Raw genomic sequence first — 57,671 nt, 5'->3', positions numbered from 1 at the left:
GTGTAGATGGCGGTCCTCAGGTCCACACGCTGTGCGGCGTGTACCCGTTTGCCGATGCGGTCGCGGCTGTTGATCACTGTCCTGGTCATTCCCTCGGTGAGCGTCGCGTCCGTCCCGGCACGCGTCACCAGCAGGTTCGCCACGGCCACCGTCGGTACCGCGACATTGTTGCGGTCCCCGTGATAGGTGTCCGCCGGCATGAGGGCCGACCGGTAGTAGCTGGACCCCGCGCCCGGCTTGTGCAGTTTCGCGACCAGGTCGGCCGGGATCGGGACCAGCTTGATGTCGAACCGCTTGGAGAGCTCGCTCACGGCACCGGTCGGCAGTCCGCCGGACCAGAAGAACGCGTCGATCTTCTTCGTCTCCAGCATCTCCGGCATCTTCGAGATTCCGGCGTACACCGGCTTGACGTCCTTCGGCGCGAGGTCGGCCGCCGCCAGCACGTGCTCCGCGATCAGGAGCACCCCGGAGCCCGCCTGCCCCATCGCCACCCTCTTGCCCTTCAGGTCTGCGATGGAGTCCACCGGGGAGTCCTGGGGAACGACCACGTGCACGTAGTCGTCGTACAGCCGCGCGCAGCCGCGCAGCTGGTCCGCGCCGGGTTTGCCGCTGTTCTTGTACTTCTCGACCGCGTCGGCCGCCGCGATGGTGAAGTCGGCCTTTCCGGTCGCCACCCGTTCCACGTTCTCCTGGGAGCCCTCGCTCTGTTCCAGGTCGACCTCCAGGCGCGGCATGTCCTTGGCGAGCGCGTCCTGCAGCAGGTTTCCGTACAGCTGGTACACGCCGGTCCGTGTCCCCGTGCTGAAGACGACCTTTCCGCCCGGCGAGCTCTCGCCCAGCGGCAGCAGCCACCACAGGAGCAGCCCGAAGGCCACGAAGGCGGCGACCGAACCCTGTAGGGCCCGGCGTCGGCCGAGGGGGGAGAGCGCCTGGAACATGCCGCGATCCTGCCAGCTCACCGGCCCGGATGACCAGGGCGGTGCCTACGGAGCGCACGCGGGGCTCCCTGAGGTGGGGCGCACGCGGGACCCATGGGGCGGGGTGCACTCCGGGCACCACCTACCCTTGTCACATGAGCAGCAGTGACCGGAGCCGGGCAGTGGACCTGACCAGAACGTATGAAGTGCGCACTTACGGATGTCAGATGAACGTCCACGACTCCGAGCGGCTGTCCGGGCTGCTGGAGGGCGCCGGTTACGTACGCGCTCCTGAAGGCTCCGACGGTGACGCCGACGTCGTCGTCTTCAACACCTGCGCGGTGCGGGAGAACGCCGACAACCGTCTCTACGGGAACCTCGGCAGGCTCGCGCCGATGAAGACGAAGCGGCCCGGCATGCAGATCGCCGTCGGTGGCTGTCTCGCCCAGAAGGACCGCGACACCATCGTGAAGAGGGCGCCCTGGGTGGACGTCGTCTTCGGGACGCACAACATCGGCAAACTCCCCGTCCTCCTGGAGCGCGCCCGCGTCCAGGAAGAGGCGCAGGTGGAGATCGCCGAGTCGCTGGAGGCGTTCCCGTCGACGCTGCCGACCCGCCGCGAGAGCGCGTACGCGGCCTGGGTGTCCATCTCCGTCGGCTGCAACAACACGTGCACGTTCTGCATCGTCCCGGCGCTGCGCGGCAAGGAGAAGGACCGCAGGACCGGCGACATCCTCGCCGAGATCGAGGCCCTCGTCGGTGAAGGCGTCTCCGAGATCACCCTGCTCGGGCAGAACGTGAACGCCTACGGCTCCGACATCGGCGACCGGCAGGCCTTCAGCAAGCTCCTGCGGGCCTGCGGGAAGATCGACGGCCTGGAGCGGGTGCGTTTCACCTCGCCGCACCCGCGCGACTTCACGGACGACGTGATCGCCGCGATGGCCGAGACCCCGAACGTCATGCCGCAGCTCCACATGCCGATGCAGTCCGGTTCGGACACCGTCCTGAAGGCGATGCGCCGCTCGTACCGGCAGGACCGGTTCCTCGGGATCATCGACAAGGTCCGTGCCTCGATCCCGCACGCCGCGATCACCACCGACATCATCGTGGGCTTCCCCGGCGAGACCGAGGAGGACTTCGAGCAGACCCTCCACGCGGTCCGCGAGGCCCGCTTCGCGCAGGCGTTCACGTTCCAGTACTCCAAGCGCCCCGGAACCCCGGCGGCCACCATGGAGGGGCAGATCCCCAAGGAGGTCGTGCAGGAGCGCTACATGCGCCTGTCGGCCCTCCAGGAGGAGATCTCCTGGGACGAGAACAAGAAGCAGGTCGGCCGCACGCTGGAGCTGATGGTCGCCGAGGGCGAGGGCCGCAAGGACGGCGCCACGCACCGCCTCTCCGGCCGCGCCCCCGACAACCGCCTGGTGCACTTCACCAAGCCCGACACCGAGGTCCGCCCCGGGGACGTCGTCACCGTGGAGATCACGTACGCGGCCCCGCACCACCTCCTCGCCGAGGGAGCCACGCTGGACGTGCGCCGCACGCGCGCGGGGGACGCCTGGGAGAAGCGCAACACCGACGGGGCCGCGAAGCCGGTCGGCGTCATGCTGGGCCTGCCGCAGATCGGCGTCCCGGAGCCGCTGCCGGTGGCCACGGGCAGTGGTTGCGGCCTGGACTGACGGCCTGGCACATTACGGGTGGGAAGGAGCATCACGTGTTGCCCTACAGAGTTGCGTTCACCGAAGAGGCCGCCCAGGTACGTGACAGCCTGCCCGCCGACCGGCGCGACGTGCTGGAGCGCGGCCTGGCCATACTGGTGACCGAGCCGCGGCACAAGCTCTCCCATTCCGTCCGCGGCGACGAGGCGACGCGCGAGATCGCGCTGTCGCGCAACCTGTTCGTCGAGTACGTGATCAGCGACGGCAAACTGGTCGTCCTCGTGCTCACCCTCATCGACCTCACCGACGTGCTGATCGAGGACTGACACCCGGCCGCCGCGCGGGGTTACGCTGCCGATCATGCTTGTCGCCGCCGCCGTGTGCCCCTGTCCGCCCCTGCTCGTGCCCGACGTGGCCGCGGGGGCCGCGCCCGAACTCGACGCCGCACGTGCCGCCTGCACGGACGCCCTGGGGGTACTGGCCGCCGCCCGCCCGGACCGGCTGGTGGTCGTCGGACCCGCCGAGGAGAGCGGGCGCGGGCCGCATCCGGAGGGTTCGCACGGTTCGTTCCGCGGCTTCGGTGTCGACCTCGACGTGCGGCTCGGCGGGAACGGGAGCCTGAACGGAACCGGGGCGTCCGAGAGCCCGGCCGAGCCCTCCGCCGTGGCCGTCGGACGTGTGCTGCCGGGCTCCCTGGCGGTCGCCGCCTGGCTGCTCGGCCGTACGGACTGGTCCGGTGCTCCCGTCGAGGGCATCGGCGTGGGGGAACCACTGGCCGCCGAGCGGTGTATCCAGGTCGGGCAGCAGATCGCCGCCGGGCCCGGGAGAGTGGCACTGCTGGTGATGGGCGACTCCAGCGCGTGCCGCACGCTCAAGGCGCCCGGCTACCTGGACGAGCGGGCGGCCGGCTTCGACGCGGAGATCGCGCGTGCGCTGGGAACGGCCGACGTGGCCGCCCTGAAGTCCCTGGACGCGGAGCTGGCACACGAACTGAAGGCGTCGGGCCGGGCCCCCTGGCAGGTACTGGCGGGCGCGGCCCAGGACGCGGCCCTGAACGGCACCCTGCTGTACGAGGACGCCCCCTACGGTGTCGGCTACATGGTCGCGACCTGGTCGTAGCGTCACGGGGTGCGGGTGCGGGTGCGAAGTCAAAAGATTGCGCAGTTCCCCGCGCCCCTGGGGTCCGCCCGCCCATTGAATCTGCAGGCCGGTGGGGGTTGCTCGCGCAGTTCCCCGCGCCCCTGAAAGCGAAAGACTGCGCGAGGGATCAGAGGGCAGGGCTGGGCTGGGGACGGGGTTAGGGGCGATCGCGCCGAGCGCCTGCCAGCCCCGCCCCTGCCGGGCCCCTCGGGGGCGCGGGGAACCGCGCGCTCAGCCACAGTGCACCCGCAGTCGAAAAACGCCCTTCGCGGCCCGCACGGCCGGCACAACCCGAAGCGCCCCGCGTCCGTGCGAACACGGCGGACGCCCCGGAGCCACGATCGCTCCGAGGCCGTCCGCCGAAGTGTGGTCGCGCCGAACGCCGAGCGTGAGCCTCACGCGCGCGACGAAGGCGTCACGCTGTCACTGACGGGCGTTCTCGCCGACCTCGCTGTCGGCCGCCTTCTCGGCGGACTGCTGCTTGGGGATCTCGACGGCCTCCACCGCGGCCTCGCCGCTCTCGGCGGACTCCGCAGCCGCACCAGCCGCACCAGCCGCCACGGACGTGGTCGCGGTCGCGGACGCGCTCGAAGAAGCGGCCTCGACCTCGGCGCCCGGCTCGACGGGAGCGGCGTCGGCATCGGACTCGCCGGCCGCGGCCTCCGCGTCGGCCGAAACCGGTTCAGCCCCCGCTTCCGTCTGCTTCTCCGTCTCGGATCCGGCCTTCAGACCGTCCGTCTGCGCCTCGGCGGCCGACGCCTCCTCAGACCCTTGGGATTCAGACCTCTCTTTGCGAAGAAGCCATGCAAAAACACCCATTTCGTCTCCATACCCTGCTCGTGTGGGCGAAATTCCGCGTCGCCCGGTGCGTCCCATTGCGTCGCCCGGGGTCACCGGTCCTCGAAACCGGCGGCTGGAACCTCGCAACAGGCAACGACCCCGGCCCCGTGCCGTCACGTAGCTCGTTCGAGAAGTGGGCCCGAGGTTTGCGAGACTGTGACGGTGAGTAGAGCAGCTCCCGCTCCGCGGGTCATCGCCGTCGTAGGTCCCACCGCGGCCGGTAAGTCCGATCTTGGCGTCCATCTCGCCCAGCGCCTCGGCGGTGAGGTCGTCAACGCAGACTCGATGCAGCTCTACCGGGGGATGGACATCGGCACCGCCAAGCTGACGCCCGAGGAGCGCGGCGGTGTTCCCCACCACCTGTTGGACATCTGGGACGTGACGGTGACGGCGAGCGTCGCCGAGTACCAGCGGCTCGCGCGCATCCGCATCGACGCGCTGCTCGCGGAGGGCCGCTGGCCGATCCTCGTCGGCGGCTCCGGCCTGTACGTCCGGGGTGCCGTCGACAACCTCCAATTCCCCGGTACGGATCCCGAGGTACGGGCCCGTCTGGAGGAGGAGCTCACCCTCCGGGGCTCCGGCGCCCTGCACGCCCGGCTGGCCGTCGCCGACCCCGAGGCCGCCCACGCGATCCTGCCGAGCAACGGCCGCCGTATCGTCCGGGCCCTCGAAGTCATCGAGATCACCGGCAGGCCCTTCACCGCCAACCTTCCGGGCCACGACTCCGTCTACGACACCCTGCAGATCGGTGTCGACGTGGCGCGCCCCGAACTCGACGAGCGCATCGCCCGCCGCGTGGACCGCATGTGGGAGGGCGGCCTCGGTGAGGAAGTGCGCGCACTGGAGGCGCAAGGGTTGCGTGAGGGGCGTACGGCGTCGCGCGCGCTCGGCTACCAGCAGATGCTCACGGCGCTCTCCGGGGAGTGCACCGACGACGAGGCGCGGGCCGAGACCGTACGTGCCACCAAGCGCTTCGCGCGCCGTCAGGATTCCTGGTTCAGACGCGATCCGCGGGTGCATTGGCTCAGTGGGGCCGCAGCGGATCTCACAGAACTTCCGCAGCTTGCGCTGGCGTTGGTCGAACGACCGGTCACAGCCTGATCACGTCCTGGCATCGGGACGCTCCGGCCGTCATCCGGGCCTCTGCGACCGTGCCATCATCGAGCTTCGATCGACCAAGTGGAGTCCGAGTGGGGAGGGCGCGTGGCGATGGAGGCCGGCCCTCGTGACACCGCACCAGGCGCGGAGCAGGACACCGTCACAGGCGGGGTGCACGACACCGCACAGGACCAGCAGGACCCCGACGGGGACCGGCTGAGCCCGGACGGCCCCGACGAGATCATCGGCGGTGTGACCGCGGACGGTCCCGAGCCCGACGAGATGTACCCGGGGCCCGAGGTCGAGGTGGAGCTGCGCCCGCAGCGCCGCATGCGCATCTGGCAGCTCGCTCCCATCGTGAGCCTCGCCGCTCTCGGCTCCCTGATGTTCGCCTTCCCGCTGGCCTTCGACTTCGGCGACAGCGGAGCCATGATCGCCATGCTCGGCCTGCTGCTCTGCTCCTGCGCCGCGGGCTGGGGGATGATGGCCGCCCGCCGCGTGGGTTACACGTGGCCCGGCGTGCCGCAGCGCGGTTCCGGCCGCCGCCCCGACTGGCGCGTCGCGATCGCGTACGCCGTCCTCGTCGCCGCGGTCGTGGTGCTCGCGGTGTGGCGCGTGGCCCGCCTGCGCTGAGGCGCTCAGGGAATCCTCCTGGCCCGTCGTGGCAGGGCGTTGCGCCCGCGCTGTCGTCGGTCGGCCCGGTCGGCAGGGCTGCCGCGGCCGGCAGACATGCCGGGCTGTCGTACCGACCCCTTACGATCGAGGAATGAGCACGCGGATCGCCTTCCTCAAGGGGCACGGGACCGAGAACGACTTCGTGATCGTCCCGGATCCCGAGAACACCATCGACCTGCCCCCGGCCACCGCCGCGGCCCTGTGCGACCGCCGCGCGGGCATCGGCGGGGACGGCCTGCTGCACGTCGTACGGTCCGCCGCGCACCCCGAGGCGCGCTCGATGGCGGCGGAAGCGGAATGGTTCATGGACTACCGCAACGGCGACGGCTCGATCGCGGAGATGTGCGGCAACGGAGTGCGTGTGTTCGCGCGCTACCTCCAGCGCGCCGGACATGTGGCGGAAGGTGACATCGCGGTCGCCACGCGCGCGGGCGTGAAGACCGTGCACCTCGCCAAGGAGGGCGACATCACCGTCGGCATGGGCAAGGCGGTCCTCCCCGAGGGCGACGTCACCGTGACCGTCGGAGACCGCAGCTGGCCCGCCCGCAACGTGAACATGGGAAACCCCCACGCCGTCGCCTTCGTGGAGGACCTCGACCACGCCGGACATCTGTACGCCCCACCGCCGTTCAGCCCACTGTCCGCGTACCCGGACGGCGTGAACGTCGAGTTCGTCGTCGACCGTGGCCTTCATCACGTTGCTCTGCGTGTCCATGAGCGGGGCTCGGGAGAGACCCGCTCGTGCGGCACGGGCGCGTGCGCCGTGGCCGTCGCCGCCGCACGCAGGGACGGCGTCGACCCCGCGGTGACCGGCACCCCGGCCACATACGCCGTCGACGTGCCCGGCGGCCGGCTCGTGATCACCGAGCGACCCGACGGCGAGATCGAGATGACCGGGCCCGCGGTGATCGTCGCAGAGGGTGAGATCGACACCGAATGGCTCGAAAACACGACCCCCTGAACCTTCGCTCGAATGGGTGATCCGTTTCACGCTCGGCTAGAGGCGGTCAGTCGGGCGTGGTGGGCTCGGTAGCATCAAGGACCGGCCCGGACGGGGGAACGACGCCATCCCCAGAGCCGCGTACGCCATGGGGCGCCCCGTCCGCCGGTCAACGCAGCCGGAGGTGCCCATGAGTGCGGAGGCCACGAACCCCGCGACGCCCGGCCCCATCACGCCCGCGGTACAGCGCAGGCGGGGCCGCCCCCGGATCGATCTGCGGCGCCTGGGCCGGGCCGCCCTGCTGGGGCCCGCGGGCCGCGACCGGCTGCCCGACGCGATCGGCCATGTGGTCGAGGCCCACCGGGCCCACCACCCCGACGCCGACCTCGACCCGCTGCGCCGCGCTTATGTCCTCGCCGAGTCCTCGCACCGCGGCCAGATGCGCAAGAGCGGCGAGCCGTACATCACGCACCCGCTCGCCGTGACGCTGATCCTCGCCGAACTGGGCGCGGAGACCACGACGTTGACCGCCTCCCTGCTCCACGACACCGTCGAGGACACGGAAGTGACGCTCGATCAGGTGCGCGCCGAGTTCGGCGAGGAGGTCCGCTATCTCGTCGACGGCGTGACGAAGCTGGAAAAGGTCGACTACGGAGCGGCCGCCGAGCCCGAGACGTTCCGCAAGATGCTCGTCGCCACCGGCAGCGACGTCCGCGTGATGTCGATCAAACTCGCCGACCGGCTGCACAACATGCGCACCCTCGGAGTCATGCGGCCCGAGAAGCAGGAACGCATCGCCAAGGTCACCAGTGACGTCCTCATCCCGCTCGCCGAACGCCTGGGCGTCCAGGCGCTCAAGACCGAGCTTGAGGACCTGGTCTTCGCGATCCTGCGCCCCGAGGAGTACGCCCACACCCGCGAACTCATCGTCAAGAACTCCTCGCGCACCGACGACCCCCTCGCCGAGATCGCCGAAGAGGTGCGCGGAGTCCTGCGCGAGGCCGGCCTGCAGGCCGAAGTCCTCATCCGGCCACGGCACTTCGTGTCCGTGCACCGCGTCTCACGCAAACGCGGCGAGCTGCGCGGCGCCGACTTCGGCCGCCTGCTGGTCCTCGTGAACGAGGACGCCGACTGTTACGGGGTCCTCGGCGAACTGCACACCTGTCTCACCCCGGTGGTCTCGGAGTTCAAGGACTTCATCGCCGTTCCCAAGTTCAACCTGTACCAGTCGCTGCACACGGCCGTGGCCCGTCCCGACGGACAGGTCGCCGAAGTCCTCATCCGTACGCACCAGATGCACAAGGTCGCCGAGGCCGGCGTCATCGCGCTCGGCAATCCCTACGCCTCTCCTGCGGACTCCGTGGATTCCGCGGAGGAGCAGGCCTACGGGGACGGCTCCCGCGCCGCCGACGGCGAGCGTGCCGACCCCACCCGACCCGGCTGGCTGTCCCGTCTCCTCGACTGGCAGGAGGCCGCGCCGGACCCCGACACGTTCTGGTCCACGCTCCGCGAGGACCTTGCGCAGGACCGGGAGATCACGGTCTTCCGTCCCGACGGAGGCACACTCGGACTGCCCGCGGGCGCCAGCTGTGTGGACGCCGCCTACGCCCAGTACGGGGAGGACGCGCACGCCTGCATCGGCGTACGCGTCAACGGCCGCCTGGCGAGGCTGAGCACGGTTCTGAGCGACGGCGACACCGTTCAACTGCTCATGGGCCAGGACGCTGCCTCGGAGCCCTCCAGGGAGTGGCTGGAGCACGCGCACACGCCCGTCGCGCGCATCGCCATCACCCGCTGGCTGGCCGCGCACCCGGCGTCCGCCGCACCGTCCGAAGCCCCCGCCGAGACCCGCCGCCCGGCCGCTGACGGGCCCGCCGCGCGCCCGGCCGCCGCGGACGTCGTCGCCGACCGGCCCGGCGCGACCGTACGTCTCGCGGGCTGCTGTACGCCCGTACCGCCCGACGGGATCACCGGGTTCTCCGTGCGCGGGGGAGTGGTGACCGTGCACCGCGTGGAGTGCGCCGCGGTGGAGCGCATGAAGAGTGTGGGGCGCGCGGAGGTCGAGGTGCGCTGGGGTGACAGCAGTGAGTGCCGGGTCACGCTCTTCGCGGAATCCTTCGGGCGGCCCCATCTGCTCGCCGACCTCACCGAAGCGATCGCCCTGGAGGGCGTTGCCATCGTCTCGGCGACCGTCGAACCGCCCAGTCAGCAGCGCGTACGCCATACGTACACGCTGCAGCTTCCTGATGCCGCGCATCTTCCCGCCCTCATGCGGGCGATGCGGAACGTTCCTGGCGTCTTCGATGTCAGCCGGGCGCATCACCAGTCGGCGGCTTCGTAGCCGGCCGTCGCGGGCTTTTACGGCGCCTGCCCTGCGCGGGCGGTCGGGTCGCAGGGTGCGGGTGCGTCGTGGCTGGTCGCGCAGTTCCCCGTGCCCCTAAAAGCAAAAAGATTGCGCCGTTGCCCGCGGCCCTGAAGGCGAAAGGCCGCGCCGTTGCCCGCGGCCCTGAAGGTCAACGACTGCGCCTGCCCCCGCGCCCCTGAAGACGAGAGACCGCGCCGTCTTCCGGGTCCCTCCGCGCCTCTGCAGCCAAACCTGGAGGCAAAACGGCATGCCCCCGCTCGCCGGTGCCGGGCACCAGAGACTCCCCCAGGGGACGTGAGCGCGGCCGTTCGGGTGGCTTCGGTGCGAGTCGGCATTGCGGGCCACCGGCGCGCTGATAGCCGTGGTCCATGCTGCGCACCCGCACCACCACCCCCCACAGCGCCGGGACGCCGGCCCCCACGGCCCCCCGACAGCGACGGCAGCGCCGGTTCAGTACCGCGCTGCTCGCCTCCGCCGCCTCCGTCTGCCTCATCGCCGCGAGCGCCCCCGCACCGTCACCGCTCGGTATCGGCGACCGTCTCTTTCCCCACCTGGGCAACCCCGGGTACGACGTCACCGCGTACGACCTGGCGTTCACCTACTCCGGAAGCAACACCAAGCCGCTGCCGGCCGTCACTGTCATCGAGGCCCGAACGACGGAATGGCTGGAACAGTTCAATCTTGACTACTCGCACGGAACAGTGCGATCCGTCGAGGTCGACGGCGAGCCCGCGGAGTTCCGCAGCGTCGGCGAGGACCTGGTCGTCACGCCAGTTGAAACGCTGCCGCCCGGCATCCCGATGCGTGTCACCGTGCACCACGACAGCGACCCGGTCTCCACGAAGGACCAGCAGAGCGGCTGGGTGCAGACGAAGGACGGTCTGGCGATGGCCAACCAGGCCGACGCCGGACACCGCGTCTTCCCCGGCAACGACCATCCTTCGGACAAGGCGATGTTCAGCATCCGGGTCACCGTCCCCGACGGTTACACGGCCGTCGCCAACGGACTCCCCGTAGGGGCGACCCGCCGGGCCGCGGGCACCACCTGGACCTACCGCACCGAACACCCCATGGCCACCGAGCTGGCCCAGGTGTCCATCGGCCGCTCCTCCGTAGTGCGCCGAAACGGCCCCGACGGCCTCCCCGTACGCGATGTGGTCCCCACCAAGGACCGCGAGCTCCTGGAGCCGTGGCTCAAGAAGACCCCCGACCAGATCGCCTGGATGCAGGGGAAGGTCGGCGATTACCCCTTCGAGACGTACGGGTTGCTCATCGCCGAGGCACGTACCGGTTTCGAACTGGAGACACAGACGCTCTCCCTCTTCGAGCGGGAACTCTTCGCCCGGTCCGAGTACCCGAAGTGGTACGTCGAGTCGATCATGGTGCACGAACTGGCCCACCAGTGGTTCGGTGACAGCGTCTCCCCGCGCACCTGGTCCGACCTGTGGCTCAACGAAGGACACGCCACCTGGTACGAGGCCCTCTTCGCCGAGGAGAAGGCGGACCGGCCCATGGAGGCCCGGATGAAGGCCGCCTACCGGTCGTCCGACACCTGGCGCAGGGCCGGCGGGCCGCCCGCCGCCCCGAAGGAGGCCGAGCCCGGCGAGAAGCTCAGCATCTTCCGCCCGAACGTCTACGACGGCAGCGCCCTCGTCCTGTACGCGCTGCGCGAGGAGATCGGCCGCCCGGCCTTCGAGCAGCTGGAGCGCACCTGGGTGAGCACCCACCACGACGGTGTCGCCGACACCGCGGACTTCGAGCGTCTGGCCACGGGCATCGCGGACCGCGATCTGAGCGGCTTCTTCAAGGCGTGGCTCTACGCGGAGAAGACCCCGCCCATGCCCGGACACCCGGAGTGGAAGAGCGCGGCGCCCGCCGAGAAGGCCGCCAAGCGCGCGGGGTGACCCCGGCGCGGCGCGCCCGGTGATTCCCGCACGGCGTGCCCCGTAACCCCCGGGAATTGGAGTGACGAGACGGGGCGTGCCGTGCGAACATCTTCACGTCGGCGACACTTCAGGTCGGCGGCGCGGCCCCGTGGCCCCGGGCGGGAATCTCCCGGCGGCCCCGGGCGTTGAGCTGGTGACGGGCGAGGAGTCCGTCACCCCGGTATCCCCATCGACGTAAGGACCCAATGACCTCCTCTTCTTCCCCTTCCCAGGACACACAGAGCGTTGCGCAGAACCACCCCGACGGTCTTCGGGCCGATGCCCTGATGGAAGAGGACGTCGCCTGGAGCCATGAGATCGACGGAGAGCGGGACGGCGACCAGTTCGACCGCTCCGAGCGTGCGGCCCTGCGCCGCGTCGCGGGCCTCTCCACCGAGCTTGAGGACGTCACCGAGGTCGAGTACCGACAGCTCCGTCTGGAGCGCGTGGTGCTCGTCGGTGTGTGGACCTCGGGGACCGCGACCGACGCGGACAACTCACTGGCCGAGCTGGCCGCCCTCGCGGAGACCGCGGGAGCGCTCGTGCTCGACGGGGTCATCCAGCGCCGGGACAAGCCGGACGCGGCCACGTACATCGGTTCCGGCAAGGCCAACGAGCTGCGGGACATCGTGCTCGAAACCGGCGCGGACACCGTCATCTGCGACGGTGAACTGTCTCCGGGCCAGCTCATCCACCTCGAAGACGTCGTCAAGGTCAAGGTCATCGACCGGACGGCCCTGATCCTCGACATCTTCGCCCAGCACGCCAAGTCCCGTGAGGGCAAGGCGCAGGTCGCTCTGGCGCAGATGCAGTACATGCTGCCGAGGCTCCGTGGCTGGGGTCAGTCGCTGTCCCGTCAGATGGGCGGCGGCTCGGGAGGTGGCCTCGCCACCCGTGGTCCCGGTGAGACCAAGATCGAGACCGACCGGCGTCGTATCCGCGAGAAGATGGCGAAGATGCGCCGGGAGATCGCGGACATGAAGACCGGCCGCGACATCAAGCGCCAGGAGCGCCGCCGGAACAAGGTGCCCTCGGTTGCGATCGCCGGTTACACCAACGCGGGCAAGTCCTCCCTGCTCAACCGCCTCACGGGCGCGGGCGTACTCGTCGAGAACTCACTGTTCGCGACCCTCGACCCGACCGTGCGCCGGGCCGAGACCCCGAGCGGACGGTTGTACACGCTGGCGGACACCGTCGGCTTCGTACGGCATCTGCCGCACCACCTCGTCGAGGCGTTCCGCTCCACGATGGAGGAGGTCGGCGACTCCGACCTGATCCTGCACGTGGTGGACGGTTCGCACCCGGCGCCGGAGGAGCAGCTCGCCGCCGTGCGTGAGGTCGTCCGTGACGTGGGCGCCACCAAGGTGCCCGAGATCGTGGTGATCAACAAGGCGGACGCGGCCGACCCGCTGGTGCTCCAGCGGCTGATGCGCAACGAGAAGCGCTCCATCGCGGTCTCGGCCCGTACGGGCCAGGGCATCGCGGAGCTGCTCGCGCTCATCGACGTCGAGCTGCCGCACCCCTCGGTCGAGCTGGAGGCCCTCGTGCCCTACACGCTCGGCCGGCTGGTGGCGCGCGCCCATGCCGACGGCGAGGTCCTCTCCGAGGAGCACACCCCGGAGGGCACCCTGCTGAAGGCGCGGGTCCACGAGGAACTGGCGGCGGAGCTCGCACCGTACGTGCCGGCTCCGGCGGCCTGATCCACGGAGACACAGCAGAAGGCCCGCCCCTCTCGCAGGGGCGGGCCTTCTGGTCGTCGCCTACTTGGCGCCGTACTCCTTGCTCATGTTGTCGTAGATGGCCTTGGCGCCCTTGCCCAGCTGCGGACCGGCCAGCCAGGTGCTGTCGGACGGGCCGATCGACGTGTTCGAGACGAGCACGGTCTTGCCGTCGACCACGCGGAACCAGCCGCCGCCGGACGAACCACCGGTCATCGTGCACCCGATGCGGTACATGGTCGGCAGCCCCGGGTTGAGCGAGAGCCGGCCGGGCCGGTCGACGCACTTGTGCATGATCAGACCGTCGAAGGGTGCCGCTGCCGGGTAGCCCCAGGCCCCCATCGCGCCCGCGTTCCGTGCGACGGGCGTGGAGAAGTCGACGTCCAGCGCGTTGCCGACGGTCTCCTCAAGTGACTTGGAGCCGGTTTCAGGCTTCACGTGCAGCACCGCGTAGTCGTACGGGGCGCCCGATCCGCCCGATTCGGAGCCGCCCTCGATCCACTCGTCGGAGGTCGAGGCCCAGTCCGCCCAGAACTGGCCGTACGGGGCGATCTCCTGCTGCGTGGCGTTGCCCAACTGGGCCTCGGACTTGCCGAGGTCGTTGTAGGCGGGCACGAAGGCGATGTTGCGGTACCAGCCGCCGCCACCGCCGGCGTGCACGCAGTGGCCCGCGGTCCACACGAGGTTGGACTTACCGGGGTTGCGCGGATCCGTGACGACCGTGCCGGAGCAGACCATCGAGCCCTCGGGGGAGTCGAAGAAGACCTTCCCGACCGGCGCGGCGTTCTCGTGGTACGGCGTCTTCTCGCGCGTCGCCGTGACCGGGGCGGGCGCCGGGTCGCTGACGCCCTGCTCGGCCGCCGCGTCCTTCGTGGAGATCGTCTTCTCCGGGTCCTCGGCGGATGTCATCCGCTCGGGCTTCCAGAGACCCTCGATCACCGGGTTGACGAAGTCCTGGGCCTCACTGAGCCACTTGTCCTTGTCCCAGTTCTTCCACTCGCCGTCCTTCCAGTCGTCGACATCGATGCCGTGCTCCTTGAGCCTGTCGGCGATGTCGGCCGGAATTTCGATCTTGTCGGAACCGGAGGACTCGGAACCCTGGGCGGCCGGCTTGTCGGCGGCCTTGTCGTCCCCCGAGTCGCAGGCGGTACCGGTGAGGGCCAGGGCCGCGGCGAGTCCGGCGGCGGCGAGGAAGCGGCCCCGCCCGCGACGTTCCGCGAAGGACGGACGTGTGGAACGCATGGTGTTGTTACCCCCGATAGAACGTGTATTTCCGACCTGCGGGTCGAGCACATGCGGATCGGCCAGCTGTGGCTTCGAGGACGGACGGCGACCGGGCGGTGCGTGTTTCCGTGAGGCCCACCCTGCCGCCGTCCGTCCCCGTGCCGCTACCGCTGTGCCGCGTACTTCTTGCTCACCGCGTCGTAGATCCCCTTGGCCTCCGTGCCCAGGTGCGGACCCGCCAGCCAGCCCGCTGTCACCGGGCCGATCGAGGTGTTGGAGACCAGCGCGGGCTCGCCGTCCGAGCCCGTCGCGACCCAGCCGCCGCCCGAGGAACCGCCGGTCATGGTGCACCCGATGCGGTACATCGTCGGGTTGGACTTGACGAGCGAGAGCCGGCCCGGCTTGTCCGTGCACTGGTACATGGTCTCGCCGTCGAACGGCTTCGCCGCCGGGTAACCGGTCGCGGTGATGTCCCCGACCTCGGACACGGCCGGAGCGTTGAAGTCGACCGGGAGCGCCGAACCAACGGTCTCCTCCAGGGACTTGCCGTCTCCACCCTTCTCCGGCGTCACATGGATGACGGCGAAGTCGTACGAGGCACCCTCGCCGCCCGTCGGGCCGCCCTGCTCGATCCACTGGTCCGAGGTCTGCGCCCAGTTGCCCCACCAGACGCCGTACGGAGCGACCTGCTCCTTGGTGGCGTTCGCGCTCTCGGCCGCCGACATGGCGCTGTCGTTGTAGGAGGGAACAAAGGCGATGTTGCGGTACCAGCCGCCCTTCGCGCCCGCGTGCACGCAGTGGCCGGCCGTCCACACGAGGTTGGACTTGCCCGGGTGGGCCGGGTCCTCGACCACGGTCGCCGAGCAGACCATCGTGCCCTCGGGGGAGTCGAAGAAGACCTTGCCTGCCTCGGGCACGTTCTCGTGGTACGCCGCCGGAACGGCCTGCGCCTCCACCGGCGCCGGCTCGGGGTCGGTCACGCCCTGGTCACCCGAGAGGTCGTTCTCGTCGACACCCTTGCCCTGGTCCGGGTCCTCGGCCTCGCGCATACGGTCCGGGTCCCACAGGTCCGCGATGACCGGGTTGATGTAGTCGCCGGCCTCGCGCAGCCAGTCGTCCTTGTCCCAGTTCTTCCACTCACCGCCCTTCCACTTGTCGATGTCGATGCCGTGCTCTTTGAGCCTGTCCTTGATGTCGTCCGGGATCTGGATCTTGCCGTCACCGGCCGCGGCTGCGGACGTCTCGGCAGCCGCGTCGGCGTCGTTCCCGGCGTCGCAGGCGGTCGTGGTCAGAGCCAGCGCGGTGGCCATGCCAACCGCCGCCAGCACGGGGGAGATTCTGCGGCGCGGGCTCCTCCCTCGAAGGGCGGCGAAGAGCGGGCGTATCGGTCGCATGGTGTGAACTCCCCCTGGAGGTGAACGAACAACTCTGTGCTGCCACATGAGACTTCGTACGGATCCGGGGACCCGTACGTACCCGACGTGACCGTGGGTGCTGATCAGCGAGGATCGCCGAACGGCACCACAGACTATGCCGTTGCTGTGGGGGACTTCCGACGGACCCGCAACGGTTCCGTCACGGCAAGGATCTTAGGTCCGCCGTTGCCCCGCGCGCTCCTCGTCGTTGGTACGTACGGGGGACGTTCCGGCTGCGTTCATTCCCCTGCCGCCCCATCGGGCGGTCCGGCAACTCGCCTCCGCACAGCGTGGCACGGACGGCGTGAACAGCGGGAGGACGGCAGACGTGGCGGTGACGGAGTCCGCGCCCGAGGCGGCGCCCGCGGCACAGGAAGCGGCGGGGGCGCGCGCGATGCACGAGGGGGCTGGGGCGCCCATTCAGGAGAACGCGACGGCGCGCACGGCGTACGAAACCGCGACCGTACGCACGGCGCACGAGAACGCGACGGCGTGCGCGGCGCAAGAAGGCATTCTGCGGCGGCAGTCGGCGCGCGAGTCGGCGGCGCGCACCTACGCGCGCGCCCTGCCGATCGTCCCCGTACGGGCGCGCGGGCTGACCATCGAGGGCGCCGACGGGAGCCGCTATCTCGACTGCCTCTCGGGCGCGGGCACACTCGCCCTCGGCCACAACCACCCGGTCGTCCTGGAGGCCATCCGCAAGGTCCTCGACTCGGGAGCCCCGCTGCACGTCCTGGACCTGGCCACACCCGTCAAGGACGCCTTCACCACCGAGCTGTTCCGCACACTGCCGCCCGGTCTCGCCGACCGCGCGCGGGTGCAGTTCTGCGGCCCCGCGGGCACGGACGCCGTGGAGGCGGCGCTGAAACTGGTCCGCACGGCGACCGGACGCCACGGGATCCTCGCCTTCACGGGCGCCTATCACGGGATGACGGAGGGGGCGCTCGCAGCATCCGGAGGCGCCCCGGACGTACGCGTCACCCGCCTGCCCTACCCGCAGGACTACCGCTGCCCGTTCGGCGTCGGAGGCGAGCAAGGGGCCGAACTCGCCGCCCGCTGGACGCAGTCCCTCCTCGACGACACGAAATCCGGGGTGGCGAGCCCCGCGGGCATGATCCTCGAACCGGTGCAGGGCGAGGGCGGAGTGATCCCGGCCCGCGACGACTGGATGCGGCGGATACGGGAGATCACCGCGGCGCGCTCCATTCCACTGATCGCCGACGAGGTGCAGACGGGGGTCGGCCGGACCGGCACCTTCTGGGCGGTCGAGCACAGCGGCGTCACCCCCGACGTGATGGTCATGTCCAAGGCCATCGGCGGCAGCCTGCCGCTGGCCGTCGTCGTCTACCGCGACGACCTCGACGTATGGGAACCGGGCGCCCACGCCGGCACGTTCCGCGGCAACCAACTCGCCATGGCGGCGGGCGCCGCGACCCTCGCGTACGTCCGCGAGAACGGACTAGCCGAGCGCGCCGCCGCCCTGGGCGACCGCATGATCGGCCAACTCCGCGCTCTGCAGTCCGACTTCAGTTGCGTCGGGGAGGTGCGGGGCAGAGGACTGATGATCGGCGTCGAGTTCGTGGACCCCGAGAAGCCGTCCGCGCCCCCCGGTGGGCCTCCTCCCGCCACGCCCGACCTGGCCGCCGCCGTCCAGCGGGAGTGCCTGCGACGCGGACTGATCGTGGAACTGGGCGGCCGGCACGCCGGCGTGGTGCGCCTGCTCCCACCCCTCACGATCACCGACGAGCAGGCGACCGCGGTACTGGACCGGCTCGCTGACGCGGTCGCCGAAGTGGCGAAGGCGCCCACCGACCGAGGTGCCACGGGCGCCCGGAAGCTGCCGGCCGCGCGCACCGAACAGGCCGTACAGACCGAGCACGCAGGGTAGGGCGGCGGACCTATGGGGGATCCGGGCCCGGCACCGGGAGGCGAGAGCCTCTCCGCTGATGACCTTGGCGACAACCGCCAGGGCTACCGGGCGACGCCCTCCATCTCCCCTTCCCGACCAGGAAACGCACAGGTGTCACCCGTGCCGGAACAGCCCCGGCTCGTCGCCGTACGAGCCTGAACCACCTCCAAGGAACCCTTTTGAACGCCACGCCCGCATCCGACGGACGCCCCCAGCCCCACGAGCGAGCAGCCTGCCGCCCGCAGCAGGTCCCGCTCGGGCCGGGGACCGACTCGGTCCCCCGGCAGAAGGGAGGGGCCAGGACGTCCGAAGGACTGTACGGCGCCACCACCGACCTGCTGGAACACCCCGACCCGCACACGGCCGCCCAGGCCGCGGCCGTGGAGAACCTGCTGCGCTGCTGGGTACGCGAGCACGACCTCCCCGCTCCTGGCGACGGCGCCCTGCGCATCCCCCTCCCTGCCAGTGGTACGGCCCTGGTCGTCCCGGTCCAGTACTGGTCCCCCACGGGGTGGCACCGACTGGGCCCTCCTCACCTCGCCAGCGCCCCGGACCAGGCCCCTCCCACCGACGCGGTCACGCTCGCGGCGCTACTGGGCCGCGAAACCCCGACGCACGAGGTTCCGGGGCATGGGGCCCCGACGCACGGGACGGCCGCGCGCGGAACCGAGGCGCACGGGGCCGGGACACACGGGGCTCCGGCGCACGAAACCGCGACGCACGGGGTCCCGACAGCGTCCGCCGAGTCCGCCTCGGCGCACCCGCACCCGCACACGTCCGCCGCGACGCCGCCCGCCGCACCGGGTGCGACCGCTGCCGAAGCGGGCACCTACGTCGCTTCCGCGGCAGCCGCCGGGTTCCGCGCCTCGGTCGACGACGGTGACCTGGTCGGCCGGGTCGCGGACTCCCTGCGGCGGACCGTCGTGTTCATCACGGATCGCAGGGAGAACCCCGCGGACGGCTCCGACCTCTTCCTCTCCGCCGAGCAGTCACTACTGCTCGGCCACCCGCTCCACCCCACCCCGAAGAGCCGCGAAGGCCTCACCGTCGCCGAGAACCGGCTCTACTCGCCGGAGTTGCGGGGCTCCTTCGCCCTGCACTGGATGGCCGTCGCCCCCTCCGTGCTCGCCACCGACTCGGCGTGGACCGAGAGGGGCCGACCCGTACCCGCGGAACAGCTCACCTCCCGGCTTGCCGGTGCCGGACTGCAACTGCCCGAGGGCTACGCCGTGCTGCCGATGCACCCCTGGCAGCTCCGAGAAGTCCACCGACGCCCGGAGACCGCGAAACTCCTGGCAGCCGGACTGCTCCGGGACCTCGGCCCCCACGGCGCCCCGTGGCACCCCACCTCCTCCGTCCGCACCCTCTACCGCTCCGGCGCCCCCGCGATGCTGAAGCTGTCGCTGGGCCTGCGCATCACCAACTCCCGCCGGGAGAACCTCCGCAAGGAGTTCCACCGCGGGGTCGAGGTCCACCGCCTGCTGCGCGCCGGCCTCGCCGAACAGTGGCAGGCGACCCACCCGGGCTTCGACATCGTGCGCGACCCCGCGTGGCTCGCGGTGAACGAACCCGACGGCACCCCGGTGACCGGCCTCGACGTGATGATCCGCCACAACCCGTTCACGCCGACCGACGATGTCTCCTGCATCGCCGGGCTCGTCTCGCCCAGGCCCGGCAGCACGTCCACCGGACAGCGGCACCCGGAGCAGCCCCGGTCCGCGACCCGGTCACGGCTCACCGAGATCGTCACGCGGCTCGCCGGCCGCACGGGCCGGCCGCGTGGAGCCGTCGCCGCGGAGTGGTTCCTGCGCTACCTCGAACATGTCGTGCGCCCTGTCCTCTGGCTGGACAGCGAAGCCGGCATCGCGCTGGAGGCACACCAGCAGAACACCCTGCTCCTGCTGGACCCGGAAGGCTGGCCCAGGGGTGGCCGCTACCGCGACAACCAGGGCTATTACTTCCGCGAGTCCCGGCGCGCGGAACTGGACAAGCGACTGCCCGGCATCGGCGAGCACAGCGACACCTTCGTCTCCGACGCGGTCACCGACGAACGGTTCGCCTACTACCTCGCCATCAACAACGTGCTCGGCCTCATCGGCGCCTTCGGCTCACAACGCCTCGCTGACGAACGTCTGTTGCTGGCCGCCTTCCGCCGCTTCCTCACCAGCGTCGCCTCCGGCCCGGCCCGCCTGCTGCGAACAACCCTGCCCTCCCTCCTGCTCGACTCTCCTGTCCTGCGCTGCAAGGCCAACCTGCTGACCCGGCTGCACGGCCTCGACGAACTCGTCGGCCCGGTCGACACCCAGTCCGTCTACGTCACCATCGCCAACCCCCTTCATTCCTGAGGAACATGCCCCACCCCGTCTCCTGAGAGGAGCGTCGCCGTGCCTCCCCCCGATGCGAGCACCGACGCCGCTGCCGATACCACCCACCGCGCTGTCGCCCGGAACGAAACGGGCCCCGCTGCGGGCAACCCGGGCGGCGCGGGCAGCCCGAACAGCTCCGGCAACGCGGACACCCTCGACCTGCGCCTGCCCGACGATTTCCTCGCGCTCTTCGTACAAGGCGCCGAAGCAGCCCAGGTGACCGGGACGGCTGGTGGGGAATCGAACAGCGGGGAGTCATCCGGCGGGGAACAGGACCCCGGGGAGCTAGGCGGAGGGAAACAGGACCCCGGGAGACAGGACCCCGGGAAACTGGACCCGGGAGAACAGGGCAGCGGCGAACATCACGGCAGGACGACGCACCCGCAACACGGCAGGACGAAGTACCCGGCACCGTGCGGGACGAGACCTGCCCGGCCCCTCACCCCAGCCGGTGAGGACCTGCTCGACCGCGTCGTTGACTGGGGGCGGACGGCCACCGCCGTAGGCGCCTTCCACCTGGTCCCCGTACACCTCGCCCGTGACCTTCCGCTGATCAGCCGCTGGATGAACGACCCTGCCGTGGCCGCCTTCTGGGAACTCGCCGGCCCCAGTACGGCGACCGAGGACCACCTGCGCGCCCAGCTCGACGGTGACGGACGCAGCGTCCCCTGTCTCGGCATGCTGGACGGCACACCGATGAGCTACTGGGAGATCTACCGAGCGGATCTCGACCCTTTGGCCCGCCACTACCCGGCCCGCCTGCACGACACCGGAATCCACCTCCTCATCGGCGGCGTAGCCCATCGCGGGCGGGGACTCGGCACGATCCTGCTCCGTGCTGTCTCCGACCTCGTCCTCGACCGTCGTCCCTCCTGCGCACGAGTCGTCGCAGAGCCCGACCTTCGCAACACCCCCTCCGTGTCCGCCTTCCTGAGCGCCGGCTTCCGGTTCTCCGCCGAGGTCGAGCTGCCCGACAAGAAGGCAGCCCTCATGGTCCGAGACCGGGCCCTGCGCGATCTGTTGTAGCGCCGTCACTTTTAGTACACCGCTCGTCCCCATCAGGTTCCCAGTCGAGGAGTCCCTGTGCCGAACCCGTCCGCCGCCCCGGCTCCTGGAGAGCCGTCCCGTCTCTACGACCCGCCGGAACTGAGCCCGGAAAGATGGGAGGAGGCGGGACGTCGCCTGCTCGCGAAGATGATCGGCGAGTTCGCGCACGAGGAGATCCTGCTGCCGGAACCGGCTGTGCACCGCGCCGGCGGTACGGCGGTGACAGGCGCTTCTTCCAGCGCTTCCAGCCCTTCCAATCCCTCCAGCGCCGGGGCTGCCGACGGGTCCCGGGGCCCCAGAGGAGACGATTCGCCACGCGATACGGAAGCGCAGCGACCACCCACCACGCCACCCGTCCCCGAGCCCCAGGGCTCGGCCACGCCCCCATCCGGGACCGAGCCGACCGGCGCCGCCCCCGACGGCGAGCGCTCCTACACACTCCGCCTCGATGCCGGTGGCATCCTCGCCTTCCGCGCCCGCCGTGGTGCGTACGACAGCTGGCGGGTGGACCCGTCGTCACTCACCCTGACCGAAGCGGCCGGAACAACCGCAGCCCTCTCCGCCGAACGCGCCGCCGTGACCGAGCCCGTGACCGAGCCTGCAGCGGAGCACGGGGCCGAACCCGAGACCGAAGCCGCACACACCGCCCCGCTCGTACTCGCTGCCGAAGCCGCACCTCCCGCCGCAACCGAACCAACCACCAAGCCCGCGACCTCCGATCTCACGGCCCCCTCCGAGTCAACGCCCCCCGTCGACCCCAAAACCTCCACCGAGCCCTCAGACCTCACCCCCACAACACCTGGCGCCCCCGCACCGCCCCCACACCAGCGGCCCTACACCGACCCCCTCGACTTCCTCACCCGCGCCCGTGCCGTGCTCCATCTCGACGGCGCCACCCTCGGTCACGTCATCCGCGAACTGTCGACGACACTCGCCGCGGACGCCCGGCTGGACCACACCGCGCTCCCGGCCGCCCGCCTCGCCGATCTCGGGTACGCGGAACTGGAAGGCCACCAGACAGGTCATCCCTGGATCGTCCTCAACAAGGGCCGACTCGGCTTCTCCGCGACGGACGCCGCCCAGTGGGCGCCCGAGGGCCGAAGGGCGACGGTCCTGCCGTGGATCGCCGTCCACACCTCGCTCGCCACCTACCGGGGTGTCGAGGGCCTGGACAGCGCCGACCAGCTCTACGCGCGCGAGCTCGACCCTGCCGTCCGTAAGTCGTACGACACCGCACTGCGCGCGCGGGGGCTCACTCCGGAGTCGTACCTCTATCTGCCCGTGCATCCCTGGCAGTGGAACGACGTCGTGCTGCCGCTCTTCGCGCCTTCCGTCGCAGCGGGAGCCATCGTCCCCCTGCCCCCGGACGGCGACCTCCGTCTGCCCCAGCAGTCGATCCGTACGTTCCTGAACACCTCACGTCCTGACCGGCACACGGTGAAACTGCCGCTGTCCGTCCTCAACACCCTCGTGTGGCGTGGGCTCCCTACGGAACGGACGCTCGCGGCCCCCGCCGTCACGGCCTGGATGCACGGACTGCGGGACACCGATCCCTTTCTGCACGACACCTGCGGGGTGATCCTGCTGGGCGAGGTCGCGTCCGTGACGGTCGGGCACCCGGTGTACGACGCGCTGCCGGAAGTCCCGTACCAGTACAGAGAACTGCTCGGCGCGATCTGGCGCGAGCCGCTCTCCCGGCATCTCGCGCCCGGCGAACGCGCCCGTACGCTCGCCGCTCTCCTGCACACCGACCCCGACGGCCGGGCCTTTGCTGCGGAGCTGGTCGACCGCTCGGGCCTCGATCCGCGCAGCTGGCTGCGCCGCCTCTTCGCCGCGCTGCTGCCGCCCCTGCTGCACTTCCTCTACCGCTACGGCACTGTGTTCAGCCCACACGGCGAGAACGCGATCGTTGTCTTCGACGACCACGACGTACCGGTGCGGCTCGCGGTGAAGGACTTCGTGGACGACGTGAACGTGAGCGCCGAGCGGCTTCCCGAGCACGCCTCCATGCCCGACGACGTACGGGCCGTGCTGCTCACGGAGCCGGCCGCCTTCCTCACCCAGTTCATCCACTCCGGGCTCTTCGTCGGCGTCTTCCGCTATCTGGCCCCGCTGTGCCAGGAGCAACTGGGCGTCCGCGAGGACGAGTTCTGGTCACTCGTCCGGGCGGAGATCCTTCGCCACCACAGGCTCTTCCCGGAGCTCAAGGAACGCTACGAGACGTTCGACCTGCTCACTCCCCGTATCGAGCGGCTCTGCCTCAACCGCAACCGGCTGCACCTCGACGGCTACCGGGACCGGCCGCAGCGCCCGCACGCCGCCGTGCACGGCACCGTCCCGAACCCTCTCCACCAGTCGTGATCACCCACAGCACCGACGCCCCTGTACGCGTCCTGATCACATCCCCTTCCACCGCCGCGATCACCCGGTTGTCGGTGCCGACCCGTAGGGTGGTCGGGCTATGACAGAGCCCTCACTCCCCGAACTCCTGCACGCCGCCGTCACAGCCGTCGGCGGTACGGAGCGCCCTGGCCAGGTGACCATGGCCGAATCCGTCGCGCAGGCCATCGACGACGGTTCCCATCTGCTGGTCCAGGCGGGCACCGGCACCGGTAAGTCGCTCGGCTACCTGGTTCCCGCGCTGGCGCACGGGGAGCGGGTCGTCGTGGCGACCGCCACCCTGGCGCTCCAGCGGCAGCTCGTCGAGCGGGATCTGCCGCGCACGGTGGACGCCCTGCATCCGCTGCTGCGCCGCCGACCCGAGTTCGCGATGCTCAAGGGCCGGTCGAACTACCTGTGTCTGCACCGTCTCCACGAAGGAGCGCCGCAGGACGAGGAGGAGGGCCTTTTCGACCAGTTCGAGGCGGCCGCGCCCACCAGCAAGCTGGGTCAGGACCTGCTGCGGCTGCGGGAGTGGTCGGACGAGACCGAGACGGGGGACCGCGACAACCTCACCCCCGGCGTCTCGGACCGGGCATGGTCGCAGATCTCCGTCTCCTCCAGGGAGTGCCTCGGCGCCTCGAAGTGCGCCTACGGAGCGGAGTGTTTCGCCGAGGCGGCCCGTGAGCGCGCCAAGCTCGCCGATGTCGTCGTCACCAACCACGCGCTGCTCGCGATCGACGCCATCGAAGGCGCCCCCGTCCTCCCGCAGCACGAGGTGCTGATCGTCGACGAGGCCCACGAACTGATCTCACGGGTGACCGGAGTCGCGACCGGCGAGCTGACCCCCGGCCAGGTCAACCGCGCCGTGCGCCGGGCGGCGAAGCTCGTCAACGAAAAGGCCGCCGATCAGCTCCAGACGGCCGCCGAGGGCTTCGAGCGGCTGATGGAGCTGGCCCTGCCCGGCCGCCTTGAAGAGGTCCCGGAGGACCTGGGGTACGCGCTGATGGCCCTGCGTGACGCCGCCCGTACGGTGATCTCGGGGATCGGGGCGACCCGCGACAAGTCCGTCACCGACGAGGACGCGGTCCGCAAGCAGGCCCTCGCCTCCGTGGAGAGCGTCCACGACGTGGCGGAGCGCATCACGAACGGCTCCGAGTGGGACGTCGTCTGGTATGAGCGGCACGACCGCTTCGGGGCGTCCCTGAGGGTCGCGCCGATGTCGGTGGCGGGCCTGCTGCGCGAGAAGCTCTTCACGGACCGCTCCGTCGTCCTGGCCTCGGCCACGCTGAAGCTCGGCGGGGATTTCAACGGCGTGGGCGCCTCCCTCGGCCTGTCCCCGGAAGGCGTCCAGGGGGAGGACATCCCGCTCTGGAAGGGTCTCGACGTCGGCTCCCCCTTCGACTACGGCAAACAGGGCATCCTGTACGTCGCGAAGCACCTGGCCAGACCCGCCCGGGACAGCGACCGCGGAGACATGCTCGACGAACTCACCGAGCTGATCCAGGCGGCCGGTGGTCGTACGCTCGGCCTGTTCTCCTCGATGCGGGCCGCCCAGCTCGCCGCGGAGGAACTGCGCTCCCGCATCCCGGAGTTCCCCATCCTGCTCCAGGGCGAGGAGACGCTCGGCGAGCTGATCAAGAACTTCGCCGCGGACCCGAAGACCTGTCTGTTCGGCACGCTGTCGCTCTGGCAGGGCGTGGACGTGCCGGGCGCCAGCTGCCAGTTGGTCGTCATGGACAAGATCCCCTTCCCGCGCCCCGACGACCCGCTGATGAGTGCCCGCCAGAAGGCGGTAGAGGACGCCGGGGGCAACGGCTTCATGGCCGTCGCGGCCACGCACGCGGCCCTGCTCATGGCCCAGGGCGCCGGCCGCCTCGTACGGGCGACGGAGGACCGGGGTGTGGTCGCCGTGCTGGACCAGCGGCTCGCCACAGCGCGCTACGGCAACTACCTCAAGGCGTCGCTGCCCGACTTCTGGTACACGACGGACCGCAACCAGGCACGGCGGTCGCTGGCAGCCATCGACGAGAAGGCGCGGAAGGCCGAGGCGGCCCGGGAGATCGAAGCGGTCCGGGAGATCGAGACGGTCCGGGAGGCCGAGACCGCCCAGGAGGCTGTGGCGGCCGAGGAGGCCTGAACGGACTCAGGGGCTGCTCCCTCCGGTGATAGCCGGTGGAGCAGCCCCTGCGGCGTGTACAGCGGTCCGGCGCAGCCCTCCGCGGGAAACCCATGGGCCTCCGCGGGAGACAACGCAGGGCCCCGGAACCGGCGCAGAGGTCCCGGGGCCCGGTCAGGGGTGGATCCTCAGATCCGCCGGAGCACCGCCACGACCTTCCCGAGGATGGTCGCCTCGTCACCCGGGATGGGCTGGTAGGCGGAGTTGTGCGGCAGCAGCCACACGTGGCCGTCCTCGCGCTTGAAGCGCTTGACCGTCGCCTCACCGTCCAGCATGGCCGCCACGATGTCGCCGTTCTCCGCGACCGGCTGGCGCCGGACGGTCACCCAGTCGCCGTCGCAGATCGCGGCTTCGATCATCGAGTCGCCGACGACCTTCAGCACGAACAGCTCACCGTCGCCGACCAGCTGCCGAGGCAGCGGGAAGACGTCCTCGACCGACTCCTCGGCGAGGATCGGACCACCGGCGGCGATCCGTCCGACGAGCGGCACGTACGACGCCGCCGGCTTACCGGCCGTGTCGGTGGGCTGTGCGGTGGACTGGTCGGATCCGCGGACCTCGTAGGCCCTGGGGCGGTGCGGATCGCGGCGCAAGAAGCCCTTGCGCTCCAGTGCCATCAGCTGATGGGCCACGGAGGAGGTGCTGGAGAGGCCGACGGCCTGCCCGATCTCCCTCATGGACGGTGGGTATCCCCGCCGCTGGACGGAGTCCCTGATGACCTCGATGACGCGGCGTTGCCGGTCGGTGAGTCCGGAGCTGTCCGCCCGGATGCCTGGAGGTCGGCCCGGCAGGGAGCGGGCGGGCTTGGGCCCCTCCTGGTTCGCGGTTTCATTCATGGCTTGCACCGGCTCAAATCGGCCCTGGGAGCGGTCCTGGGCAGTGATGGTGGCACTGTCTGCGGTGGTGGTCACGTCGGCCCCTCTCGTTCGTCTCCCTGCTGGACAACGGTAGTTGCTTTCGAAAGGTTGCGCCAAACACACGTTCGAGTGAAAAAACGCGAATGGCCTTACGTGATCACGCGTCTGGGTGTATGGCTACCGCCGCACGGGCCGGACGAAGGTGCTCGGTGCCGCTTTTTCTCGTACTCTTCGCCGCCGATGCCGTGGCCTTGTGGGTCGGAGCGGGGCGAAGGTCAGTCTGCCATCAGGCGTTCCGTGGATCGGGAACCGGCCCCCGTACCGCTGCCGCACACCGTATCCCCGTACGCTCCCCGCCGGAATGGACGCGCGGCACATGCCAATACGGGTGCGACACGCGCGTAGAGCGTGAAATTCGGGTCAGGCCCTACATATAGTGGTCCGAGTTCCACAGCGGCCCAGAAGTTGTGGTCCCCCGGTCTTCCAGGTCCTAGGTCATCGCCTATGCTTGGGGCTGCTTCGAGGGGCTCAAGGGCCTGCCGAGGCTATCGAGTCGTGCTGTGCGAGGAGGGTTGGATTCGATGCACTGCCCCTTCTGCAGGCACCCCGACAGCCGTGTGGTCGACAGCCGTACGACGGACGACGGCACGTCGATCCGCAGGCGCCGTCAGTGTCCCGACTGCTCCCGTCGGTTCACGACCGTGGAGACGTGCTCCCTCATGGTGGTGAAGCGGTCCGGTGTCACCGAGCCGTTCAGCCGCACGAAGGTCATCAACGGTGTGCGCAAGGCGTGCCAGGGTCGGCCCGTCACGGAGGACGCACTCGCTCAGCTCGGCCAGCGGGTCGAGGAGGCGGTGCGGGCCACCGGGAGTGCCGAACTGACCACCCACGACGTGGGACTGGCCATACTCGGCCCCTTGCAGGAGCTCGACCTCGTCGCTTACCTGCGGTTCGCGTCCGTGTACCGGGCGTTCGACTCGCTGGAGGACTTCGAGGCCGCCATCACGGAACTCAGGGAAGAGACACAGGGCCCCGCCACGGCCGACGAAGACGTGTGCGAGGGGTGCCAAGGGAGCGACCGCGGGTCCGGAGAGGCTGTCGAAGTCCCCGTACCCGCACACGCCGACTGACGAGAAGGGCCGGCACCGGCCCTGCCGATCGGCGGCGACCACATACCTGTTGCCAGCGGACGCGTAGGCGGCGCTAGCAATGCCAGAACACACACCGTGCCCCGGGAAGAACGAGGCACTTCAGGGCGTTTTAGCCTGATACAGGGAGGCGGCATGACAGAGACGGCGAGCGGTCCGGCACGAGGTTCCCGCGCGAAGGGCACCAAGGCCACCAAGGGACTGCGTATCGAGCGCATCCACACCACCCCGGGCGTGCACCCGTACGACGAGGTGTCCTGGGAGCGCCGTGACGTCGTCATGACCAATTGGCGCGACGGCTCGGTCAATTTCGAGCAGCGTGGCGTCGAGTTCCCCGACTTCTGGTCGTTGAACGCGGTCAACATCGTCACCAGCAAGTACTTCCGGGGTGCCGTGGGCACTCCGCAGCGCGAGGTGAGCCTCAAGCAGCTCATCGACCGCATCGTGAAGACGTATCGGAAGGCCGGCGAGGACCACAAGTACTTCGCGTCGCCCGCCGACGCCGAGATCTTCGAGCACGAGCTGGCGTACGCCCTCCTGCACCAGATCTTCAGCTTCAACTCGCCGGTGTGGTTCAACGTCGGCACGCCGCAGCCGCAGCAGGTCTCCGCCTGCTTCATCCTGGCCGTCGACGACTCCATGGAGTCGATCCTCGACTGGTACAAGGAAGAGGGCATGATCTTCAAGGGCGGCTCCGGCGCCGGCCTGAACCTCTCCCGGATCCGCTCCTCCAAGGAGCTGCTCTCCTCGGGCGGCAACGCCTCGGGTCCCGTCTCCTTCATGCGTGGTGCCGACGCCTCCGCAGGAACGATCAAGTCGGGTGGCGCCACGCGCCGCGCCGCCAAGATGGTCATCCTCGACGTCGACCACCCCGACATCGAGGACTTCATCCAGACCAAGGTCAAGGAAGAGGAGAAGATCCGCGCCCTGCGCGACGCGGGCTTCGACATGGACCTGGGCGGCGACGACATCACGTCCGTCCAGTACCAGAACGCCAACAACTCGGTCCGCGTGAACGACACGTTCATGAAGGCCGTCGAGAACGGCGAGAAGTTCGGGCTGACGTCCCGCATGACCGGCGAGGTCATCGAGGAGGTCGACGCCAAGGACCTCTTCCGCAAGATGGCGGAGGCGGCCTGGGCCTGCGCCGACCCGGGCATCCAGTACGACGACACGATCAACCGCTGGCACACGTGCCCGGAGTCCGGCCGTATCAACGGCTCGAACCCGTGCAGCGAGTACATGCACCTGGACAACACGTCCTGCAACCTCGCCTCGCTGAACCTGATGAAGTTCCTGAAGGACGACAGCAAGGGCCGCCAGTCCTTCGACGTCGAGCGCTTCTCGCAGGTCGTCGAGCTCGTCATCACGGCGATGGACATCTCGATCTGCTTCGCGGACTTCCCGACGCAGAAGATCGGCGACAACACCCGCGCCTTCCGCCAGCTGGGCATCGGCTACGCCAACCTCGGCGCCCTGCTGATGGCCACCGGTCACGCGTACGACTCCGACGGCGGCCGCTCCCTCGCCGGCGCCATCACCTCGCTGATGACCGGCACCTCGTACAAGCGGTCCGCGGAGCTCGCCGCGGTCGTCGGCCCGTACGACGGCTACGCCCGCAACGCTCAGCCGCACCAGCGCGTCATGAAGCAGCACTCCGACGCCAACGCCGTGGCCCCCCGCGTGGACGACCTGGACACGCCGATCTGGGCCGCCGCCACGGAGTCCTGGCAGGACGTGCTGCGTCTCGGCGAGAAGAACGGCTTCCGCAACGCGCAGGCCTCGGTCATCGCCCCGACCGGCACCATCGGTCTCGCGATGTCCTGCGACACCACCGGCCTTGAGCCCGACCTCGCGCTGGTCAAGTTCAAGAAGCTGGTCGGCGGCGGCTCGATGCAGATCGTCAACGGCACCGTCCCGCAGGCCCTGCGCCGCCTGGGTTACCAGGAGGAGCAGATCGAGGCGATCGTCGCCCACATCGCCGACCACGGCAATGTGATCGACGCCCCGGGCCTCAAGACCGAGCACTACGAGGTCTTCGACTGCGCCATGGGCGAGCGTTCCATCTCCGCGATGGGCCACGTCCGCATGATGGCCGCGATCCAGCCGTGGATCTCCGGCGCGCTCTCCAAGACGGTCAACCTGCCGGAGACGGCGACCGTCGAGGACGTCGAAGAGGTCTACTTCGAGGCGTGGAAGATGGGCGTCAAGGCGCTCGCGATCTACCGCGACAACTGCAAGGTCGGCCAGCCCCTCTCCGCGAAGACCAAGGAGAAGGAGAAGGTCGCGGTCACGGCCAAGGCCGAGGACACCATCCGTACCGCGGTCGAGAAGGTCGTCGAGTACCGCCCGGTCCGCAAGCGCCTCCCGAAGGGCCGTCCCGGCATCACCACGTCCTTCACGGTCGGCGGCGCCGAGGGCTACATGACCGCCAACTCCTACCCGGACGACGGTCTCGGCGAGGTCTTCCTGAAGATGTCGAAGCAGGGCTCCACCCTCGCGGGCATGATGGACGCCTTCTCGATCGCCGTCTCCGTAGGCCTGCAGTACGGCGTCCCCCTGGAGACGTACGTCTCCAAGTTCACCAACATGCGCTTCGAGCCGGCCGGTATGACGGACGACCCGGACGTGCGGATGGCGCAGTCGATCGTCGACTACATCTTCCGCCGCCTGGCGCTCGACTTCCTGCCCTTCGAGACGCGTTCCGCCCTCGGCATCCACTCGGCCGACGAGCGGCAGCGACACCTGGAGACGGGCTCGTACGAGGCCGGCGAGGAAGAGGTCGACGTCGAGGGGCTGGCCCAGTCCGCGCCCCGCGCGCAGGAGCTGAAGGCCGTCGTCACGCCGAAGGCCGAGGTCGAAGCGGTCAAGCCCGCTCCGCTGCAGGCCCACACCAGTGCCGAACTGGTGGAGATGCAGCTGGGCATCCAGGCGGACGCCCCCCTGTGCTTCTCCTGCGGTACCAAGATGCAGCGGGCCGGTTCCTGCTACATCTGCGAGGGCTGCGGTTCGACCAGCGGTTGCAGCTGATCTTTGGCGGACCCACACGCCGAAGGGGCGGTACAGCCACAAGCTGTACCGCCCCTTCGGCGCGTCCGCGTACTTTCAGTGCGTGAGCGTGAGCGTGCGCCTGTGAGAGAGCCGCGTGGCCTCAGGACGCGTCGGCGTTGCCCATGATCCTCGCGAAGGTCGCCGGGTCCGCGTCGAAGCCCCGGACGGCGGGACGGAAGGTCCACTCTCCGGAGTCGTCACGTACGAACTCGGCGACCGTGGTGGCCGTGGCCCCGAGGACGCCGCCGAAGTCGTTCTCGGACAGGACGGTGTAGCCCTCGCGGATCCGCAGGGCCGGATTGGTGACGCCGACGAACGTGCGCCGCCCGGTGCGCTGCTGTATGGCGACGCCGACCATCACGCGCGCGTAGCGCTTGTTGAGACGGCTGAGCTCCAGGGTCATCACCTCGTCCCAGCCGAAGCCCTTGCCGTCCTTGCTGTCCCGGTTGAGGTAGATGGTGCCGTCCGGGGAACGGCTGCCGAAGTGCACTACGTAGTCGGGGTTTTCCTGAGTGTCGGTCGCGAGATAGGTGGCGGCGACGATGTCGAGATCGATGGCCGGTTCGCCGGTGGGACTGGGGTCCCACTTCACCGAGACCTCGACCTTGCTGATGCCCTTGTTGAGGCCGTTCACCGCACATCCCTCCTGGTGCCCCTGCGTCGGCCGCCTCAACTGCCGGGCAGGTGAGGCGTGTTGCTTATCGTGCCACGCACACGGGGGCGCTCGCGCGGATGCAGTGCGCCCGACCGTGACCGACGCCACGTTCCTGGGCCTTACGATGGCGCCGTGCTGGTCAAGTGGATTCGCTGCACCGTGGTGGACCGCCGCGGTTTCGAACGGGGACAGCGAAAATGGGCGGGACTTCTGGGGGAGCCGGGATTCCGGGGGCAGGGCGGGGGCTGGAGCCGGGGAAGGCCCGGAGTCGCCCACATCTTCGCCTTCTGGGAGAGCCGTGCCTTCTACGACTCCTTCATGGCGCGCTCCCATGACCGGCTGGCCGCGTCCCAGTCGGGCACCTTCAAGGACCAGTACGCCACGCTCTTCGACCATCGCTTCGACGTGAAGACCGGCTTCGAGCCGCGCTTCACGGAGGCCGATCTCGTGCGGGTGGCGCACTGCCGTGTGCACGAAGAGCGTGCCGAGCACTTCGCGCTGATGCAGGAGAAGGTCTGGAACCCGGCGATGGCCGGCTCGCCCGGCATGGTGCGGGGCCTGTTCGGAGAGGCGCCCGGCCCCGAGTTCCTGGTCCTGTCGATGTGGAAGTCGGCCGCCGAGCACGGCAAGTACCGCGCCGAGCGGGTGGAGCGGCTCGCCCTGCGGGCCCAGATAGAGGCGGACGTCGTGGCGCTCACGGGGGACATAGTCCAGCTGGAACCGACCTGGACCGTCTGATGGCGTCTTGGCGGCGTCCTGACAGTGATCAGACGGCGCTCTGACGACGTCCGAGGGCGCCCGAGGGCGTCTCATGAGGCCACGATTTGTGTGACCTGTGACGTATGAAGCCCGTACGAGTGCTCGATCCGGGGTGACCCGATCTAGGGTTCCGGTATGGCACGTCCACGGCGCATCGTTCTTGTCCGGCACGGCGAGTCGGTGGGCAATGCCGATGACTCCGTCTACGAGCGTGAACCCGACCACGCTCTGGCACTCACCGAGAAGGGGTGGCGACAGGCGGAGGAGACGGGCAAGCGGCTCAGAGAGGTCTTCGGCCGCGAGCAGGTAAGCGTTTACGTCTCCCCGTACCGCCGCACGCACGAGACCTTCAGGTCCTTCCATCTCGACCCCGGCCAGGTCCGCGTCCGCGAGGAGCCCCGGCTGCGCGAGCAGGACTGGGGCAACTGGCAGGACCGGGACGACGTACGTCTCCAGAAGGCCTATCGCGACGCGTACGGGCACTTCTTCTACCGCTTCGCACAGGGCGAGTCCGGCGCCGATGTGTACGACCGGGTCGGCAACTTCCTGGAGAGCCTCTTCCGGAGCTTCGAGGCGCCCGACCACCCGCCCAACGTGCTCCTGGTGACCCACGGTCTGGCCATGCGGCTGTTCTGCATGCGCTGGTTCCACTGGACGGTCGCCGAGTTCGAGTCGCTGTCGAACCCCGGGAACGCGGAGATGCGGATGCTGGTCCTGGGGGAGGACGGCCGCTACGCGATCGACCGTCCATTCGAACGCTGGCGGGATCCGGAGTCGTACGGGGCTACTGGGTGATGGGCTCGTGGGGGCACCTGGGTGGTGTCGGATCCTGCGTCCGTCGCCCGTTGTTTAGTGGTGGCTATCTTTCGTACCAACCTGTCACCTTTTGTGCGTAATCCGTGAGAAACGAACTAGAGTGGCAGGGCGATGACCGCTGACTCCTCTCCCGCCGGGCGCCTCGACCGCGCCCTGGCCAGCCTGCGCGGTCTGGCGGTCGGGGACGCGCTGGGCTCGCAGTTCTTCGTGCCCGCGAACTATCCGCTGCTCCAGGACCGCGCGCTGCCGCCCGGCCCCTGGAAATGGACCGACGACACCGAAATGGCCGCCTCCGTAGTGGCCACTCTGGCCGCCCGTCACCGTGTCGACCAGGACGAACTGGCCCGCTCCTTCGCCGAGCGCCACGACGCCGACCGGGACTACGGACCCGCGGTGGACCGGCTGCTGCGGCAGATCAAGGAGGGCGGTGACTGGCGCGAACTGTCCTCGGCCCTCTTCAAGGGGCAGGGCTCGTGGGGCAACGGCGCGGCGATGCGGATCGCTCCGCTGGGCGCCTGGTACGCGGACGATCCGGAGCAGGCCACCCACCAGGCCGAGATCTCGGCGTACCCCACGCATCAGCACCGTGAAGCGGTCGTCGGAGCCATGGCCGTGGCGGCCGCCGCCGCGCTGGCCGCGGCACCGGGCGGCCCACCCAAGCCCGCCGCGCTGCTCGACGGCGTCATCGGTCTCGTGCCGCGCAGCGCCGTGGGCGCGGGTCTGCGGCGCGCCCGGGACATGCTCGACTACGGGGACACGACCACGGTGGCGGCTGTCCTCGGCTGCGGCCGACGTACGACCGCGCACGACACGGTGCCGTTCGCACTCTGGTCGGCGGCGCGGGCCCTCGGCGACTACGAAGAGGGCATCTGGGCCACCGCCCAGGTCGGCGGCGACATGGACACCACCTGCGCCATCGTCGGAGGCGTTGTGGCCGCCGGGTCGGCCGGGGCACCTCCCGCGGAGTGGCTGGAGCGGACCGAGGCGCTGCCGGACTGGCTGTCACCGGCAGCTGCGCTCTAGACGCTGGATGGTCGGAGGCCGTTCGGCAGAGCACGAGAACGGCTCAGGTCGTGAGCCACGCGCGCGTGCCCTCTTTTCGCCCGCCCCACGTGTCGACCCCTGTCACAGCCCTGCCACAGAGAAGCCGTGGCCCGCTGTCCCGAGAGCCCCGCGGTTACCCTTTCCGCCACGCCGATCGTTGATCATCAAGAGTCGACGCCGACGAAAAACCGGTTCCTGAGCTTCCACCGCAGCCGAGCGCTGCGTGCTGCCCGGACCGGTGGGGGAGGGGGTCCCGTGTCCGACAAACCGTCCGAGGCCGAGCCGAGAGGGTCGGAGACCGAGGAGCCGGTGGAGTCTGCCCGGTCGAAGGAAACGACGGGCACGACAGACGCAGAAGGCGGAGCAGAGGCAGCAGGTTCGGACCCGGGGGCGGGTCCGGGCCGGAAGGACTCCGCCGCGGCGGACCCGGACGAGGGCGAAGCCTGGGACGGTCCCGCCGTCGAGTCCTGGTTCGCGGACGTCCAGGCGGACACCCCCGCGCCCGTGCGTACCGCGACTCTCTGGGCCGCTCTGGCCACCGGTCTGCTCTCCATGCTTCTGCTCGGAGAGGGCCTGGCGCTCAATCTCCTGCTGGTGGCGATACCGATCACGCTCGGCGTGTACTTCGCGGCAGGGAGGGCGGGCCGACGGCCACGTCCCTGGAAGCTGGTGTGGGGCGGCGGCGGACTCGCCCTGTTGATCGTTCCGGCGCTGCGTGACGCCGGCTGGCCGTCGTTCCTCGCCATCGTCGCCGCTCTGGCGGTGGGCTCGCTGGCCCTGCACGGCGGTCGTACCTGGACAGGGATGCTGTTCGGCCCGATCGGCCTCCACACCTCGCTGGTCACCGGTGCCGGCTGGGGCTGGCGCGGGCTGCGCGAGCGGACCGGCGGGGCACGCGGCAACGTGGGCCCGGTACTGCGCGCGATCGTGGTGGCCGCCGTCCTGCTGGTGGTCTTCGGTGCCCTCTTCGCCGGCGCGGACGCGGCTTTCGCCGATCTCCTGGCGGACCTCGTGCCCGACGCGTCGGTCTCCGGCGGCCCCTGGCACGCCGTCCTGTTCGTGATCGGCGTGGTCGGCGCTCTGGCGGCGGCGCACACGGCCGCGGCGCCCGTTCCGTGGGACCGCGTCGTGGTGCCCCCGGGCCGCGCCCGTGGCCGCGTCGAGTGGGCCCTGCCCCTGGTCGTGCTCGTCGCGCTCTTCGCTGTCTTCAACGCCGTCCAGCTGGTCGTCCTGCTCGGTGGGTACGACGCCGTCCTGGACAAGACCGGCCAGACATACTCCGAGTACGCGCGTCAGGGCTTCTGGCAGTTGCTCCTGGTCACGCTCCTCACCCTGCTCGTCATCGTCCTCGCCCTGCGCTGGGCGCCCCGGGACGACTCGCGCGACCGGACGCTGGTACGCGCCGTCCTCGGCACCCTCTGCGCCCTCGCCCTCGTGGTCGTCGCTTCGGCGGTACGGCGTATGGACATGTACGTGGAGGCGTACGGGCTGACCCGGCTGCGGATCTCCGTGGTGACCGTCGAACTCTGGCTCGGCCTGGTCATCGTGCTCATCATGGCCGCCGGTGTCCTCGGGGCCCGCTGGCTGCCGCGCGTGCTACTGGCCAGCGCCGCCGCGACGGTGCTCGTCTTCGGGCTCGTGTCGCCCGACGGCCTGATCGCCGAACGCAATGTCCAGCGGTACGAGCGCACGGGCACGTTCGACCTCGACTACGCGCGCGGGTTGTCCGCCGATGCCGTGCCGGCTCTGGACAAACTTGATGAGCCGCTGCGGTCCTGTGCCCTGAAAACCATCGACGAGGACCTGGGGGAGAACGCCGCCCCCTGGTACGCCACGAGTTGGGGCGAGGCACGAGCCCGGAACATCCTCGACGAGCGAAAGCCGTCCCCTCAGGCCGACTGGCGCGAGTGCAGCCGCCTGGAACAGGACCTGACGTACCGCTGAGGCGGGGGCGGAGGGCGCGTACCGCCCGCGTATCGCTGAAGTCGCCGGGCGCGCCCACCGAGTACGCGTACACGCCGCTTCGGACGTGCCGTGTTGTGTGCCGCCGCATCGATCGCGTGGGAACCAAGCAGGCCGGTCCGCCGTTTTCCGTACGGTGGGCCGGCCTGCTCATCGTGTCCGTGACGGTGGTCGGTCAGCCCGCCCCGACCCCCGCCGTGCCCGACAGCGCCTCCAGGTCGCTCTTGCGGACCCGGATCACCAGTGTGGCGACGGCAAGAGCCAGCACGGCCATGGCGACGGCCGGAAGGAAGGCCGTGGAGATGCCCTGGGCGAGCACCTCGTGACTCCAGGGAGCGGGCAGTTGGTGCGTTGTGGCGAACTCCGCCTTCTGCTCCGCCGAGGCGTTGGCCATGAAGTCCGCGACCTGCTTCTCCGCCTCCTCCCGGCTCGCCGTACCGAAGACCGTGGTGAGGATGGAGAGGCCGAGCGAACCGCCCACCTGCTGCGTGGCGTTGAGCAGTCCGGACGCGGCGCCCGCTTCGTGGGCGGCCACTCCGGAGACAGCGGTCAGGGTCAGCGTCACGAAGTTCAGCCCCATGCCGAAGCCGAACAGGAGCATCGGGCCGAGCACACCGCTGACGTACGAGCTTTCGGGATCGATGAATGTCAGCCAGCCGAGGCCGATCACCACGAGGGTCGAGCCGACGACCATGAACGGTTTCGGGCCGAGCACCGGCAGGAACCGCTGCGACAGACCCGCGCCGGTGCCGATCGCGACCGTGATGGGCAGGAAGGCCAGGCCGGCCTCGATGGGCGTGTACTGCAGCACGTTCTGCACGAAGAGAACGATGAAGAAGAACATGCCGAACATCGCCGCGGCCAGGCTCAGCATGATCACGTACGTACCCGAGCGGTTGCGGTCGGCGAACATCCGCAGCGGTGTGATCGGTTCCTTGGCCCTGGACTCGACCAGCGCGAAGGCCACCAGAAGGACGACCGCCGTGCCGAAGGACGCGATGGTGAGACTGTCCCGCCAGCCCTCCTCCGCGGCCCGGATGAAGCCGTAGACGAGCGAGGCCATACCGAGTGTCGAGGTCAGCGCGCCCGCGATGTCGAAGCGCCCGGGATGCCGCTCGGACTCGTTGATGTAGAGCGGTGTGACCACGGCGATCAGTACACCGATGGGTACGTTGACGAAGAGCACCCAGCGCCAGTCGAGCCACTCGGTGAGCATGCCGCCGGCGAGCAGACCGATCGCGCCGCCGCCGGCCGAGACCGCGGCGAAGACCCCGAACGCCCTGTTGCGCTCGGGCCCTTCGGGGAACGTCGTTGTGATCAACGCCAGCGAGGTGGGGGAGGCGATCGCGCCGCCCACTCCTTGGAGGGCGCGTGCCGCCAGCAGTTGCCAGGGCTCCTGGGCGAGTCCGCCGAGCAGCGAGGCGGCCGTGAAGAGCAGGATGCCGGACATGAAGACCCGGCGCCGGCCGAGGATGTCGCCGGCCCGGCCGCCGAGCAGCAGCAGACCGCCGAAGGTGAGCGTGTAGGCGCTGACCACCCAGGTGAGATCCGTGGTGGAGAACTTGAGCGCGCCTTGAATGTGCGGGAGCGCGATGTTCACAATCGTCGCGTCGAGTACCACCATGAGTTGGCAGGCCGCGATGACGGTGAGCGCGATGCCGGGATGCCCCTCCCGGCGGGCCGCTCCCGGCTTCTGATCTTTGATCAACGGAGAGGTTGTCACTATTGAGTCCCCCACGAGTGCGTTAGTGAACGCTCGCGTTCACTGTCGCGTCAAAAGGTAGTGAGTCCCCGACAGTGAACGCAAGCGTTCACTGAAGTCGCTGCCGATTGATGTCACTTGACCGCTCACGGACCTCGGTCCGTACGGCGCGTACGTGCATGTGTGCGAACGTCCGCGCCCCTCGCCCGCTCACATGGAGACAGGCTCATGGTTACTTCGAGTTGGACGGCTGCCCCCGCTCAGGCGGCCGTCCCGCGCAGACGCGGCGCCGTACTCGAACGCGCGATCCTCGATGCCGCGCTGGAGCAGCTCAGCACGGTCGGCTGGAACGGCCTCACGATGGAGGGCGTCGCGGCCGGCGCCCAGACGGGGAAGGCCGCGGTCTACCGTCGCTGGCCGTCCAAGGAGGACCTCGTCGCGGACGCGCTCCAGGCCGGACTGCCGTCGCTCATGGACGTACCGGACCTGGGAAGTGTGCGGGACGACCTGCTGGAACTGTGCCGGCGGGCGCGCGAGGCGATGTTCTCGCGCCCGGGATTCGCGCTGCGCTCGGTGATTCACGAATGCGACTCGTCCCAGGCCCAGCGTTTCCAGGAAGTGATCCTGTCGGGGGTCGTGGAGCCGACGATCCGCCTGCTCGGAGAGGTCGTCGACCGTGGGATACGGCGGGGAGAGGTACGGCCGGACGCAGCGAACTCCTATGTCCTCGACGCCATTCCGGCGATGATGATGTACCGCTCCAAGGTGTGCGCGAGCGAATGGAACGAGCGGGACATCGAGGAGATGATCGACCAGCTCATGGTCCCGCTGCTGCGACCGGAAGGCGTCTGAGCGGGGTTCCGCGGTCACTCCCGGCGGGCCTTCGATTGGCGCCGGGTGGACCTCGTGGAGGCGCGGGGCGAGCTTCGGGCCTGCCCCGTACGGGCCTCGCGCCGACCTGGCCGGAGGTGTGCGGGGCGCTCGGGGGAACCGGGTGTCGTGAGCGGTTCCGGGCGGCGTAGGCTGAGCCTGTCATGCCGTACGAACCACCAACCCACAGCGTCGAGCGCTCCCTGCGCGCCACGACCGGAGCCAAGGTCATCGCCGGGGTCGACGAGGTGGGGCGAGGCGCCTGGGCCGGCCCGGTCACCGTCTGCGCGGCGGTCACGGGCCTGCGTCGCCCGCCCGAAGGCCTCACCGACTCCAAGCTCCTCACCGTCAAGAGGCGCACGGCACTCGCCGAGATACTGGCGCAGTGGGTGACGTCGTACGCCCTGGGGCATGCTTCTCCGGAGGAGATCGACCAGCTGGGGATGACGGCCGCACAGCGGCTGGCCGCCTGCCGCGCCCTCGAAGCGCTGCCGGTGCGTCCCGACGCGGTCATTCTCGACGGGAAACACGACTACCTGGGCGTGCCCTGGAAGGTCCGCACGGTGATCAAGGGCGACCAGTCCTGCGTCTCCGTGGCGGCGGCCTCGGTGATCGCGAAGGTCCAGCGCGACAAAATGATGGCCGAACTGGGTGTCGACCATGCAGACTTCGGTTTTGCGGCCAACGCCGGGTATCCGTCACCGGTTCACAGGGCCGCACTGGAGATGCGGGGCCCCACCCCGTACCACCGGCTGTCGTGGGCGTATCTTGATGCGCTGCCCCAGTGGCGGCACCTCAAGAAGGTCCGCAGTTGGGCGGACGGAAACGTTCCGGAGATCGAAGGGCAACTCGGCTTCGACTTCTGACGATTCTGTTCGCACTCATGTGCCACCCGCTTGCGCGAGTCGCACCGGCGTTTGATAAAAATCAGCTCATGCCTCTCATTCCCGAGGAGCCTCAGATTCACGAGAGTGCCCAGGGTCCCCGCGTCAGCCCGGCCACCGGCCGGACCGCGCAGACCCCCCGCCCCGTACCCGGCCCCCGCCCCGCGGCACCTCCGCGTCCAGGCCGTCCGGGTCCTGTCCGGCCGATGCCGCCTGTGCAACGCACGCCGCGCGACACGGCCGTGGCCAAGCCGGGGCCTGCCGCTCCGGCGGCCCCAACCGCAGCCTCGACTCCCACGATCCAGCTGATCCCGGCCTCGGCCGAGGGCGCGCTGGACGCCGCCGAGGAAGCGGTCGACCTGCTCCTTGACTCGGGCAGGGCCCCCGGTGAGGTGCTGGTGATCACCACCGGCGAACCCCACCCGTGGGCCGCGCACGAGCTCTCCTTCGGCGAGGCCGCGTACTGGGCCCAGCACGACGCGGGAGACGACGTGTTCTACGCCGACGCCTCCGCTGTCGGTCGTGCCGCGTCCCGGCCCGTGGTCGTTGTCGCCGTCAATGGCGGGCCCGACGCCACCGCTGCCACCGCGCTTCCGCTGGCCCTTGGCCGAGCCGGCACCCTGCTGATCGTCTGCGGAGACCCGCAGCAGATCAACTCGGTGCTGGGCGCGGCGGTCTGACAACCCCGCTCTTCCGGGGGTTCTCACGACTCGGATGCCACCGCGGTGGCATCTGCTCGGAGCATGCACAGAGGGCGGTCCGACGTGTGCCGGTACGGGGGGACGTGCCGGCGTGGCCGTCGTCGTGGTGCGGTCCGAGCGTGAGCGTGCACGCGTCCTGAGCGGCTCTGTTCGTGGCGCGGTCATGCGCGTGTCGGTTACGGCTCGGGGTTCGGCGTCGCGCGCGGCTGTGCGGCTGTCGCGTCCGGTCGTACCGGTGCCAGCACCGGTGCCGGTGCTGTGTCTCTGTGGCGGTCGTGTACGTGCGTCGGATTGACGCGTATCGCCGAAGCAGCCGTGCGCGTGTGTTGCCCGTCGCGTCGGCGCGCGGGGGCGGTTCGCGGGCGGACCCGTGCCGACGACCGAGATCGGCCGTCGGCTCAGCGCGCGGCAGCGCGGCGCAGTACCTCCGAGGCGGACCCACCCGTGCGCGGCTGTATGGACTCGGCCGCGGCCAGCGACTCCAGGGACTCCGGAGGTGAGTCCGCGTTCGGCCGACGGCCTCCGCGTCCCTCGCCGAGCACCTGCCAGCCGTCACGTGTCAGCGTGATGTAGGCACCGCAGCGCAGGCCGTGCAGAGTGCAGGCGTCACGCAGCCCCCACATCCACGCCCCGTCCTCCTCCGTCCACCGCGCGTCTCCGTCACGGCAGTAGAGCAGCACGGCGGTACGCACCGGTGTGCGGCGTCGCAGGTCGTGCGGGATGACCCGGCGCAGCTGCGCGAGCAGCGCGTTGCGGAACATCCAGCCGTCCGCCGGAGCCGGCCTCCTGATGAAGGAAGCGCTCGCGTTCAGCCGTTCGTCGGGATCGAGCACTGCCACGATCGCGGTCGTGGGGCCGGGCCGATGCCGGGAGTGCAGCCCGCTGACGACCTCCCGGGGATTGCGCAGAAGCGGAATCCCCGCAGCGGCCCACTCGGCGGGTTCGAGCATCCGGGTCAGTGGATTGGCGGAAGTGGCGGCCGTCGACATCGATGCCGCCGAGGACGGAGCGAATCCGAAGGTCACGGTCCTCCCTTCGGCTACGCGCCCACACAGCGGGCGAGGTCGGACTGGGGGAGCGCGCCGCAGCACAGCCCGAACGGGCGACCTCGGGAGGCCACGCGGGGCGCGAGGCCAATTCTTCCTGTCGAACTTGGTTGCGGCAACGAGCAATTGGGGCCACCGACCGTTATCTGGCGATCCGTTGCTTATATCCCTGCTCGGTATTTACCACCGCACCGCAGGAATCAACCTTGCACAGCGAGTACCAGCGGCAACACCCCCTGGGCGCCGGCCCGCCGCAGCATGCGCGCGGCCACCGCGAGCGTCCAGCCGGTGTCGGTCGAGTCGTCCACGAGCAGGACGGGTCCATCGGCTCCGGAGAGCGCCGCGGCCAGGCCGGGCGGCACCACGAGCGCCCCGTCGAGGGCCTTCAGCCGCTGCGCGCTGTTGCTCCTGGAGACCTGCGCGGCGTCGGCTCCCGGGGCGTACTCGATGGAGCCCAGCAGGGGCAGACGCCCGACCTCGGCGATCCGCGCCCCCAGCGACTGCACGAGGTGCGGTCGGCGCTGCGACGCCATGGTGACGACACCGACCGGGCGCGGCACGGCGCCGGAACCGCCCGAGGCCCAGCCGCCCGGTCCCTTCGCCCAGTCGGCCAGCACGCCGACGACGGCCTCGGCCACGTCGTCCGGAACAGGTCCGTCCGGGGCCTGGGGTCCGAGCATCGGCCGCAGCCGGTTGCCCCAGCCGATGTCCGAAAGCCTTCCCAGCGCCCGCCCGGTCGCGGCCTGCTCACCGGCCGGGATGCGTCCCTTCAGGTCGACGCCCACGGCGGGCAGACCCGTGGGCCACATCTTCCGGGGATCCACCTCGATACCCGCGCGGCCGAGCTCGCCACGCGCCGAGTCCAGCGCGGATGAGGACACGGCATCGGAGAACCGCGGCTTCGTGCAGGTGTCGCAGCGCCCGCACGGGGCGGCTCCCTCGTCGTCCAGCTGCCGGCGCAGGAACTCCATCCGGCAGCCGGTCGTCGTCACGTAGTCGCGCATGGCCTGCTGCTCGGCCGCGCGCTGCTTGGCCACCCACGCGTAGCGCTCGGTGTCGTACGTCCATGGGGTGCCCGTGGAGATCCAGCCGCCCTTGACGCGCTTCACGGCGCCGTCCACGTCCAGGACCTTGAGCATCGTTTCGAGCCGTGACCGGCGTAGCTCCACCAGGGGTTCGAGCGCGGGGAGCGACAGCGGGCGGCCCGCCTGGCCGAGAACGTCCAGGGTGCGCCTGACCTGCTCCTCCGGCGGGAAGGCGATCGACGCGAAGTACTGCCAGATCGCCTGGTCCTCCTTGCCGGGCAGGAGCAGTACCTCGGCATGCTCGACACCACGGCCCGCACGGCCCACCTGCTGGTAGTAGGCGATGGGCGAGGACGGCGAACCCAGGTGCACCACGAAGCCGAGGTCGGGCTTGTCGAAGCCCATGCCCAGCGCCGATGTGGCGACAAGGGCCTTGACGCGGTTGGCGAGCAGGTCCTCCTCGGCCTGCTGGCGGTCCGCGTTCTCCGTCTTCCCTGTGTACGAGGTCACGGTGTGCCCGGCCTGCCGGAGGAAGGCGGTGACCTCCTCGGCGGCGGCCACGGTGAGTGTGTAGATGATCCCGGAGCCGGGCAGCTCGCCCAGGTGCTCGGCGAGCCAGCCCATCCGGTGGGCTGCGTCCGGCAGCTGCAGCACGTTCAGGCTCAGGCTCTCGCGGTCCAGGGGGCCACGCAGGACGAGGGCGTCCGTGCTTCCGCCGGTACCCAGCTGCTCGGCGACGTCGGCAGTCACGCGCGCATTGGCCGTGGCGGTGGTCGCAAGGACCGGGACGCCCTGGGGGAGGTCGGCGAGCATGGTGCGCAGGCGGCGGTAGTCCGGCCGGAAGTCGTGGCCCCAGTCGGAGATGCAGTGCGCCTCGTCCACCACGAGGAGGCCGGTCGCCGCCGCCAGCCTGGGCAGCACCTGATCCCGGAAGTCGGGGTTGTTGAGCCGCTCGGGGCTCACCAGAAGGACGTCGACCTCACCTTCGGCCACCTCGTCCTGGATCGTGTCCCACTCCTCCGAATTGGACGAGTTGATGGTCCGCGCCCTGATGCCGGCGCGTGCGGCGGCCTCGACCTGGTTGCGCATGAGGGCGAGGAGGGGCGAGACGATCACGGTGGGACCGGCTCCTTGCTCCCGCAGCAGCGCGGTCGCGACGAAGTACACGGCGGACTTGCCCCAGCCGGTGCGCTGCACGACCAGGGCCCTGCGCTTGTCGGCCACGAGGGCCTCGATGGCGCGCCACTGGTCCTCGCGCAGCCGGGCGTCGCCTCCCGGCGCGCCGACGAGGCGGGCGAGGACGGTGTCGGCCACTGTGCGCAGCTCTTCGTTGCTCATGGCCCCATGCAACCCGATGGGTCGGACATCGCGCGAATGAGCCGGTCCGCTGTGGACAACTTCTGACGTGGTCATGTTCGTGGTTATCCACAGGGCAAAGCGGAATTCCGGGTTTCGCGGGATGGTCACGGCATGACGAACCACAGCGAACCGGCCGAGAACCTCGGCGACGGCGATACCGGTCGATGCGACGAGACTGCCGAGCAGAACAGCACAGACAGGCAAGGCGGGCCGGACCGGCAGGGCGGGCAGAGCAGGCCGGGCATGCAAGGCGGGCAGGGCAGGCAGAGCAGGCAAGACGAGCGGGATTGGCAGGACGGGTGGGGTGGATCAGGCGGAGCGAGCGGACCAGATACGGGTCGCGTCGGACGGCGGGAGGGCCGTGACGGTACGGCCTCCACCGGCTCGGCGCACGACGCGGCCGGCGGCGCCCATGGCGCGACCGGCAGTTTGTGTCCTGACCACCAGGTCACCCTCCGCACTCCGTCCGAACTGGCCGATGCCCTGCCGTACCTGCTCGGGTACCGGCCCGAGGACAGCATCGTGCTCGTCGCCCTGCACGACAGGGACGGGCGTGGCCGCTTCGGCGGACGGGCCCGACTCGGTATCCCGAGCCACGCGGACGACTGGCCGTCCGTGGCGCAGCAGCTGACGCACGGCTTGGTGAAAGGCAGCGAGCGGAGGGGCGCCCTGCCCGAGAGCATGGTCGCCTTCCTCTGCCAGGAACCCAGGGAAGGAGAGTCGGGCCGGGCAGTGATGGAACGGCTGCGTCCGCTCGCACAACTGCTGCGCAAGGCCTGCGGAGCGCTCGACGTGCCGGTGATCGAGGCACTGTGCATCTCGGACGGCCGCTTCTGGTCGTACTGCTGCCCCAGCGAACACTGCTGCCCGTCGGACGGTACGTCCATGGGAATGCCGGGCACGTCCGTGCTGGCCGCAGCCGCCACCTACGCGGGGCTTCAGGTGCGGGGCACCCTGCGGCAGCTGCGGGCGAGGCTCACTCCGTGGGAGAGCAAGGCGGCGCTGGAGCAGGAGTCCGCCCTCGACGCGGTGAGCATGGCGTTGATCCCTCGAATTCTGGACGACGGCAGCCGCGCCGGTGTGGCTGCCAAGACCTTGGAACTGGCCCACCAGGTCATGCGCCGGTTCGCCGATGTCACCTCCGCCGCCCTCGGCCCCGGCACACTTCCGGCGGATCTCCGGGACGACGAGCTCCTGCGCCACGAGGAGGCGGCCACGTTGATTCTCGGTCTGCAGGACCGCACGACACGGGACCGGGCGGCGGAGTGGATGGAGGGGGACGAGGCCGGACCGGCCCTGCGCCTCTGGAGGGCCCTGGCCCGCCGCTGCGTCGGCTCGTACGGGGAGCATGCAGCGGCGCCGCTCACGCTCGCCGGGTGGGTCGCCTGGTCCTCCGGCGACGAACTGGAGGCCCGCGAAGCGCTGGCCATGGCACTCGGTGCGGATTCCGGATACCTCTTCGCCCGGCTTCTCCACCAGGCATGCAACGAGGGCCTGGACCCGGAGTCGATCCGTCGTTGTCTACGAGGAGAGCGCGCCGATCGTGTCGACGGTGAGGTGATCGCCTCGCCGGTGGCGGGTGTGGGGCCGTCGGATGCCGGTGGGCCGCCCGGGCATGTTCCGGCAGGGCTGGCGGGGCCTGCGGGCCCTGCCAAGGGTTCTGCCCGCCGCCGACGCAGGTCGAGGGTTACGGAGGGCGCAGCCGACCGGCCTGGTTCCCGACCGGCAGGTACCGGTGGCACGCGCCGTCCTCGGTCCACTTCTTCCGGCTCAGGGGTTCCGTCGGAGGGCGGTCCAGGCCGAGGTAGCGGCAGCACTGGTCGAGGCGGCGGCAGCACTGGTGGTGCGGCTCGCTCTCGCCGAAGTGCGGGGAACGCGGGAGCTGCTGAGCCTGCCGGGCGGCCTGGAACGTCGACGAGTGAGGTGAAGGGGGAGATGTGAGGGAGGGGGAGAGGGGAAGCGGCGGGGGACGGTGCTGGCGGATCGATCGGTCGGGTCCGATCGATGGGCTTCCACGGACCAGGGCGTGACTAGGGACAGGCCGGCCCCGTTCACCTTTGTGGCGCAGCCCTCAGGCGCGCCGTGCCATCGCATCGGTCTCACGCCGTCGGAGCCCCTGCACACGCCCCCGCATATCGCCGAGCCCTCATACCCCGCCGAGCCCCCACTCAGCGCACGGAGTACAGAAGAAGCCGCCCCATGCCTCTGCCCACCCCGTCCTCCATGCCTTCCGTTCCGCACAGCGACCCGTTGCACTTCGGGAGGTCCGCACAGCCCTCGATGGGCCGCGGCGTTGCCCTGGCCCCACACACGGCGCAGGTCGGGCAGCGAGGCACTGTGACTCTGCCACCCGCCCACACCGCACTGATCTGCGTCGCCCTGCCGGGACTCGCGATCTCCACGGAACAGGGCCAGTTGACAGGGCATGGACTGGAGGGCTTCTACCGGTCGGGTCGGCGGGTGCTCTCCCGATGCCGACTGCGGGTGGCGGGCCGGGAGCCGCTCGCGATCCAGGCCCGGATGGTCGCGCCCGACCAGGCGCGATTCCTGGCGGTTCTGAGCATCTCCGCCGACGGCGGACCCGACCCGGACGTCCTGGTCGAACGCATGCGATACGCGGACGGCACGGAGCGGATCACCCTGCGCAGCGCGGCCAACCGGCCTCTTCGCCTCCCCGTCGAGGTGGCGCTCGGCACGGACCTGGCCGACCTGGGTGCGGTCGCGGCGGGGAGAGCCGGTCCCGATCTGCCGGCCAGTGTCCACGACTCAGGTATGCGGTGGTCGTGTGCCACCGGGGACGCCGTCGTCACGGCCGACCCGCCGCCTTCGGACGCGCTGGCCTCCGCCGGGCTGCTGCGCTGGGAGTTCGAACTGCTTCCCGGCGGAACCCGAAGCGTGGAGCTGCGGGTACGTCCGGCAGGGGCGGGACCCATCCGGGCCGTCGCGCGCGGTGCCACAAGCCCTCTCGCTCCGGCTCGGGCGGCAAGCGACGATCCGAGGGCCGAGGCGCTCCTGCGCACGAGCGTCGAGGACCTGCAGGCTCTTCTCCTGCGTGACCCCGCGCAGCCGTCCGACACGCACCTGGCGGCCGGGGCTCCCTGGCGCTGCGGCATGGCACCGGCCGAGGCCCTTGCGGCAGCACGCATGACTCTGCCGCTGGGCACGCGTCTCGCCGCGGGAACCCTGCGCACCCTCGCCCGCACCCAACTCGTGGGCGCTGGACCACGGTCCGGCCTGATTCCCGGCCCCCGACGACACGTTGGTGCTCAGCTGCCACCGCGCTGCACGGGGCAAGAAGCGACGCTGCTGTTTCCCGTGGTGCTCGCGGAGGCTCGCCGCTGGGGGCTTTCCGAGGCGGAGACCGAGGAGTTGCTGCCCGCGGCCGAACGTTGCCTCCAGTGGCTGCGGACCACTGTCGGCGACGGTACGTATCTGGCGGACCCGCACCCGGGCGGGCCATGGCGCTGTGAGACGCAGGCGCACGCCCACCGGGCCGCTCTGCTGGGCGCCGACCTCCTCGACGCGTACGGCAGGGGAGGTGGCGTCGAGCTGCGGCGGTGGGCGGGGGCGATGCGGATCGCGTTCCGGGAGGACTTCTGGATCGAGGAACGAGGCGGCGGTAGACCGGCTGCGGCTCGTCTGCCGGGCGGACGGCTCGTGCCGCACCTCGGATCCGGCGGCGTCCACCTGCTCGACACCGGACTGCTCGGCGCCGGCGCACCGGCACCGGGTCTGCTCGACAAGGTGCAGACGGAACAGCTCGCGCGTCTGTACGGCAGCCCGTCCATGGACTCGGGCTGGGGGCTGCGCAGCCTCGGCCTGAAGGAGACGGGCTACAACCCGTTCGGACATCGGAGCGGATGCGTGCGCGTCCACGAGACCGCTCTCGCCGCGGCGGGGCTGGCCGCCGCGGGCTACGAGAAGGAGGCGAGTTCGCTGCTGCTGGGCGTACTGGCGGCGGCCGAGACCTTCGGCCACCGGCTGCCGGAGATGTACGCGGGGGAGCAGCGCACGGAAGGCGGTTCCCCCGTACCGCACCCAACGGCCTGCAGACCGGCGGCCACAGCCGCGGCCGCCGGTGTCCTCCTGCTCGCCACGCTCACCGGGATCCGTCCCGACGCCCCGGCTCGCACGGTGACACTGCGTCCGATGCGCGGTGCTCCGCTGGGAGAGATCGGGCTGACGGGCCTGCGCGTCGCGGGCGCCCCTTTCTCCGTACGCGTCAGCAGGCTCGGACTGGCCATGGTCGAGGAGGCGGCCGACGGACTTCAGCTGGGGGCGTGAGAGCCGGTCCGCCGCGGACCTGGGATCACGAGGGACGCGGTGCCCTGTCCGAGGGCGTCGGATCAGCCATGTGAGCGACCGGTGAAGAGAGTGTTTATCGTCAGGCAGACGACTATGATCGCGGCATGCCCTACGACCCGTCAGCTTTCGCGCCGTTCGCCGTCACCGTCGACCTGGTCGTGCTGACCGTGCGTCGTCACGCGCTGTGCGCGCTGGCGATCCGCAGGGGCGAGCCGCCCTTCCAGGGGCGCTGGGCGCTGCCCGGCGGTTTCGTGCGGCCCGACGAAGACCTGTCGCAGGCCGCGGCGCGGGAGCTGAAGGAGGAGACCGGGCTGTGCGCGCACGCCCCGGACGCTCCCGCACAGGTGAACGGGGCTCACCTGGAGCAGCTCGCGACCTACGGCGACCCCAAGCGTGACCCGCGCATGAGGGTGGTGAGCGTCGCCCATCTCGCCCTCGCGCCCGACCTGCCCGCGCCCAGAGCCGGCGGAGACGCGAACAGCGCGCGCTGGGCTCCTGTCGAGGACCTGCTGCAGCAGGGCGGCTACGGACGTGACGGAGAACAGGCGGCGCCGCTCGCGTTCGATCATGCCCAGATCCTGTCGGACGGTGTGGAGCGTGCCCGTTCCAAGATCGAGTACTCGTCGCTGGCCACTGCCTTCTGCCCGCCCGAGTTCACGGTCGGCGAGCTGCGCCGGGTGTACGAGGCGGTGTGGGGGGTGGCGCTCGACCCGCGCAACTTCCACCGCAAGGTGACGGGGACGCCGGGATTCCTCGTCCCCACGGGCGGTACGACGACTCGGCAGGGCGGCCGCCCCGCCCAGCTCTTCCGGGCGGGTGGCGCCACCCTGCTCAACCCGCCGATGCTCCGACCCGAAGTCTGACGCCGAGCCGAGAGCGGTCGGCCGCGACGCAGGCGGTCCGGCCAAGTGGCGGGACCGGCGCGGAGGCTGCTCCCGCGCGCGCTCAAGGTGACCGGAAAACGGTACATATCGCGCTATCTTGCGTTGGGTGATCCAGGCCATCGGACTGACCAGCAACGCCCGCAAGGAGCTTCCCCCCGCTGTCGACGACGTCTCCTTCGAGGCGTCCCCCGGCCACGTCACGGCGCTCCTCGGAGCCCCGGGCGCAGGCAAGACGACCGCTCTCAGGCTCATGCTCGAACTGCAACAGGGCCGCGGAATCACCTACTTCAGAGGTCGCCCGCTGCACCGCATCGCCCATCCCTCGCGCGAGGTGGGTGTTCTTCTCGGCGAGGTTCCCGGCCACCCGGCGCGCACGGTCCGAGGCCAACTCCGCATGCTGTGCGCCGCGGCGGGGGTACCAGCGCAGCGTGCCGACGAGGTCCTGGAGGTGGTGGGCCTCGTCAGCCTGCGCGACGAACGGCTGGGAACTCTCTCGCGAGGCATGGACCGCCGCCTGGGCCTCGCCTGTGCCCTGCTCTCCGATCCGCACACCCTCGTGCTCGACGGCGCCACGGACGGGCTCGCCGCTCGCGAAGGCCGCTGGCTGCACGGAGTGCTGCGCGCCCACGCCGGTGCTGGCGGCACCGTGCTGTTCGCCACGGACGACCCCAGGGAGGCCGCACGGACCGCCGACCGGGTCGTCACGCTGGAGAAGGGCAGGCTCGTCGCCGACCAGGAGGCCGCGGACTTCGCACGCACCCGGCTCCGGCCCCGCGTCGCCGTCCGGAGCCCGCACGCCGCCCGGCTCGGCGCTCTGCTGATCAAGGAGGCCCGCACTGCCCGGTGCTCCGTGGAGGTCGTGCGGGAAGACGGCAATCGCCTCTCCGTGTACGGCAGCACCTGTGCCGACATCGGAGAGTCCGCCTACCGCAACGGCATCCTCGTACACCAACTCGCCGACGAAGTCGGGGACATGGGGGCGGCGCCCGCGCCGGAAACGGGGACGGGCCCTCGCGAAGCTGAGGCTGACGTCGAGGCGTCAGCGCGGAGCGCGGGGGTGCGGGGCGCGCGCGAATTGTCGCCCCTGCCACCGCCCATCACCGTCCGCCAGGGTGCCGGCCCCCTGCGGCCGCTGCGTTACGAGCTGCGCCGCGCGGCGGGGGTCGGTACGGGCTGGCTCACCGCGGCGGCCGTGCTCGTCGTCTCCGCCCTCATCTCCGTACTCCTCGCCAGGGCGGGACACACGCCGCAGTCGCGGCTGTTCGCCGCGTGGCCGCGGGACTTTCCCCTGCCGCCCGCGGCGCTCGGCGCGGGGCTGCTCGGCGCCTTCGCCTTCGGCGACGAGTTCCGTCACCCCGCCCTGGCCACTGACCGCGGTACCGTCCCCCGCCGACTGGGGTTGCTGGCCGCCAAACTCGTCGTCGCCGCGGCCACCGCGCTGACGCTCGCTCTCGGCGTGGTCGGCCTGAACGCCGAACTGCTCCACATCCTCTACGGACGGGAGCTGACCGGAGTTCCGCCGGACTGGATCCCTTTGGGTGCCAGTTGGGTCGGTCTCGTGATCGGCTGCGCCTGGGCGGGGGTTCTGGCGGCAGGGATCTTCCGGTCCACCACCGCCGGTCTCGCGGCGGTTCTCGCCGTGCCGATCCTGGTCGTACCGATCGTGCAGAAGGTTCTGGAGGGGCCGTCGGTCCGGACCGCTGCCGGTCTCTCGACCCGGCTGCGTGAGCTCGTGCTGGTGCGCTGGCCGTTCGGGGGCGAGCACTATGTGGTCGCCGCGGCAGAGGTGATCGCTCAACCCGTCGCAGGCGCACTGATGTTGTCACTCACTGCTCTGCTCTGCGCATATCTGCTCACGACCCTGCGGAGCCGGGTCCGATGACGACCGACCGTGCACGTGTGTTCCCCTCATGTGCGCAACTCCACGCAGAACGCCCAATTCTTTCCGATAAGGCGTCAATTGCGACGGGGTGAGCGATCACCCTTTCGTGTGCTTTTCACCAAAGACCTCAAGGGAGTTGGAGACGACGCCGACAAATGATCCGTGACTACCCTTGCGCACGCCATGATGACCGCCGCCCGTTCCGCAGACTCCGGCCTCACCGGTCCGGGCGAACTTGACCGCTACCCCTTTGCGGAGGGCCCCGGCGCAGACCGCGTCAGCAGCTCTGTGTGGGATGCCACGGACCCGGACCTGGGCCGCATGGGCCGTCGTGCCGCCGGAAGCCGCGGCCGCGGCCTGCACGGCCAACTTGTTCAGCAGCTGGGTCAGATGATCGTCTCCGGCGACCTGGGCGCCGACCGCCCGCTGGTCCCCGAGGAGATCGGCCAGCGATTCGAGGTCTCCCGCACCGTCGTGCGTGAGTCCCTGCGTGTCCTTGAGGCGAAGGGACTGGTCAGTGCCCGCCCCAACGTCGGCACGCGTGTGCGTCCGGTCAGTGACTGGAACCTCCTGGACCCGGACATCATCGAGTGGCGCGCCTTCGGTCCGCAGCGCGACGACCAGCGTCGTGAGCTGAGCGAGCTGCGCTGGACGATCGAACCGCTGGCCGCCCGCCTCGCAGCCGGGCACGGCCGCCCGGAGGTCCAGCAGCGGCTCACCGACATGGTCGAGATCATGGGCCACGCGATGGGGCAGGGCGACGCGCTCACCTTCTCGCGGGCCGACGCGGAGTTCCACTCGCTGCTCATCCAGGTCGCGGGCAACCGCATGCTGGAGCACCTCTCCGGGATCGTGTCGGCCGCGCTCCAGGTGTCCGGCGGCCCGATCGCGGGCTGCGACCGGCCGAACGAGGCCTCCCTCTCGTACCACGCCCGTATCGCCGACGCTCTCGCGGCGGGCGACGCCTCGGGCGCCGAGGCGGCCATGCGGCAGCTGCTCACCGTCCACCCCGAGGTGGAGCGCGTCGTGCCCGCGCCGCGCGAGCACTGATCGCGCACCGCTGGTGGCGCGGTCGGGAGCGTTCGCCCCGCGTGGCACCGTTCGGCCGGCGAACCGTCTGCCGCCGGGCCCCACCGGACTCCTGGAGGATCCGGTGGGGCCCGGCGGTGCGATGGGATGCTGGAACAGTCCACTGACCACCTCTGACCGTATCTGGCCACTTTTAGGCGCTTACGGGGTGTGACTCGGGCCACGCAGATTGGGCGTAACACTCTTCGGGACAGCGCGATGACCTAAGAGGTGACAGCCGAGTAGGGAATATGGGCGCCGCTTCAGGCGCTGTGTCTCTTCCCGGCTCCCGCCCGCGCCGTCGGCCCATTCCAAAGTCGGCGGTCGTCGGCTCCTCTCCGCAGTGGACGGGGCCGGAAGCCGTTTTCCAACGTTCCGAGAGGTTGTTCGTGTCGGCCAGCACATCCCGTACGCTCCCGCCGGAGATCGCCGAGTCCGTCTCTGTCATGGCGCTCATTGAGCGGGGAAAGGCTGAGGGGCAGATCGCCGGCGATGACGTGCGTCGGGCCTTCGAAGCTGACCAGATTCCGGCCACTCAGTGGAAGAACGTACTGCGCAGCCTCAACCAGATCCTCGAGGAAGAGGGTGTGACGCTGATGGTCAGTGCCGCGGAGCCAAAGCGCACCCGGAAGAGCGTCGCAGCGAAGAGTCCCGCCAAGCGCACCGCCACCAAGACCGTCGCGGCGAAGACGGCGACGGTCAAGAAGGCCACCGCCACCGCCACGCCGGTGATGCCCGAGGTCGACGATCCCGCCGAGGATGCGACCGCCAAGAAGGCCGCGGCCAAGAAGACGACCGCCAAGAAGGCGGTCGCGAAGAAGACCGTCGCCAAGAAGACGGCGGCGAAGAAGACCACCGCCAAGAACGCCGACGCCGAGCAGGGCGACGACGAGGCGACCGAGGAGACTCCGGGGACGGCCAAGGCCGGCGAGGAGCCCACCGAGGACGGCGCTCAGGGCTTCGTGCTGTCCGACGAGGACGAGGACGACGCGCCCGCGCAGCAGGTCGCCGCGGCCGGTGCCACCGCCGACCCCGTCAAGGACTACCTCAAGCAGATCGGCAAGGTCCCGCTGCTCAACGCCGAGCAGGAGGTCGAGCTCGCCAAGCGCATCGAGGCCGGTCTGTTCGCCGAGGACAAGCTGGCCAACGCCGACAAGCTCGCGCCGAAGCTCAAGCGCGAGCTGGAGATCATCGCCGAGGACGGCCGCCGCGCCAAGAACCACCTCCTGGAGGCCAACCTCCGTCTGGTGGTCTCCCTGGCCAAGCGCTACACCGGCCGCGGCATGCTCTTCCTGGACCTCATCCAGGAGGGCAACCTCGGTCTCATCCGCGCGGTGGAGAAGTTCGACTACACCAAGGGCTACAAGTTCTCGACGTACGCCACGTGGTGGATCCGTCAGGCGATCACCCGCGCCATGGCGGACCAGGCCCGCACCATCCGTATCCCGGTGCACATGGTCGAGGTCATCAACAAGCTCGCGCGCGTGCAGCGCCAGATGCTTCAGGACCTGGGCCGCGAGCCCACTCCGGAGGAGCTGGCCAAGGAACTCGACATGACCCCCGAGAAGGTCATCGAGGTCCAGAAGTACGGTCGTGAGCCGATCTCCCTCCACACCCCCCTGGGTGAGGACGGCGACAGCGAGTTCGGTGACCTCATCGAGGACTCCGAAGCGGTCGTCCCGGCCGACGCGGTCAGCTTCACGCTCCTCCAGGAGCAGTTGCACTCCGTCCTGGACACCCTGTCCGAGCGCGAGGCGGGCGTCGTCTCGATGCGCTTCGGTCTCACCGACGGTCAGCCGAAGACCCTCGACGAGATCGGCAAGGTGTACGGCGTGACGCGCGAGCGCATCCGCCAGATCGAGTCCAAGACGATGTCGAAGCTGCGTCACCCGTCGCGCTCGCAGGTACTGCGCGACTACCTGGACTAGGCCTCGGCCGCAGTACGTCATCGAGGGCCCGGCTTCCCGTAGTGGGAGCCGGGCCCTCGGTATGTGCGGAGTGCGGAGCGCCGCCGACTGGATCACTCTGGGTGTCTCGTGACAACCCCAGAGTGAGGAGCGCGCATGCGTCGTACCTTCGCCCGCGCACTGGCCCTCGTGGCCACGGCGGCCGTGATACCGCTGGCATCCCCGGCCCCCGCGACGGCCGACGTCGTCATCGGCGGCTACCCGGTGGAAATCGCCGAGGCCCCCTGGATGGTGGCCCTGTCCAGCCGTGACCGGTTCGGGGGAACACGCGCGGGACAGTTCTGCGGGGGAGTGGTGATCGGGCGGGAGACGGTGCTGACGGCCGCCCACTGCCTGGGCGAGGAAGTGCTGGGCGCTCCCCCTCGCCAGGTCCGGGATCTGAGGATCGTCGCGGGTCGCGGAGACCTGCGGTCGGCCGGGGGCAAGGAGATCGCGGTACGCGACATCTGGATCAATCCGCGGCACGACAGCTACACGAATGCCGGGGACTTCGCCGTACTCACCCTCTCGGAGCCGCTCGCCGCCGGTTCGGTCATTCGCCTGGCGGGCGCCGGAGACGCCGCGTACGAGCCCGGTACGGAAGCTGTGGTGTACGGCTGGGGCGATACGACGGGGAGCGGGGACTATGCGAGCTCTCTACGTGCCTCACATGTCCGGGTGTTGTCCGACGCCGTCTGTGAGGAGGCCTATCCGGGCAGTGCGGACGGCACCTATCTCGCCGGCTCCATGCTGTGCGCCGGAGAGACGGGTGGTGGCCGCGACGCCTGCCAGGGCGACAGTGGCGGCCCCCTGGTCGCTCAGGGGCGCCTGATCGGCCTTGTGTCGTGGGGGAGCGGCTGTGGGCGGGTCGGCAGCCCTGGGGTCTATACGCGGGCCTCAGGGGCCGCCACAGCGCTCGGAGCGGGCCACTGAGAGCCGTCTGACGGCTTCCGTGGGCAGGGTCGCACTGTCCGCAGCCACGAGCGCGAGCGGCCGCCCCTGGAATCAGGGGCGGCCGCCCGGTCACCGGCCTGTGCCGGAGATGGCTCGTCGTCTGCGCGAAGTGTCAGTGCTCTTCGTCATTGGCGCTTGCCGGGGCGGCCGTCAACCGCTCCGTCTCGTCCTGTATCTCAGCGGCGATCTTCTTGAGTTCCGGCTCGAACTTGCGCCCGTGGTGGGCACAGAAGAGCAGTTCACCACCGTTGAGGAGGACGACGCGCAGATATGCCTGGGCGCCGCAACGGTCGCAGCGGTCAGCGGCCGTCAGTGGGCTCGCGGGGGTCAGAACAGTAGTCACGTCGCCTCTTCTCTAGCTCGACGAGCTGTCGTACCAGGGTCAACATCCAACCAGGCCGAAAACGTTCCCGCTCGTGGCTCTTCCTCGAAAAAAATCTTTCCGAGTCGGCTGTCTGCTGCCGGTTGGCGGCGAATGAGCCGTATTGCGTGTCTTCGTGTCTTACGGGTTCGCGCTCTGTCAGGTTCAGTCCTCACCGGCTGGCTTGCCGGTTGTTCTTGAGGACGTGCCCGGAGCCTAAATGGTTCATGCCTGGAAGGGAACGTGATATGTACTTCACTCCAACGAGGGATCGAACAAGCATACGACTCTGGACTAGTCTGCGTTTGGGGCGAGGGTGGCGTTACAACGGCTCTACCAGGCCTCGGTACCCTCAGACCGGTGACCGAAGCCGGACCCTTACCCAAAAGGGCCCCAACTGAAATTCAGCGAGGAGCGAACCGCGTGACCGCCGAGACGTCCGTGCCGTCCACAGCCCTGCTGACCGGAGCAGACCGTGACGGTTCCAACTACACCGCGCGGCACCTGCTCGTCCTCGAAGGTCTAGAGGCCGTGCGGAAGCGCCCGGGCATGTACATCGGATCGACCGACAGCCGCGGTCTGATGCACTGCCTCTGGGAGATCATCGACAACTCCGTGGACGAAGCCCTCGGAGGGTACTGCGACCACATCGACGTGACCCTGCATGACGACGGTTCTGTCGAGGTGCGGGACAACGGCCGGGGTATTCCGGTGGATGTCGAGCCCAAAACCGGTCTTTCGGGCATCGAAGTCGTGATGACCAAGCTGCATGCCGGAGGCAAGTTCGGCGGCGGCTCGTACGCGGCCTCCGGCGGCCTGCACGGCGTGGGCGCCTCCGTGGTGAACGCGCTCTCGGCCCGCCTGGACGTCGAGGTGGACCGTGGGGGCAACACCCACGCGGTGAGCTTCCGGCGGGGCACGCCCGGCGCCTTCAAGGGCGACGGCGCCGATGCCGCGTTCGACGCGTCCTCGGGCCTGCGCAAACTCAAGAGGGTTCCCAAGGCCCGCACCGGCACGCGCGTCCGGTACTGGGCCGACCGCCAGATCTTCCTCAAGGACGCCAAGCTCTCCCTGGAGAACCTGCACCAGCGCGCCCGGCAGACCGCCTTCCTGGTCCCCGGCCTGACCATCGTCGTCCGCGACGAGTACGGGCTAGGCGAGGGCGGCAGCAAGGGCGAGGAGTCCTTCCGCTTCGACGGCGGCATCAGCGAGTTCTGCGAGTACCTGGCCTCCGACAAGCCCGTCTGCGACGTGCTCCGCTTCTCCGGCCAAGGCAGCTTCAAGGAGACGGTCCCGGTCCTCGACGACCACGGACAGATGACTCCGACCGAAGTCACCCGTGAACTGGGTGTGGACGTCGCGATGCGCTGGGGCACGGGCTACGACACGACGCTCAAGTCGTTCGTGAACATCATCGCCACGCCCAAGGGCGGCACCCACGTCGCGGGCTACGAGCAGGCTGTCGCCAAGACCATCAACGAAGTGCTGCGCACCAAGAAGCTGCTGCGCGTCGCCGAGGACGACGTCGTCAAGGACGACGCCCTGGAAGGCCTCACCGCCGTTGTCACCGTGCGTCTCGCCGAGCCCCAGTTCGAGGGGCAGACGAAGGAGGTGCTCGGCACGTCCGCGGCTCGTCGCATCGTGACGAACGTGGTCTCCAAGGAGCTCAAGGCGTTCCTGACCTCCACGAAGCGGGACGCGGCCGCACAGGCCCGGGTCGTCCTGGAGAAGGCCGTGGCCGCCGCCCGTACGAGGATCGCGGCCCGCCAGCACAAGGACGCTCAGCGTCGGAAGACGGCACTGGAGTCCTCCTCGCTGCCCGCCAAGCTCGCCGACTGCCGCAGCGACGACGTGGAGCGCAGCGAGCTGTTCATCGTCGAGGGCGACTCGGCGCTCGGCACCGCCAAGCTCGCCCGGAACTCCGAGTTCCAGGCCCTCCTGCCGATCCGCGGAAAGATCCTCAACGTTCAGAAGTCGTCCGTGTCGGACATGCTGAAGAACGCCGAGTGCGGCGCGATCATCCAGGTCATAGGAGCGGGGTCGGGACGCACCTTCGATCTCGACGCCGCCCGCTACGGGAAGATCATCCTGCTCGTCGACGCCGATGTCGACGGCGCGCACATCCGCTGTCTGCTCCTGACGCTCTTCCAGCGCTACATGCGGCCCATGGTCGAGGCCGGCCGGGTGTTCGCGGCGGTGCCTCCGCTGCACCGGATCGAGCTGAGCCAGCCCAAGAAGGGCCAGGACAAGTACATCTACACGTACTCGGACCGTGAGCTTCGGGAGACCGTGCTCGGACTCCAGCGGAAGAACGTGCGGTACAAGGACTCGATCCAGCGCTACAAGGGTCTCGGCGAGATGGACGCAGACCAGCTGGCCGAGACGACCATGGACCCGCGCCACCGCACACTGCGCCGGATCAACATCACCGACCTCGAAGCCTCCGAGCAGGTGTTCGATCTGCTGATGGGTAACGACGTCGCTCCGCGCAAGGAGTTCATCTCCAGCTCCGCGGCGACGCTGGACCGCTCGCGCATCGACGCGTAGGCGGTCCCACCGACGCGTATGCGGTCCGACGGGGCCGGCCGGAACTCCGGCTG

The 57,671-nt window shown here is 70.1% G+C and carries 41 protein-coding genes (1 of these 41 running past the window's edge); 31 read left to right on the top strand and 10 right to left on the bottom strand.

Annotation, left to right across the window (positions count from 1 at the left end):
• A protein-coding gene (locus tag ACFVH5_RS19135; protein WP_385834835.1) for a TAXI family TRAP transporter solute-binding subunit crosses the window boundary here: on the bottom strand, positions 1-938 show its 5' portion. 58 nt of this gene lie to the left of the window's left edge; the window shows 938 of its 996 coding nt (coding positions 1-938); it begins with the start codon at positions 936-938; the stop codon falls past the left edge of the window.
• Between the two features lie 134 nt (positions 939-1,072).
• On the opposite strand from ACFVH5_RS19135, the gene miaB reads away from it, so the two are divergent.
• Genes miaB through ACFVH5_RS19120 form a run of 3 tightly spaced genes read left to right on the top strand, consistent with a single transcriptional unit; the run spans position 1,073 to position 3,691 of the window.
• On the top strand, positions 1,073-2,593 hold the full coding sequence (miaB, locus tag ACFVH5_RS19130; RefSeq protein ID WP_385834833.1) for a tRNA (N6-isopentenyl adenosine(37)-C2)-methylthiotransferase MiaB: 1,521 nt from the start codon (positions 1,073-1,075) through the stop codon (positions 2,591-2,593).
• 35 nt (positions 2,594-2,628) lie between these two features.
• On the top strand, positions 2,629-2,898 hold the full coding sequence (locus ACFVH5_RS19125) for a hypothetical protein (RefSeq protein ID WP_210889269.1): 270 nt from the start codon (positions 2,629-2,631) through the stop codon (positions 2,896-2,898).
• A gap of 34 nt (positions 2,899-2,932) precedes the next feature.
• Positions 2,933-3,691 (top strand): class III extradiol dioxygenase subunit B-like domain-containing protein, encoded by a 759-nt coding sequence (locus ACFVH5_RS19120; RefSeq protein ID WP_385834832.1) that lies wholly within the window; start codon positions 2,933-2,935, stop codon positions 3,689-3,691.
• Between the two features lie 444 nt (positions 3,692-4,135).
• Here ACFVH5_RS19120 and ACFVH5_RS19115 read toward each other — a convergent pair whose 3' ends face one another.
• Positions 4,136-4,531, bottom strand: coding sequence for a hypothetical protein (locus tag ACFVH5_RS19115; protein WP_385834831.1), 396 nt, complete (start codon positions 4,529-4,531; stop codon positions 4,136-4,138).
• A gap of 183 nt (positions 4,532-4,714) precedes the next feature.
• Here ACFVH5_RS19115 and miaA point away from each other — a divergent pair, with 183 nt between their 5' ends.
• The 6 genes from miaA (at position 4,715) to hflX (ending at position 13,255) form a co-directional block, all read left to right on the top strand.
• A complete protein-coding gene (miaA, locus tag ACFVH5_RS19110; RefSeq protein ID WP_385834830.1) occupies positions 4,715-5,653 on the top strand; it encodes a tRNA (adenosine(37)-N6)-dimethylallyltransferase MiaA in 939 nt (312 codons plus the stop codon).
• A gap of 108 nt (positions 5,654-5,761) precedes the next feature.
• On the top strand, positions 5,762-6,283 hold the full coding sequence (locus ACFVH5_RS19105; RefSeq protein ID WP_384798828.1) for a hypothetical protein: 522 nt from the start codon (positions 5,762-5,764) through the stop codon (positions 6,281-6,283).
• 133 nt (positions 6,284-6,416) lie between these two features.
• Positions 6,417-7,286: a diaminopimelate epimerase gene (gene dapF, locus ACFVH5_RS19100; RefSeq protein WP_385834828.1), complete on the top strand. Its 870-nt coding sequence runs from the start codon at positions 6,417-6,419 to the stop codon at positions 7,284-7,286.
• 169 nt (positions 7,287-7,455) lie between these two features.
• Positions 7,456-9,606, top strand: a complete 2,151-nt coding sequence (locus ACFVH5_RS19095; protein ID WP_385834827.1) for a RelA/SpoT family protein — start codon at positions 7,456-7,458, stop codon at positions 9,604-9,606.
• 392 nt (positions 9,607-9,998) lie between these two features.
• Positions 9,999-11,534, top strand: a complete 1,536-nt coding sequence (locus tag ACFVH5_RS19090; protein ID WP_385834826.1) for a M1 family metallopeptidase — start codon at positions 9,999-10,001, stop codon at positions 11,532-11,534.
• 227 nt (positions 11,535-11,761) lie between these two features.
• Entirely contained in the window at positions 11,762-13,255 is a 1,494-nt protein-coding gene (gene hflX / locus ACFVH5_RS19085; RefSeq protein WP_384798710.1) for a GTPase HflX, read from the top strand.
• A gap of 60 nt (positions 13,256-13,315) precedes the next feature.
• Here hflX and ACFVH5_RS19080 read toward each other — a convergent pair whose 3' ends face one another.
• Entirely contained in the window at positions 13,316-14,515 is a 1,200-nt protein-coding gene (locus ACFVH5_RS19080) for a trypsin-like serine peptidase (protein WP_385834825.1), read from the bottom strand.
• Positions 14,516-14,661: 146 nt separating this feature from the next.
• Positions 14,662-15,891 carry a trypsin-like serine peptidase gene (locus tag ACFVH5_RS19075; protein ID WP_384798704.1) on the bottom strand — a complete coding sequence of 410 codons (1,230 nt, stop codon included), beginning with the start codon at positions 15,889-15,891 and terminating at the stop codon, positions 14,662-14,664.
• A gap of 415 nt (positions 15,892-16,306) precedes the next feature.
• On the opposite strand from ACFVH5_RS19075, the gene ACFVH5_RS19070 reads away from it, so the two are divergent.
• The 5 genes from ACFVH5_RS19070 (at position 16,307) to ACFVH5_RS19050 (ending at position 25,753) form a co-directional block, all read left to right on the top strand.
• Positions 16,307-17,800: a diaminobutyrate--2-oxoglutarate transaminase family protein gene (locus ACFVH5_RS19070; RefSeq protein ID WP_385834846.1), complete on the top strand. Its 1,494-nt coding sequence runs from the start codon at positions 16,307-16,309 to the stop codon at positions 17,798-17,800.
• 200 nt (positions 17,801-18,000) lie between these two features.
• A complete protein-coding gene (locus ACFVH5_RS19065; RefSeq protein ID WP_385834824.1) occupies positions 18,001-20,166 on the top strand; it encodes an IucA/IucC family protein in 2,166 nt (721 codons plus the stop codon).
• Between the two features lie 39 nt (positions 20,167-20,205).
• Positions 20,206-21,213: a GNAT family N-acetyltransferase gene (locus tag ACFVH5_RS19060; RefSeq protein ID WP_385834822.1), complete on the top strand. Its 1,008-nt coding sequence runs from the start codon at positions 20,206-20,208 to the stop codon at positions 21,211-21,213.
• A 480-nt stretch (positions 21,214-21,693) separates the two neighbouring features.
• A complete protein-coding gene (locus tag ACFVH5_RS19055) occupies positions 21,694-23,595 on the top strand; it encodes an IucA/IucC family protein (RefSeq protein ID WP_385834845.1) in 1,902 nt (633 codons plus the stop codon).
• Positions 23,596-23,695: 100 nt separating this feature from the next.
• The gene (locus ACFVH5_RS19050) at positions 23,696-25,753 is read left to right on the top strand and encodes an ATP-dependent DNA helicase (protein WP_385834821.1); all 2,058 of its coding nucleotides are present in this window, start codon (positions 23,696-23,698) and stop codon (positions 25,751-25,753) included.
• A 167-nt stretch (positions 25,754-25,920) separates the two neighbouring features.
• Here the strand turns inward: ACFVH5_RS19050 and lexA are convergent, their stop codons facing one another.
• A complete protein-coding gene (lexA, locus tag ACFVH5_RS19045; RefSeq protein WP_189774560.1) occupies positions 25,921-26,703 on the bottom strand; it encodes a transcriptional repressor LexA in 783 nt (260 codons plus the stop codon).
• Positions 26,704-27,230: 527 nt separating this feature from the next.
• On the opposite strand from lexA, the gene nrdR reads away from it, so the two are divergent.
• Positions 27,231-27,779: a transcriptional regulator NrdR gene (nrdR, locus tag ACFVH5_RS19040; protein ID WP_385834820.1), complete on the top strand. Its 549-nt coding sequence runs from the start codon at positions 27,231-27,233 to the stop codon at positions 27,777-27,779.
• 153 nt (positions 27,780-27,932) lie between these two features.
• A complete protein-coding gene (locus tag ACFVH5_RS19035; RefSeq protein WP_385834819.1) occupies positions 27,933-30,827 on the top strand; it encodes a vitamin B12-dependent ribonucleotide reductase in 2,895 nt (964 codons plus the stop codon).
• Positions 30,828-30,948: 121 nt separating this feature from the next.
• Here the strand turns inward: ACFVH5_RS19035 and ACFVH5_RS19030 are convergent, their stop codons facing one another.
• Positions 30,949-31,482 (bottom strand): TerD family protein, encoded by a 534-nt coding sequence (locus ACFVH5_RS19030; protein WP_385834818.1) that lies wholly within the window; start codon positions 31,480-31,482, stop codon positions 30,949-30,951.
• A gap of 153 nt (positions 31,483-31,635) precedes the next feature.
• Between ACFVH5_RS19030 and ACFVH5_RS19025 the strand changes: the two genes are divergently transcribed.
• From ACFVH5_RS19025 to ACFVH5_RS19010, 4 genes are all read left to right on the top strand, one after another.
• Positions 31,636-32,241, top strand: a complete 606-nt coding sequence (locus ACFVH5_RS19025; RefSeq protein WP_384798679.1) for a YdbC family protein — start codon at positions 31,636-31,638, stop codon at positions 32,239-32,241.
• 156 nt (positions 32,242-32,397) lie between these two features.
• Complete coding sequence (locus tag ACFVH5_RS19020) at positions 32,398-33,057, top strand: histidine phosphatase family protein (protein ID WP_385834817.1); 660 nt, start codon at positions 32,398-32,400, stop codon at positions 33,055-33,057.
• A 132-nt stretch (positions 33,058-33,189) separates the two neighbouring features.
• Entirely contained in the window at positions 33,190-34,101 is a 912-nt protein-coding gene (locus ACFVH5_RS19015; RefSeq protein WP_385834816.1) for an ADP-ribosylglycohydrolase family protein, read from the top strand.
• Between the two features lie 276 nt (positions 34,102-34,377).
• Positions 34,378-36,066: a DUF4153 domain-containing protein gene (locus tag ACFVH5_RS19010; protein ID WP_385834815.1), complete on the top strand. Its 1,689-nt coding sequence runs from the start codon at positions 34,378-34,380 to the stop codon at positions 36,064-36,066.
• 193 nt (positions 36,067-36,259) lie between these two features.
• Here the strand turns inward: ACFVH5_RS19010 and ACFVH5_RS19005 are convergent, their stop codons facing one another.
• Positions 36,260-37,807, bottom strand: coding sequence for an MFS transporter (locus tag ACFVH5_RS19005; protein WP_385834814.1), 1,548 nt, complete (start codon positions 37,805-37,807; stop codon positions 36,260-36,262).
• 207 nt (positions 37,808-38,014) lie between these two features.
• On the opposite strand from ACFVH5_RS19005, the gene ACFVH5_RS19000 reads away from it, so the two are divergent.
• The 3 genes from ACFVH5_RS19000 (at position 38,015) to ACFVH5_RS18990 (ending at position 40,220) form a co-directional block, all read left to right on the top strand.
• Complete coding sequence (locus ACFVH5_RS19000) at positions 38,015-38,638, top strand: TetR/AcrR family transcriptional regulator (protein WP_385834813.1); 624 nt, start codon at positions 38,015-38,017, stop codon at positions 38,636-38,638.
• Positions 38,639-38,820: 182 nt separating this feature from the next.
• Positions 38,821-39,522, top strand: a complete 702-nt coding sequence (locus ACFVH5_RS18995; protein WP_385834812.1) for a ribonuclease HII — start codon at positions 38,821-38,823, stop codon at positions 39,520-39,522.
• Positions 39,523-39,590: 68 nt separating this feature from the next.
• Positions 39,591-40,220, top strand: coding sequence for a hypothetical protein (locus tag ACFVH5_RS18990; RefSeq protein ID WP_384798658.1), 630 nt, complete (start codon positions 39,591-39,593; stop codon positions 40,218-40,220).
• A 419-nt stretch (positions 40,221-40,639) separates the two neighbouring features.
• Here ACFVH5_RS18990 and ACFVH5_RS18985 read toward each other — a convergent pair whose 3' ends face one another.
• The gene (locus ACFVH5_RS18985; protein WP_107021487.1) at positions 40,640-41,266 is read right to left on the bottom strand and encodes a hypothetical protein; all 627 of its coding nucleotides are present in this window, start codon (positions 41,264-41,266) and stop codon (positions 40,640-40,642) included.
• A 221-nt stretch (positions 41,267-41,487) separates the two neighbouring features.
• Positions 41,488-43,650 carry a RecQ family ATP-dependent DNA helicase gene (locus ACFVH5_RS18980; RefSeq protein WP_385834811.1) on the bottom strand — a complete coding sequence of 721 codons (2,163 nt, stop codon included), beginning with the start codon at positions 43,648-43,650 and terminating at the stop codon, positions 41,488-41,490.
• A gap of 132 nt (positions 43,651-43,782) precedes the next feature.
• Between ACFVH5_RS18980 and ACFVH5_RS18975 the strand changes: the two genes are divergently transcribed.
• The 7 genes from ACFVH5_RS18975 (at position 43,783) to ACFVH5_RS18945 (ending at position 54,689) form a co-directional block, all read left to right on the top strand.
• Positions 43,783-45,612 (top strand): DUF4192 domain-containing protein, encoded by a 1,830-nt coding sequence (locus tag ACFVH5_RS18975; RefSeq protein WP_385834810.1) that lies wholly within the window; start codon positions 43,783-43,785, stop codon positions 45,610-45,612.
• 339 nt (positions 45,613-45,951) lie between these two features.
• On the top strand, positions 45,952-47,955 hold the full coding sequence (locus ACFVH5_RS18970) for a glycogen debranching N-terminal domain-containing protein (RefSeq protein WP_385834844.1): 2,004 nt from the start codon (positions 45,952-45,954) through the stop codon (positions 47,953-47,955).
• 125 nt (positions 47,956-48,080) lie between these two features.
• Positions 48,081-48,839, top strand: coding sequence for an NUDIX domain-containing protein (locus ACFVH5_RS18965; protein ID WP_210889232.1), 759 nt, complete (start codon positions 48,081-48,083; stop codon positions 48,837-48,839).
• A 127-nt stretch (positions 48,840-48,966) separates the two neighbouring features.
• Positions 48,967-50,742 carry an ATP-binding cassette domain-containing protein gene (locus tag ACFVH5_RS18960; RefSeq protein WP_385834809.1) on the top strand — a complete coding sequence of 592 codons (1,776 nt, stop codon included), beginning with the start codon at positions 48,967-48,969 and terminating at the stop codon, positions 50,740-50,742.
• 162 nt (positions 50,743-50,904) lie between these two features.
• A complete protein-coding gene (locus ACFVH5_RS18955; RefSeq protein ID WP_384798641.1) occupies positions 50,905-51,792 on the top strand; it encodes a FadR/GntR family transcriptional regulator in 888 nt (295 codons plus the stop codon).
• 407 nt (positions 51,793-52,199) lie between these two features.
• Entirely contained in the window at positions 52,200-53,738 is a 1,539-nt protein-coding gene (locus tag ACFVH5_RS18950; protein WP_385834808.1) for an RNA polymerase sigma factor, read from the top strand.
• Positions 53,739-53,873: 135 nt separating this feature from the next.
• Positions 53,874-54,689 (top strand): serine protease, encoded by an 816-nt coding sequence (locus ACFVH5_RS18945; RefSeq protein ID WP_385834807.1) that lies wholly within the window; start codon positions 53,874-53,876, stop codon positions 54,687-54,689.
• Positions 54,690-54,822: 133 nt separating this feature from the next.
• On the opposite strand, the gene ACFVH5_RS18940 is transcribed toward ACFVH5_RS18945, so the two are convergent.
• The gene (locus tag ACFVH5_RS18940) at positions 54,823-55,053 is read right to left on the bottom strand and encodes a hypothetical protein (RefSeq protein WP_107021495.1); all 231 of its coding nucleotides are present in this window, start codon (positions 55,051-55,053) and stop codon (positions 54,823-54,825) included.
• A gap of 441 nt (positions 55,054-55,494) precedes the next feature.
• On the opposite strand from ACFVH5_RS18940, the gene ACFVH5_RS18935 reads away from it, so the two are divergent.
• Positions 55,495-57,618: a type IIA DNA topoisomerase subunit B gene (locus tag ACFVH5_RS18935; RefSeq protein ID WP_385834806.1), complete on the top strand. Its 2,124-nt coding sequence runs from the start codon at positions 55,495-55,497 to the stop codon at positions 57,616-57,618.
• Positions 57,619-57,671: the final 53 nt, after the last annotated feature.

Source organism: Streptomyces sp. NPDC127119 (genome assembly GCF_042677425.1).
GTDB lineage: Bacteria > Actinomycetota > Actinomycetes > Streptomycetales > Streptomycetaceae > Streptomyces.
This window is presented reverse-complemented; position numbering and strand designations above follow the sequence as displayed.

What these genes read in the sequence shown, in the direction of transcription:
- ACFVH5_RS18980 (WP_385834811.1), bottom strand. Translation starts at nt 43,650, where the DNA reads ATGAGCAACGAAGAGCTGCGCACAGTGGCCGACACCGTCCTCGCCCGC.
- ACFVH5_RS19070 (WP_385834846.1), top strand. Translation starts at nt 16,307, where the DNA reads ATGCACGAGGGGGCTGGGGCGCCCATTCAGGAGAACGCGACGGCGCGC.
- ACFVH5_RS19105 (WP_384798828.1), top strand. Translation starts at nt 5,762, where the DNA reads ATGGAGGCCGGCCCTCGTGACACCGCACCAGGCGCGGAGCAGGACACC.
- ACFVH5_RS18945 (WP_385834807.1), top strand. Translation starts at nt 53,874, where the DNA reads ATGCGTCGTACCTTCGCCCGCGCACTGGCCCTCGTGGCCACGGCGGCC.
- dapF (WP_385834828.1), top strand. Translation starts at nt 6,417, where the DNA reads ATGAGCACGCGGATCGCCTTCCTCAAGGGGCACGGGACCGAGAACGAC.
- ACFVH5_RS18995 (WP_385834812.1), top strand. Translation starts at nt 38,821, where the DNA reads ATGCCGTACGAACCACCAACCCACAGCGTCGAGCGCTCCCTGCGCGCC.
- nrdR (WP_385834820.1), top strand. Translation starts at nt 27,231, where the DNA reads ATGCACTGCCCCTTCTGCAGGCACCCCGACAGCCGTGTGGTCGACAGC.
- ACFVH5_RS19035 (WP_385834819.1), top strand. Translation starts at nt 27,933, where the DNA reads ATGACAGAGACGGCGAGCGGTCCGGCACGAGGTTCCCGCGCGAAGGGC.
- ACFVH5_RS19080 (WP_385834825.1), bottom strand. Translation starts at nt 14,515, where the DNA reads ATGCGTTCCACACGTCCGTCCTTCGCGGAACGTCGCGGGCGGGGCCGC.
- ACFVH5_RS19020 (WP_385834817.1), top strand. Translation starts at nt 32,398, where the DNA reads ATGGCACGTCCACGGCGCATCGTTCTTGTCCGGCACGGCGAGTCGGTG.
- ACFVH5_RS19015 (WP_385834816.1), top strand. Translation starts at nt 33,190, where the DNA reads ATGACCGCTGACTCCTCTCCCGCCGGGCGCCTCGACCGCGCCCTGGCC.
- miaB (WP_385834833.1), top strand. Translation starts at nt 1,073, where the DNA reads ATGAGCAGCAGTGACCGGAGCCGGGCAGTGGACCTGACCAGAACGTAT.
- ACFVH5_RS19050 (WP_385834821.1), top strand. Translation starts at nt 23,696, where the DNA reads ATGACAGAGCCCTCACTCCCCGAACTCCTGCACGCCGCCGTCACAGCC.
- ACFVH5_RS18975 (WP_385834810.1), top strand. Translation starts at nt 43,783, where the DNA reads ATGACGAACCACAGCGAACCGGCCGAGAACCTCGGCGACGGCGATACC.
- ACFVH5_RS19095 (WP_385834827.1), top strand. Translation starts at nt 7,456, where the DNA reads ATGAGTGCGGAGGCCACGAACCCCGCGACGCCCGGCCCCATCACGCCC.
- ACFVH5_RS19090 (WP_385834826.1), top strand. Translation starts at nt 9,999, where the DNA reads ATGCTGCGCACCCGCACCACCACCCCCCACAGCGCCGGGACGCCGGCC.
- ACFVH5_RS18990 (WP_384798658.1), top strand. Translation starts at nt 39,591, where the DNA reads ATGCCTCTCATTCCCGAGGAGCCTCAGATTCACGAGAGTGCCCAGGGT.
- ACFVH5_RS19115 (WP_385834831.1), bottom strand. Translation starts at nt 4,531, where the DNA reads ATGGGTGTTTTTGCATGGCTTCTTCGCAAAGAGAGGTCTGAATCCCAA.
- ACFVH5_RS18970 (WP_385834844.1), top strand. Translation starts at nt 45,952, where the DNA reads ATGGGCCGCGGCGTTGCCCTGGCCCCACACACGGCGCAGGTCGGGCAG.
- ACFVH5_RS19000 (WP_385834813.1), top strand. Translation starts at nt 38,015, where the DNA reads ATGGTTACTTCGAGTTGGACGGCTGCCCCCGCTCAGGCGGCCGTCCCG.
- ACFVH5_RS18965 (WP_210889232.1), top strand. Translation starts at nt 48,081, where the DNA reads ATGCCCTACGACCCGTCAGCTTTCGCGCCGTTCGCCGTCACCGTCGAC.
- hflX (WP_384798710.1), top strand. Translation starts at nt 11,762, where the DNA reads ATGACCTCCTCTTCTTCCCCTTCCCAGGACACACAGAGCGTTGCGCAG.
- ACFVH5_RS19120 (WP_385834832.1), top strand. Translation starts at nt 2,933, where the DNA reads ATGCTTGTCGCCGCCGCCGTGTGCCCCTGTCCGCCCCTGCTCGTGCCC.
- ACFVH5_RS19075 (WP_384798704.1), bottom strand. Translation starts at nt 15,891, where the DNA reads ATGCGACCGATACGCCCGCTCTTCGCCGCCCTTCGAGGGAGGAGCCCG.